This window comes from Winogradskyella alexanderae (genome assembly GCF_020166335.1).
Taxonomy (GTDB): Bacteria; Bacteroidota; Bacteroidia; order Flavobacteriales; family Flavobacteriaceae; genus Winogradskyella; species Winogradskyella alexanderae.
On record NZ_JAIUJR010000004.1, the window covers coordinates 57672 to 115342 of the forward strand.

The 57671-nt window shown below is 34.8% G+C and carries 49 protein-coding genes and 2 tRNA genes (2 of these 51 cut by a window edge); 16 read left to right on the plus strand and 35 right to left on the minus strand.

The window, feature by feature from the left end; all coding sequences use genetic code 11:
* The 6 genes from LBU54_RS07595 to gmd form a co-directional block, all read right to left on the minus strand.
* Positions 1-809 carry the 5' portion of a glycosyltransferase family 2 protein gene (locus LBU54_RS07595; protein ID WP_224527968.1) on the minus strand. 256 nt of this gene lie to the left of the window's left edge, so 809 of the gene's 1065 nt are visible here — the first part of the coding sequence; it begins with the start codon at positions 807-809; the stop codon falls past the left edge of the window.
* A complete protein-coding gene (locus LBU54_RS07600) occupies positions 791-1708 on the minus strand; it encodes a polysaccharide pyruvyl transferase family protein (protein WP_224527971.1) in 918 nt (305 codons plus the stop codon). The genes LBU54_RS07595 and LBU54_RS07600 overlap by 19 nt, the downstream gene beginning before the upstream one ends.
* A 34-nt stretch (positions 1709-1742) precedes the next feature.
* On the minus strand, positions 1743-3047 hold the full coding sequence (locus LBU54_RS07605) for an oligosaccharide flippase family protein (protein ID WP_224527974.1): 1305 nt from the start codon (positions 3045-3047) through the stop codon (positions 1743-1745).
* A gap of 77 nt (positions 3048-3124) precedes the next feature.
* Complete coding sequence (locus LBU54_RS07610) at positions 3125-4084, minus strand: GDP-L-fucose synthase family protein (RefSeq protein ID WP_224527977.1); 960 nt, start codon at positions 4082-4084, stop codon at positions 3125-3127.
* A gap of 9 nt (positions 4085-4093) precedes the next feature.
* Positions 4094-4330, minus strand: coding sequence for a four helix bundle protein (locus tag LBU54_RS07615; RefSeq protein WP_262899735.1), 237 nt, complete (start codon positions 4328-4330; stop codon positions 4094-4096).
* Positions 4331-4501: 171 nt separating this feature from the next.
* The gene (gmd, locus tag LBU54_RS07620; RefSeq protein ID WP_224527980.1) at positions 4502-5617 is read right to left on the minus strand and encodes a GDP-mannose 4,6-dehydratase; all 1116 of its coding nucleotides are present in this window, start codon (positions 5615-5617) and stop codon (positions 4502-4504) included.
* Positions 5618-5821: 204 nt separating this feature from the next.
* Between gmd and LBU54_RS07625 the strand changes: the two genes are divergently transcribed.
* The 5 genes from LBU54_RS07625 to LBU54_RS07645 all read left to right on the plus strand — a co-directional run bounded on the left by LBU54_RS07625 (position 5822) and on the right by LBU54_RS07645 (position 11317).
* A complete protein-coding gene (locus LBU54_RS07625) occupies positions 5822-8224 on the plus strand; it encodes a T9SS type A sorting domain-containing protein (RefSeq protein ID WP_224527983.1) in 2403 nt (800 codons plus the stop codon).
* Between the two features lie 98 nt (positions 8225-8322).
* Positions 8323-8478, plus strand: a complete 156-nt coding sequence (locus tag LBU54_RS07630) for a hypothetical protein (RefSeq protein ID WP_224527985.1) — start codon at positions 8323-8325, stop codon at positions 8476-8478.
* Positions 8479-8493: 15 nt separating this feature from the next.
* Complete coding sequence (locus LBU54_RS07635) at positions 8494-9621, plus strand: P-loop NTPase family protein (protein ID WP_224527987.1); 1128 nt, start codon at positions 8494-8496, stop codon at positions 9619-9621.
* 36 nt (positions 9622-9657) lie between these two features.
* A complete protein-coding gene (locus LBU54_RS07640; RefSeq protein WP_224527988.1) occupies positions 9658-10689 on the plus strand; it encodes a nucleotidyltransferase family protein in 1032 nt (343 codons plus the stop codon).
* A 55-nt stretch (positions 10690-10744) separates the two neighbouring features.
* Positions 10745-11317 carry a hypothetical protein gene (locus LBU54_RS07645; RefSeq protein ID WP_224527989.1) on the plus strand — a complete coding sequence of 191 codons (573 nt, stop codon included), beginning with the start codon at positions 10745-10747 and terminating at the stop codon, positions 11315-11317.
* 74 nt (positions 11318-11391) lie between these two features.
* On the opposite strand, the gene LBU54_RS07650 is transcribed toward LBU54_RS07645, so the two are convergent.
* From LBU54_RS07650 to mraZ, 16 genes are all read right to left on the minus strand, one after another.
* Complete coding sequence (locus tag LBU54_RS07650; RefSeq protein WP_224527990.1) at positions 11392-12339, minus strand: UDP-glucuronic acid decarboxylase family protein; 948 nt, start codon at positions 12337-12339, stop codon at positions 11392-11394.
* Positions 12340-12447: 108 nt separating this feature from the next.
* Positions 12448-12521: transfer RNA gene (locus LBU54_RS07655), tRNA-Arg, on the minus strand.
* 6 nt (positions 12522-12527) lie between these two features.
* On the minus strand, positions 12528-12980 hold the full coding sequence (locus LBU54_RS07660) for a GatB/YqeY domain-containing protein (protein WP_224527991.1): 453 nt from the start codon (positions 12978-12980) through the stop codon (positions 12528-12530).
* Positions 12981-13131: 151 nt separating this feature from the next.
* On the minus strand, positions 13132-15057 hold the full coding sequence (gene ftsZ, locus LBU54_RS07665) for a cell division protein FtsZ (RefSeq protein WP_224527992.1): 1926 nt from the start codon (positions 15055-15057) through the stop codon (positions 13132-13134).
* Positions 15058-15106: 49 nt separating this feature from the next.
* Entirely contained in the window at positions 15107-16438 is a 1332-nt protein-coding gene (ftsA, locus tag LBU54_RS07670) for a cell division protein FtsA (protein ID WP_224527993.1), read from the minus strand.
* A gap of 3 nt (positions 16439-16441) precedes the next feature.
* Complete coding sequence (locus LBU54_RS07675) at positions 16442-17161, minus strand: cell division protein FtsQ/DivIB (protein ID WP_224527996.1); 720 nt, start codon at positions 17159-17161, stop codon at positions 16442-16444.
* Positions 17151-18503: a UDP-N-acetylmuramate--L-alanine ligase gene (gene murC, locus LBU54_RS07680; RefSeq protein ID WP_224527999.1), complete on the minus strand. Its 1353-nt coding sequence runs from the start codon at positions 18501-18503 to the stop codon at positions 17151-17153. The genes LBU54_RS07675 and murC overlap by 11 nt, the downstream gene beginning before the upstream one ends.
* Complete coding sequence (gene murG, locus LBU54_RS07685) at positions 18500-19597, minus strand: undecaprenyldiphospho-muramoylpentapeptide beta-N-acetylglucosaminyltransferase (RefSeq protein ID WP_224528001.1); 1098 nt, start codon at positions 19595-19597, stop codon at positions 18500-18502. Before murG ends, murC begins: the two co-directional genes overlap by 4 nt.
* A complete protein-coding gene (locus LBU54_RS07690; RefSeq protein WP_224528003.1) occupies positions 19597-20793 on the minus strand; it encodes an FtsW/RodA/SpoVE family cell cycle protein in 1197 nt (398 codons plus the stop codon). Before LBU54_RS07690 ends, murG begins: the two co-directional genes overlap by 1 nt.
* Before the next feature lie 48 nt (positions 20794-20841).
* Positions 20842-22173 carry a UDP-N-acetylmuramoyl-L-alanine--D-glutamate ligase gene (gene murD, locus LBU54_RS07695; protein WP_224528008.1) on the minus strand — a complete coding sequence of 444 codons (1332 nt, stop codon included), beginning with the start codon at positions 22171-22173 and terminating at the stop codon, positions 20842-20844.
* Entirely contained in the window at positions 22173-23414 is a 1242-nt protein-coding gene (gene mraY / locus LBU54_RS07700; protein ID WP_224528010.1) for a phospho-N-acetylmuramoyl-pentapeptide-transferase, read from the minus strand. Before mraY ends, murD begins: the two co-directional genes overlap by 1 nt.
* Entirely contained in the window at positions 23415-24878 is a 1464-nt protein-coding gene (locus tag LBU54_RS07705) for a UDP-N-acetylmuramoyl-L-alanyl-D-glutamate--2,6-diaminopimelate ligase (protein ID WP_224528013.1), read from the minus strand.
* Positions 24875-26890: a penicillin-binding protein gene (locus tag LBU54_RS07710; RefSeq protein ID WP_224528016.1), complete on the minus strand. Its 2016-nt coding sequence runs from the start codon at positions 26888-26890 to the stop codon at positions 24875-24877. The genes LBU54_RS07705 and LBU54_RS07710 overlap by 4 nt, the downstream gene beginning before the upstream one ends.
* 7 nt (positions 26891-26897) lie before the next feature.
* Positions 26898-27218, minus strand: coding sequence for an FtsL-like putative cell division protein (locus LBU54_RS07715; RefSeq protein ID WP_224528018.1), 321 nt, complete (start codon positions 27216-27218; stop codon positions 26898-26900).
* Entirely contained in the window at positions 27215-28111 is an 897-nt protein-coding gene (rsmH, locus tag LBU54_RS07720; protein WP_224528021.1) for a 16S rRNA (cytosine(1402)-N(4))-methyltransferase RsmH, read from the minus strand. Before rsmH ends, LBU54_RS07715 begins: the two co-directional genes overlap by 4 nt.
* Positions 28098-28568 (minus strand): division/cell wall cluster transcriptional repressor MraZ, encoded by a 471-nt coding sequence (gene mraZ, locus LBU54_RS07725; RefSeq protein WP_224528024.1) that lies wholly within the window; start codon positions 28566-28568, stop codon positions 28098-28100. Before mraZ ends, rsmH begins: the two co-directional genes overlap by 14 nt.
* Before the next feature lie 285 nt (positions 28569-28853).
* Here mraZ and LBU54_RS07730 point away from each other — a divergent pair, with 285 nt between their 5' ends.
* Complete coding sequence (locus tag LBU54_RS07730) at positions 28854-29618, plus strand: alpha/beta fold hydrolase (RefSeq protein ID WP_224528027.1); 765 nt, start codon at positions 28854-28856, stop codon at positions 29616-29618.
* Between the two features lie 40 nt (positions 29619-29658).
* Positions 29659-30273, plus strand: coding sequence for a ribosome biogenesis GTP-binding protein YihA/YsxC (yihA, locus tag LBU54_RS07735; RefSeq protein WP_224528029.1), 615 nt, complete (start codon positions 29659-29661; stop codon positions 30271-30273).
* Positions 30274-30342: 69 nt separating this feature from the next.
* Here yihA and LBU54_RS07740 read toward each other — a convergent pair whose 3' ends face one another.
* Together LBU54_RS07740 and LBU54_RS07745 are read right to left on the minus strand one after the other, a co-directional pair.
* On the minus strand, positions 30343-31437 hold the full coding sequence (locus tag LBU54_RS07740) for an ABC transporter permease (RefSeq protein ID WP_224528032.1): 1095 nt from the start codon (positions 31435-31437) through the stop codon (positions 30343-30345).
* 8 nt (positions 31438-31445) lie between these two features.
* Entirely contained in the window at positions 31446-33623 is a 2178-nt protein-coding gene (locus tag LBU54_RS07745) for a carboxy terminal-processing peptidase (protein WP_224528034.1), read from the minus strand.
* 164 nt (positions 33624-33787) lie between these two features.
* Between LBU54_RS07745 and surE the strand changes: the two genes are divergently transcribed.
* From surE to LBU54_RS07765, 4 genes are read left to right on the plus strand one after another with little or no spacing between them, the layout of a single operon-like run.
* Positions 33788-34570, plus strand: coding sequence for a 5'/3'-nucleotidase SurE (surE, locus tag LBU54_RS07750; RefSeq protein WP_224528036.1), 783 nt, complete (start codon positions 33788-33790; stop codon positions 34568-34570).
* A 12-nt stretch (positions 34571-34582) separates the two neighbouring features.
* Positions 34583-35692, plus strand: a complete 1110-nt coding sequence (gene lpxB, locus LBU54_RS07755; protein ID WP_224528037.1) for a lipid-A-disaccharide synthase — start codon at positions 34583-34585, stop codon at positions 35690-35692.
* On the plus strand, positions 35676-36203 hold the full coding sequence (locus LBU54_RS07760) for a C40 family peptidase (RefSeq protein ID WP_224528038.1): 528 nt from the start codon (positions 35676-35678) through the stop codon (positions 36201-36203). Before lpxB ends, LBU54_RS07760 begins: the two co-directional genes overlap by 17 nt.
* 27 nt (positions 36204-36230) lie before the next feature.
* Positions 36231-38261 (plus strand): ComEC/Rec2 family competence protein, encoded by a 2031-nt coding sequence (locus LBU54_RS07765; protein ID WP_224528039.1) that lies wholly within the window; start codon positions 36231-36233, stop codon positions 38259-38261.
* A 7-nt stretch (positions 38262-38268) separates the two neighbouring features.
* Here the strand turns inward: LBU54_RS07765 and LBU54_RS07770 are convergent, their stop codons facing one another.
* From LBU54_RS07770 to LBU54_RS07780, 3 genes are all read right to left on the minus strand, one after another.
* Positions 38269-38841: a thioredoxin family protein gene (locus tag LBU54_RS07770; protein WP_224528041.1), complete on the minus strand. Its 573-nt coding sequence runs from the start codon at positions 38839-38841 to the stop codon at positions 38269-38271.
* Between the two features lie 118 nt (positions 38842-38959).
* Positions 38960-40450, minus strand: coding sequence for a peptide MFS transporter (locus LBU54_RS07775; RefSeq protein WP_224528042.1), 1491 nt, complete (start codon positions 40448-40450; stop codon positions 38960-38962).
* A gap of 35 nt (positions 40451-40485) precedes the next feature.
* On the minus strand, positions 40486-42717 hold the full coding sequence (locus LBU54_RS07780) for a S9 family peptidase (protein WP_224528043.1): 2232 nt from the start codon (positions 42715-42717) through the stop codon (positions 40486-40488).
* Between the two features lie 151 nt (positions 42718-42868).
* Here LBU54_RS07780 and LBU54_RS07785 point away from each other — a divergent pair, with 151 nt between their 5' ends.
* Both LBU54_RS07785 and LBU54_RS07790 read left to right on the plus strand, forming a co-directional pair.
* On the plus strand, positions 42869-44185 hold the full coding sequence (locus tag LBU54_RS07785) for a hydroxymethylglutaryl-CoA reductase, degradative (RefSeq protein WP_224528044.1): 1317 nt from the start codon (positions 42869-42871) through the stop codon (positions 44183-44185).
* A gap of 3 nt (positions 44186-44188) precedes the next feature.
* Positions 44189-45100: a GYDIA family GHMP kinase gene (locus LBU54_RS07790; protein WP_224528045.1), complete on the plus strand. Its 912-nt coding sequence runs from the start codon at positions 44189-44191 to the stop codon at positions 45098-45100.
* Positions 45101-45149: 49 nt separating this feature from the next.
* On the opposite strand, the gene LBU54_RS07795 is transcribed toward LBU54_RS07790, so the two are convergent.
* The 7 genes from LBU54_RS07795 to LBU54_RS07825 form a co-directional block, all read right to left on the minus strand.
* Positions 45150-47300 (minus strand): SurA N-terminal domain-containing protein, encoded by a 2151-nt coding sequence (locus tag LBU54_RS07795; protein ID WP_224528047.1) that lies wholly within the window; start codon positions 47298-47300, stop codon positions 45150-45152.
* A gap of 93 nt (positions 47301-47393) precedes the next feature.
* A complete protein-coding gene (locus tag LBU54_RS07800) occupies positions 47394-48683 on the minus strand; it encodes a hemolysin family protein (RefSeq protein ID WP_224528049.1) in 1290 nt (429 codons plus the stop codon).
* A 3-nt stretch (positions 48684-48686) separates the two neighbouring features.
* Positions 48687-48878: a hypothetical protein gene (locus LBU54_RS07805; protein ID WP_224528051.1), complete on the minus strand. Its 192-nt coding sequence runs from the start codon at positions 48876-48878 to the stop codon at positions 48687-48689.
* A 33-nt stretch (positions 48879-48911) separates the two neighbouring features.
* Positions 48912-49478 (minus strand): LPS export ABC transporter periplasmic protein LptC, encoded by a 567-nt coding sequence (gene lptC, locus LBU54_RS07810; protein ID WP_224528053.1) that lies wholly within the window; start codon positions 49476-49478, stop codon positions 48912-48914.
* A complete protein-coding gene (locus LBU54_RS07815) occupies positions 49478-50839 on the minus strand; it encodes a tetratricopeptide repeat protein (protein ID WP_224528055.1) in 1362 nt (453 codons plus the stop codon). The genes lptC and LBU54_RS07815 overlap by 1 nt, the downstream gene beginning before the upstream one ends.
* Before the next feature lie 14 nt (positions 50840-50853).
* On the minus strand, positions 50854-52173 hold the full coding sequence (locus LBU54_RS07820; RefSeq protein WP_224528057.1) for a hypothetical protein: 1320 nt from the start codon (positions 52171-52173) through the stop codon (positions 50854-50856).
* Positions 52173-52901 carry a type III pantothenate kinase gene (locus LBU54_RS07825; RefSeq protein ID WP_224528059.1) on the minus strand — a complete coding sequence of 243 codons (729 nt, stop codon included), beginning with the start codon at positions 52899-52901 and terminating at the stop codon, positions 52173-52175. Before LBU54_RS07825 ends, LBU54_RS07820 begins: the two co-directional genes overlap by 1 nt.
* 102 nt (positions 52902-53003) lie before the next feature.
* Here LBU54_RS07825 and LBU54_RS07830 point away from each other — a divergent pair.
* Positions 53004-53076, plus strand: a tRNA-Phe gene (locus LBU54_RS07830).
* Between the two features lie 39 nt (positions 53077-53115).
* Here the strand turns inward: LBU54_RS07830 and LBU54_RS07835 are convergent.
* Complete coding sequence (locus LBU54_RS07835) at positions 53116-54855, minus strand: alpha-amylase family glycosyl hydrolase (protein ID WP_224528060.1); 1740 nt, start codon at positions 54853-54855, stop codon at positions 53116-53118.
* Positions 54856-55052: 197 nt separating this feature from the next.
* Between LBU54_RS07835 and LBU54_RS07840 the strand changes: the two genes are divergently transcribed.
* Positions 55053-56702 carry a solute:sodium symporter family transporter gene (locus LBU54_RS07840; RefSeq protein WP_224528062.1) on the plus strand — a complete coding sequence of 550 codons (1650 nt, stop codon included), beginning with the start codon at positions 55053-55055 and terminating at the stop codon, positions 56700-56702.
* A gap of 18 nt (positions 56703-56720) precedes the next feature.
* Positions 56721-57671 carry the 5' portion of an alpha-glucosidase gene (locus LBU54_RS07845; protein WP_224528064.1) on the plus strand. Its footprint extends 711 nt past the window's final position, so the window shows 951 of its 1662 coding nt (coding positions 1-951); it begins with the start codon at positions 56721-56723; its stop codon lies beyond the right edge, outside the window.

Below are 57671 nucleotides of genomic sequence, written 5' to 3' on the forward strand. Positions count from 1 at the left end.
TTTAATATGAACCCTATATATGTACTGATATAAAAACAATCTAAAAAAAGTATATGCTCATCTCTATTCATTGAAAAATGATTAAAAAATTCATTGTATGCCTTCAATTGTACTTTTCTAGAATATAAATAATTAGAATTATAACATGAAGTTAAAGTGGAATTTTCTCTTTTCATATAATGGTATAAGGCAGAATTCGTAATTGCAACGAGTGAAGAGTGTTTAAACGCTTGTAAATTGAAAACTAAATCTTCTCCGACAGACAAATCATTGTTAAATTTAATTTTATTTTTTTTTATTAGTGCGTTTTTATAAAGCCGAGTAACCGGGTAATTAGAAAGTTTTCTTTTATGAAGTTCCCAAAAAAAATCACCTATTTGTTCTTTTTTTTCGCAATATTTATTTTCGGGGTATTTAAGTTTAACAAATTTTTTCTCTTTAACATAATCTACATTAATGCCTGAACTAACAATATCCGCATCATACCGTGTTGCAGCTAAATACATTTCTTTTAAGAAATCTGACTCAACCCAATCATCAGAATCAATAAAGGAAATATAATCACCTTGTGCATAATACAATCCTAGATTACGTGCTGAGCTGGGTCCTTCATTTAATTTATGAAATACCTTAATACGGTTATCCTTTTTGGCAAGCTCCTGCAATATATAGCCGCTATCATCAGTACTACCATCATTAACTAATAGTATTTCAATATTTGAGATACTCTGGTTAGTAATGCTATTAACGCATTGCTCAATATATTCTTCAGCATTATAAATTGGAATAATTACTGTAACTTCTGGCATTTATATTTTTCTAAAACCTTAAATGGAGCTACTAATAAAAGACTTTTTTGAAGAACTGCTATGTCACAATTAATTTTGGAAAGTGAGGTATGTTGTTCAAAAATTTCTTTAATATCCTTTACCGACAAATTCACAATATCATAATCAATTGCTTTATACTCAGGTATATTTACAGATGAAAAATAGTCAGCAAATTTAATATTATCACCAAATAAAGGCCTTTGCTTAAAGTCAAACCATAAGCTAGGTATTCCGTAAACGTGCGAAACAATCAAACCGTGTAGTGAAGTAGTAATGGTAATTTCACATGAATTGATTTGACAAATAACATCCTCAATATTCTCTGTTAAATTAATTATTTTAATTTTATCACTTTTAATTATTTCAAAAACTTCTTGAAAATGAATATGATGTGGGATAATCCCTAACTTATATTTTTTTTTTGATTCATGTAGATTGTAAACTAAAGGTAGAAGTATCGCTGGATCACCTATAACTTTTGGTGGTTTAAAACCAAGCTCTAATAATCTTTGTTGTGTATATTTTCCTCTTACCGCAATAAATTGAGCATTATGTATTTTTTCATCTTTTTTAATAATTCCACTACCCCAGATTTTTGCTTTTTTATTTTTTGGTACACCAATTACACTTCCAACAGCGACCACAATATTATTGATAAAAAATTGATGAATTAATTTTTTGTAATCCTTGAAATTAACAACACCATGATAAATATAACTTAATGATTTGTAGATGTAATGAATACCTCTTGATGGGATTATTATATGTCTAACTTTTGCGTCACTAAGCTTTTTAACTAAGTAATAGTTTAATTCATCACCGAAATTACCATTTCCTTCTTTTAACTTGTACCAATATAAGTTTACAACCTCTTTCATTTTAACATATCTTATAGCTGTTTTCGTTAATTTTTTAGTGAACTTTTAACTTATATATTAAGCTCAAAATGAAAAAAAAGAAAGCCGTTATGATTAAATTGCTTATGACCAAAATGTATGACCCAGTTTTTAAATCTTGAAATTCCAAAAATAAAAGATAAAATAATAAGATAATGGAAATATTTCTAAATAGAATTATTATAAACATTAACCAGTTTTTTCCTTTAGACATAAAAGCTTGCGCATATACATTACTCATACTTGAAAATATAGCAGTAAATACCGCAATAGAAATAATATCTGCCAATCCAACAAATGAATCCCCATAAAAATTAGCAATAAAATCTGATAAAAAATACACAATTAAAAAAGGGATAAATGTCATTAGAAAATTTATAATTAGTGTCAATTTAAGCACTCTATCATGGCGTTTGGGGATGTTTGTTACTTCTGACAGATGTGATAATATAACGTTCCTCAATATTCCGGGGACAAATAATATGATGGTGTTCCATTGCATTGCTGCAGCATATAAACCCAGTTCGCCAAAACTCGCAAGCTTTATTAAAATAAGACTTATTAGCCAAGACGTTAATGAATATAAGGCTTCCTGCAATGCTACAGGAAGTGAAAACTTAAGAATGTCCTTGAGTAAAGGTTTATCTATTTCAACAGAGTCGCTTCGTTGGGGTAAATTACTCTTAACCAACCTATAGTTTAACCAACAATTAACTATTTGCGATATCAGCAGTGCTACTAAAGCTCCATTTAATCCAAAATAATATGTTAAGCTTAAACTAAAAATAAAGGTAATTATACCAACTATAGTATTAATCCGTGACATACCTTTGAAATCACCAAAACCGGCTAAAACACCTATTTGAGTTGTAGTTACCGCATTAAACACAATCCAAAGTGCAACCAAACGCAAAGGATTGGCTAAGTGCGATGATTCTAAAACAATTTCCGAAAAATAATTCGCAGATATTAAAAGGGCAGCCGCCATGGTTCCACTTACGAACAGTGTAATATTCCGTGAGTACTTTAATATTACTCTTAAAAAAGCAGGATTACTATTTTTATATTCAGCAACATATTTTGTTGCGGTATAGCCTAGACCAAAAGTGGAAAAAACAGCTATTGACATTAACGTGTTACGTATTATTCCATACTCACCAAAAGTGTCCTTCCCTAAAAAGCGAGCAACAATGATTCCAGCGACAAGTGCCAATCCTTTGGCTATAATATTACCAAATAAGGCCCAAAAAGAATCGTTTATTAAACGGCTATTTAATGCACGTGATTTTAATTCTGAAATATTTATAATTGGAAAATTCAATACTTTTAATGTAATTGTTTTTTATTATTTAGGATTAAAGGCCAATACAATAAAGTATAGGTTCATTGCGTAAATAACTAATCTTTGTATTCCAAATACCACTTATAGGTCTGTCGGATACCCTCCTCCAAGGAATTAAGAGGTTCCCACCCCAACGCCTGCATCTTACTACTATCCATCAACTTCCGTGGTGTTCCGTCGGGCTTGGAACTGTCCCAGATAATTTCGCCCCTATGCCCTACAATGGCCTGTATGGTTTCTGCCAAGGCCTTTATAGTCACATCGCTCCCAGTGCCAACATTGTACAAATACTCCGGCAATACATGTTCTACGGCAAATACTACCGCTTGGGCCAGATCATCTACATGCAAAAACTCGCGCATCGGAGTCCCAGAGCCCCAGAGGGTTACTGGCGCATGGTTATTTTCTTTGGCTTCGTGAAACTTGCGAATCATGGCTGGCAGTACGTGGCTACTTTGTAAATCGAAATTATCGTTAGGGCCGTATAAATTGGTAGGCATCAAACTCACAAAATCCTTACCATATTGTTTCCGTATGGCCTCACAGGCTTTAACTCCCGCAATCTTCGCTATGGCATACCATTGATTCGTAGGCTCTAAACTGCCCGTTAAGAGGTATTCTTCTTTTAAAGGCTGCGACGCCAGTTTAGGGTAAATACAAGAGCTTCCTAAAAAAATGAACTTGGCTACATCATATTTGTGTGCCGCATCAATTAAGTTATTCTGTATTTGCAGGTTTTCCATTAAAAATGGATAGGGATTTTGATCATTAGCTAAGATTCCTCCTACTTTTGCGGCTGCATCAATGATAATATCTGGTCGATATGAACTGATAAAATCCATAACGAGTCTTTGATCTCTCAAATCGAGCTGCCGACTGGTTTTACCGATAAGATTTGTGTAGCCCTCTGCTTCTAGTGACCTCCAAACCGCAGAACCAACCATACCCATATGGCCAGCGATGTAAATTCGTGAATCGTAATTTGTTGTAAGTGATTCGATTTGTTCGTTATTCATTTATATTTCCTATTTGGACTTCACATATCTTATGAGTCCATATATAAGCTTAGTCAAACTTTCAACTTTAGCATTCATTTCATTTAAATTATCAATATATCCTAACCTTTCTGCCAAAATCAATTGTGTTTCAACTTCAGATAAAGATGCTAAAGCAATATATAAAAATTGAATAAACTCCTTATTTCCTTGTCTTCCTGCACCTTCGGCTATATTGCTTGGTATAGATATCGCAGCACGTCTCATTTGTGATATTAAACCATATAGTTCTTCTTTAGGAAAATTTGTGTAAGGTGGTAGATAACTTCAACCAAATCTATGGCTTTCTTCCAGGCATCTAAATCTTTATGTGTTTTCATGTGAAATAAAAAATTTGGAACAGGATCATCTAATTACCAATCACGAGTAACAAAATCCTTACTCAAAATAGTTCAAAGTTGAATAACCGCCATCTTCAAGATACTGTTGCTTGGTCATTAGCTTTAAATCACTTTCCATCATCTCGTGAATTAAATCCTTCAATGAATATTTGCATTCCCAACCTAATTTTTGCTTGGCTTTGGTGGCATCACCAACTAATTGATCTACTTCGGTTGGTCTAAAATATCTTGGGTCTACAGATAATACTTCCTTACCGATTTCTAACTGGTATTTTGGATTGTTACATTCTGTGACAAAGGCTTTTTCATCCGCACCTTTACCTTTAAATTCAAGCTCAATACCTACTTCTGCAAAACTCATTTTTACAAAATCCCTAACCCTAGTCGTTTTACCAGTAGCAATAACCCAATCCTCTGCCTTATCTGCTTGCAGTATCATCCACATCATCCGTACATAATCCTTCGCATGTCCCCAATCTCGCTGTGCTTCGAGATTACCTAAATAAAATTTATCCTGTAATCCCAATGCTATACGAGATACTGCTCGCGTAATCTTTCTTGTCACAAAGGTTTCCCCACGTATTGGTGATTCATGATTAAACAGTATTCCATTACAAGCAAACATATCATAGGCCTCACGATAGTTTACGGTGATCCAAAAGGCATACATCTTAGCCACGGCATAAGGTGATCTTGGATAAAACGGTGTAGTCTCCGATTGTGGCACTTCCTGTACCTTACCATAAAGCTCAGATGTTGAAGCTTGGTATATTTTAGTCTTTTTTTCTAAACCCAATAAACGTACGGCATCAAGAATACGAAGTGCACCCAAGGCATCGGTATTACCTGTATACTCTGGTATTTCAAAAGAAACTGCAACATGGCTCATGGCGGCCAGATTATAGATTTCATCAGGTTGAATTTCCTTAATTAATCTAATAAGGTTAGTGCTATCTGTCATATCACCATAATGCAGATAAAAATTTTGATGGTCTACATGCGGATCTTGGTACAAGTGATCAATTCTGTCAGTATTAAAAAGTGAAGAACGTCTTTTTAGGCCATGTACTATGTATCCGTTTTTAAGAAGAAACTCACTTAAATAGGCCCCATCTTGACCAGTTATACCTGTAATAAATGCGACTTTATTCATTCTATTTCATTGATTAAAACACCATAAATAGATGCTTTACAAATCTAAGCTATTTTGAAGGACTAACCTTCTAGTGATTTGTAAACTAATTAACAGTTCGATAAAATCTGAAAAAGATCAATTGAATTTTGTTTTGATTTTTGAAAGTAGCAAAACAATTCTATCTTTGAGTATATTGAATTACAATCTAATCCTTAATTCTGAATGAGACATATCTACATATTTTATTTTTTTCTGCTGAGTATCGTATTTGGAGTTAATGCTCAAAATACTCCTAATACCATTTCGATGAATTCAGCAGATAACAATGCTACTGCATTTGGAACAAATGGAACAATAGCAACTTCAGTTACAACATTTTATACACATTGGGATAACACCTATATTTATATAGGATGGTCTGAAGGGAATACTAATTATAGTTCCGACATGTATTATGTTGCATTTGATACAGATCCAAATACGGCGACAGGCAGCAGCAATTCTGTCGAAAATGTGAGTTTTGAAACAGGTGGTAATCTTCCAGATTATTATATCGTATATGAAAACAATGATGACTTCTACGGTGCTCCTGTGTCCAATGGCAATGCTATTGAATTATATAACGGTACGTCAGGGTCTTGGACTTTTGTTAGCAGAACAGCAGGTGATGATGGAACAAATTCGCAAATTGATTTTCAAAATGCGCCTAATGGTGAGGTTAGAATTCGAATTGCATGGGCATCATTGAACTTTACTAGAGGTAATGACAAACCTTTAGGAATAACTTATTGGACCAATAACGAAGAAGGAAACTTTATGTGGTCAAGATTCCCAAATTCTAATCCCGCCACTGGGTCAACTCCCATAACAATGACCCATCAAATAGTTTTTAATTCTACGGGTGATGGTATTAATCCATCTACATCGTTTTATGAAAATGCATTGTCTTCAAATACATCTTACACCTCAATAAGTGATTCTAATTGGAATTCTACTTCTACATGGCAATTTGGAGGGATACCACTTAATGGCGGTGACGTAAGTATAAATAATGACGTAACTTCAGATATTAATGCAACAGTTGATAATGTAACTGTCTTCAGTTCAAAAAGTATAATAATAAATAATGGTGTTACTCTCAACCTTAATAATGAGATGGTTTTGGAGTCTACATCTACTAACTATTCAAGTTTAATCCGAAACGGTAGTATAAATGGTACAGTTAATTATGAACGCTTTGTTAACCAAATAGGAACAACCGGCGGATCAGTAGGTAATGATTTAATAGCTTTGCCCTTATTGAGTTTTGCATTTAATTTTCAACAATTCTTAGATATAGGGAGTCCTACTAATAGAGATGTCCTAGCAACAAATCCTGGTAATACTTTACATGCCTTTGGTGAATACGACAATAGTAATCTTGTATTTAATAATTTACCTACATATTTACCGACAGCCCCACCAGATCCAGGAGCTAAATTATTGGAGCAAGGTATCGGTTATCGGGCAGCAACTACCTCTGGTGCGAACCTTACTTTTACAGGCGATGTCTTAAATACCAATCTTGATGTTACAATATCTACACCAACTGCTGACATAGATAGTCAATGGAATTTAATGGGTAATCCTTTCCCAAGTTATTTGGATGCTTCAATTTTTCTTTCCGTTAATTCAGGTCCAATGGAAGATTCTGCCGAAGCTATTTATGCTTACAACAGTGGTACGTATTCAGGAGGGGCAGCAACAACGGCAAATAACTACACCATCATTAACGCTGCTACGATCTCTATGTTCAGTGGTGAGAACTTTAATATTGCACCTGGACAAGGCTTTTTTGTACCTGCAGAACCTACACAAGGATTTAGTGGTACCATCACCTTTGATGCAACGACGAATGATATGAGAACCACCTCTGGCGTTGACGACTATATAGTAGGGCGAACCAGTATACCAGGTTATACCTATAAACTGGGTTTGACCAAATCCACTGAGACCATAACGACTTTCTTTTTTATGGATGGTGCCACAAGAGGATTAGATCAGGGTTATGATGCAGGAACCTTTGGTGAAAGCAATCTTTATTCTCACTTGGTTGAAGGTAATACAGGTCGTAATATGGCATTACAAGCGTTAGCCCTTTCTGATGTTTCTGATGTAATAATACCATTAGGTGTTGATTCCAATATTGGAGAGCAGGTTACCTTCAACACTGCATTTAGTTCTATACCAGAAACCATTAATGTTTTTCTTGATGACACTGTTGCGAATACGTCGACCCTACTGAATGCAAACGACTACGTCCTTACGCCGACAGTAAATCTTAATGGTACAGGTCGATTCTTTTTAAGATTTACAGATAGTGCTTTGTCAAGTATAGAGAATAGTATTACAGATTATAAGATTATTGCAGATTATTCTGGTGATTCGATCATTGTATCAGGATTATTCGACAATAGTGTGGAAGCTAATATTTATGACATACATGGCAGATTGATGAGTAAAAGTAAGCTGAATTCAAATACTCAAATTCAATCTATAAGCACAGCACAATTAACAACAGGAGTATATATTGTTGAAGTAAAAAATGATAGAGTTAATTTAACAAAAAAAGTGATTGTACACTAGTAATCAATGCAATAACAAAATGTAATTTTCCTTAGTATTCAATTAACTTCAATTAATCATTTTATTTATTATTTTTGAACCAAATTTTGGCCAGAACCATGAACAAAGAAAATAACCAAATAACTCGTAAAGAGGCCATAAAAAAAATGGGGAAATATGCGACTATCACTGCAGTAGGTACATTCATGATTTTGAATCCACAAAAAGCGCAGGCAGATTCACCACCAAATGTTGGTGGAAATCCTTTTGATTAATCCAAAGTTATTATTTTGAAAAATGAATTAGCACCTACATATAGCTTTTTATGTGGTGAATATTGGGTGCTATGGTACGCTGTTTCTAATTCCTATAGCATAGTGGATAGTAATTTTAAATCTGTACTTGACTTATACTTAGAAGCTAAAAATGAAGATGACTTTTTAATGTCCATTAAACCAGCTGTTTCAGACCAAGATAGCCAAACTATAACTAATCAGATAAGAACGTATTTGGAATCTTGTAATTCTATTATTGAGCCTGAAAATATAATTGATATAAAACTAAATAATGCACACAGATACATTAAAAAAAAGTATCTCATCAATGAAAAGTCCATTGTGGTTTATTGTGATTCGGAATTGGTACTCAGTACGATACATCCTCAATTGGCTCATTTAGAAACGGAATTAGAAATACAGCCTGATGTAATTTTTGATGTTTATCTTAAAAATGAACATCTATATATGTTTAAAAATGACATATGCATCCTAAGAACACCTAAGAAAGACTATCATTTCCTCAGAGGAAAATTTGTGATGCACGTCTTTTGTGAAATTTACAACAAGAAAGTAGCAGACTGGTTAGGAACCTTTCATGGCTCTACCGTAACGGACAATAAATCTGCAATTCTGTTTAGTGGCGCATCTGGTAGTGGTAAAAGCACCATAAGTACACTTTTAGCCTCAAATGGTTTTTATTTACTTGCTGATGATGTTTCGCCAATGCTTGCAGAAGACAGGTATATTTACCATAATCCTAATGGGGTTTCAATAAAAGAATCTGCTTCAAAGCTATTAAGACCACTTATTAAGGGTTTTGATAATTTACCAACTGCAAACCTGAATCCAACAAAGGGCTTAATATATTATCATACTACAACTAAACCATCAAAAATTAGCTACCCATGTAAAGCAATTGTTCTGGTTAATTACAAATCAAACGCACGAACTGACTTAGAGGAAGTTTCCATTAAATCTATCTTAGAAACACTAATACCCGAATCGTGGCTTTCACCAGATCCTGAACACGCTCAGAAATTTCTTGGTTGGATGACTAAAGTGAAACGCTATAAATTAACTTATAGTGATACTAATGAAATGATCGAAATGGTTTCTGATATCTTCCGAGAGGAAGAGTAGACCATGCGTTTTTTTTAGTACTATATTTACTATTCAATGGCCAACCTTTTCAAAACATATCAATTAATTGCGCTTATCTTGAGCTTTACAACGGACAACAAGAAACTTGAAGCGCATATTAAAAATAAAACTGTTGATTGGGACGCATTGGTGAAAATTGGCAGTAGTCACCTCGTTTTACCGACAATTTATTGCAGACTAAAAGAGCGCAAATTATTAGATCTATTACCCGATGAACTTACCGCATACTTGGAGCAACTAACAAGTATAAATCGAAATAGAAATTTAGGTTTAATCGAAGAGGCAACGTCAATTTCAAAATTGCTTATGAAGCACGAGATTAAGCATGTCTTTTTAAAAGGTATAGCATTATTGTGTTCAAATGTTTACAGAGATACAGGTGAACGTATGGTAGGCGATATTGATATATTAGTTGAAAAAGAACAGGAGAAACGAGCTTTCAAACTAATTCAATCCTCAGGTTACAACAGAACTATTGGTTTTGATTACGAGGTAAAAGGTCATAGGCATTTAGACCGATTGGTGAATACCAAAAAATTGGCAGCTATAGAGCTGCATAACGCCTTGTTTAATTTAAAACATCAAGATCAAATTGATATTTATGATTTTTTTAATTCTACACATGTAGAGGGCGGAATACCTATTCCTTCATTACAGTTTTTAGGGCTTCATAATGTTTTGAGTTGGCAAATTAATGATAAAGGTTATTATTATTGTTCAATTAGCCTTAAATCTATCTATGATAGTTTAGTATTAGATATTAACAAAAATAACGTACTTGAAGAGAGACTAACCAACAAGTACATTAAGTCATACTTAAGTCTTGCCTCGATTCATTTTAAGGATTTTGATTCTTTAGGATTTAAACAAAACGTTTTTAAGCGCTTTTTATACAATCTAAAATTTCATTTCCCTATACTCCATAAAACCTTAAAACAATTTCAATTCGTTGCAATATCATTTCTAGAGCGAATCCATTTACTAGTATTCAACCAATCTTACAGAAAACATTTATTAAGCAAAATTTTATCTAAGGTAAATTCATAACTTTAACCATATTATACTATTTTTGATTACATAGTATTAATGTCAGACTATTTTTATGAAACGAATTTACCTTGCCATTCTGATAATGGCCATTGCACAAAGTACTTTTGCTCAAGAATCACAAAATGATAAAGATTGGTTTGCTAGTGTAGGCATAAACGCTATAAATAGCCAGGGTACACAATCTCCTTTTGGTGATATAGGCGATTGGGCAACTGGTCTGCCTATTTCATTTGCAGTTGAATTGAAATGGGATACCGGTCTTGCAATTGAACAAGCATTAACACTAAATTCATTCTCAGAGGGCGGTGTTGTTGATGGCGTTACTTTAGAAGAAGATTTAACTTATTTTGCCCTTGATACACACGCAAAATATTATTTCGGGCAGAAAATATTTCCTGAAGTTAAATGGTTAGATTTATATGGTAACGCTGGTTTTGGTCTATTTTCCTTAGATACAACGAATGTTACTTTTAATCTTGGTGGAGGAATTCTTTTTTGGTTAAATACAAGACAGACCACTGGAATTAGACTCCAATCAATTGCAAAATTTGCCCTTGATTCTAAAGATAGTGGCATAGATAGTAACCATTTCCAAACGCATCTTCAGGTTTTCTTTTTACTATAAGATAAAATTAAAGATTAAAAAAGGCACTCTAATGTTGAGTGCCTTTTTTTATATAACCATAAGTAAGCTTAAAACTACCAACTCTCTTTCAATAATTTGTCAAAGTATTCAATCGTATGTGTTAAACCTTCTTTTAATTGAATTTTTGGTTCCCAACCTTTCAATTCTCTTTTGGCCAGACTTATATCTGGTTGGCGTTGCATTGGATCGTCTTGAGGTAATGGTTTAAAGGTTAGTTTAGATTTTGAACCTGTTAAATCTAATATTTGTTGTGCTAATTCCAACATAGTGAATTCATTAGGATTGCCAATATTTACTGGACCTAAAAATTCATCCCTGGTATTCATCATTCTCACTGTACCTTCAACTAGATCATCTACATATTGAAAGCTTCTGGTTTGCATCCCGTCGCCAAACACAGTAATATCTTCGCCTCTTAAAGCCTGTACAATAAAATTTGAAACTACCCTACCGTCATTAGGGTGCATTCTAGGTCCATAAGTATTGAAAATACGTATTATCTTAATTTTAACTCGATTCTGGATATGATAATCCATAAACAATGTTTCAGCACAACGTTTACCTTCATCGTAGCAAGATCTTAATCCAATTGTATTGACATTTCCCCAGTATGTTTCCTTTTGTGGGTGCTCTGTTGGGTCTCCATAAATTTCGCTTGTAGAAGCTTGTAATATCTTTGCCTTAACGCGCTTTGCCAAACCAAGCATATTAATGGCACCCATTACAGACGTTTTAGTTGTTTTAATAGGGTTGTATTGATAATGAATGGGTGAAGCTGGACAGGCAAAATTATAGATTTCGTCAACCTCTATCATGTATGGGTTAATGACATCGTGTCTCACCAATTCAAAAAAGTGATGGTCCATTAAATGTTCTATATTACGCTTAGAACCCGTAAAATAGTTGTCCAAACAGATCACCTCGTTTCCTTCATTAAGCAAGCGTTCACATAAATGGGAGCCAACAAATCCTGCGCCACCTGTAACTAGTATTCTTTTCATTATAGCGTTTTAATTGTCCTTTAAAAATAAGGTTTATTTGTTAATCACCTTTGAGAAGATAAAAAATAAAAAAGCAAGCAATGCTATTGCTTGCCATTCAATTATTCGTGACCACGGTAGGATTCAAACCTACGACCGCTGGAGCCGAAATCCAGTGCTCTATTCAGCTGAGCTACGTGGCCAATTTTCTACTCACTTAATTTTGCTTTTACTATGGTAGAAATGGTTTTACCATCAGCTCGTCCTGCTAATTCTTTATTTACAATTCCCATAACCTTTCCCATATCTTTCATACCCTGAGCTCCAATGTCATCGATGGTCATAACAACTACCTTTTCAATCTCTTCCTCACTTAGCGCTTCGGGTAAAAATTGACTTATCACCTCTGCTTGGTCTATTTCAGGCAAGGCTAAATCTTTCCTGTCTTGTTCTAAATAAATTGCTGCACTGTCTTTACGCTGTTTTACAAGCTTTTGCAACAACTTTAATTCTTTCTCCTCTGAAAGTTCTTCTCCTCCTCCTGTGGCAGTCTTCTCTAAAAGTATTGCAGATTTAATAGCTCTCAAAGCTTCCAGCGCTGTTTGATCTTTTTCCTTCATTGCCATTTTCATGGCTTTCATAACATCGTCTTGTAAACTCATCTCTATAAAAAATTTGTATCTGCGAAGATACTAAAGATTTGTAAGTTTTCATCCTATTGCCGTGTACAATTGGAAACAAAAAACCCAAAAAGCTGAGGGACTTTTTGGGCTAGACTCAGGTGTGTTTAAAACACTTTAATCTGATATGCTATTAATCGACATTATCGTGCAAGAATGAATTATTACTTCTTAATTGAATTTCATCATTATCGTCTGTCCCTATGGACATTCTTGAAGTATTATTTTCTGAAGAGTGTTGTACGTCTTCTAAATCCACACCTTGTCTTTTGTAAGCAGGTTCCTTTTCTATTTCATCTATTTTAGCATTGTTAAACTTGTAATTGAAATCTTTCATTTTGCGACGACGCTCGTCTGCTCTGGCCTTAATCAATTCTGATATAGGGCTATTCATTGGATCAATCTCCTCTTCTGCTGTTTCCACCTCTTCCTCAATGGGTAAGATTTTCTTTTCAAAAATAACTTCTTCCTTAACCTCAGGTGATTTTGTATTTGTATTCATGGAAGATTCATAGGTTTCAAAATCATCTAAGGCATAGCGTTTTTCTCCCTCTTCATTAACCTCTGTTACAGAGATAATCTCTACTGGCTCATTAACATCCATATCTTTAACCTCATCATCTAGACTGAAAAACATTGTCTCTTCGTGCGCATCAGGTTCTTCAACCTTTTCCGGTTGATTTGAAGATAGTGGTAAATCAAATGTGAGCGTTATCTGTTCTTCTTGCTCTAGAATTGGCTCTTCATTTACAGGTTTAACTGGAGTTATAATAAATTCCTCTGGTTCAGAAGCTATTGGCTTTCTATCCAATACCTCTTCATAAACAACATTAATGTTTTTTATTAAATCTGTTGTTGGAATAATATCCATTTTATCTGATGCCTTTGAAACAACATCCAATTCTTCATCCTCATCTACAAGGGTGTGTCTAACAATAGGCGATTCTTTTTCTAAAACAATATCTGGCGTTATAATTACTGGTTCTTTTTCTTTTGTGCTGATCTCTTCACTCGGGGTTTCTTCAAGCGCATGTATTACTTTTTTTGCTTCAGTATTAGAAATTTCATTTTGCTGGTCTATATTAAAACCTGTTGCAATTATGGTTACTGAAATCGACTCTTCTAAGGCTTCATCCTCACCTACACCCATAATGATATTAGCACCATGACCTGCTTCTGCTTGGATATGATCGTTAATTTCACCTATTTCATCAATAGTAATCTCTTGCGAACCAGAAACGATAAGCAACAATACGTTTTTAGCTCCTGTAATTTTGTTGTCATTCAATAATGGAGAATCCAAAGCTTTCATTATAGCTTCTTGTGCTCTAGTCTGTCCTGATGCTGTGGCTGAACCCATAATCGCGGTGCCACTATTACTTAGTACTGTTTTGGCATCTCGCAAATCTATATTTTGCGTGTAGTGGTGCGTAATTACCTCTGCAATTCCTCTTGATGCCGTTGACAACACCTCATCTGCCTTAGAAAAACCTGCTTTAAACCCTAAATTACCGTAAACTTCACGCAACTTATTATTATTAATTACAATTAATGAGTCTACGTGTTGTCTTAAATTCTCGATACCACGTTGCGCTTGCTCATTACGCATTTTACCTTCAAACTGAAACGGTATCGTAACTATACCCACAGTGAGTATATTAAGCTCCTTTGCCATTTTTGCAATTATCGGCGCTGCACCTGTTCCTGTACCTCCACCCATTCCAGCTGTAATAAATACCATTTTTGTATTGGTATCTAACATTCTACGGATATCTTCAAGGCTTTCTACAGCGGCTTGTTCTCCTACTTCAGGGTTTGCACCGGCTCCTAATCCTTCGGTTAAGTTTACTCCAAGTTGAATCTTATTTGGAACACCACTATTTTGAAGTGCTTGAGCATCTGTATTACAGATTACAAAATCAACTCCTTTGATGCCTTGCTGGAACATATGGTTAATGGCATTACTACCGCCACCACCAACACCAATGACTTTTATTACATTAGATTGATGTTTTGGCAAATCAAATGAGATGTTTCCAAATTCGTTGCTATTACTCATATTACTTGTGATTATGGGATTTTTTATATTATGGTTAATTAATTATTTTCTACTCTGCGTTGTCTAAAAATTCTTTAACTCTTTCTGTTAATTTATCTAAAAAAGAACGTCGCTCCTTTACTACTTCATCTTTAGAAATCGTAATATCTTCGATTGATTCTTCAGAATTCTCGTTGTTTTCCGAACTCATTTGCTCACTTCTCTCGGCAAACTTTCGCTCCTGACGTTTTAATCCATCCATCACTAAACCAACAGCAGTTGCAAATAGTGGGCTGGCAATATCGTCGTCACTGTCACCTGCCAAATGCTCATTTGGATATCCAATCCTCGTATCCATTCCTGTAATGTATTCAACCAATTGCTTCAAATGTTTTAATTGGCTACCACCACCTGTTAAAACAATTCCTGCAATTAGCTTTTTCTTTTGCTCTTCGTGACCGTAATTCTTAATTTCTACATAAACCTGTTCAACTATCTCAACCACTCGAGCATGAATTATTTTCGATAAATTCTTTAGTGTTATCTCCTTAGGTTCTCTACCACGTAATCCTGGAATGGAAACTATTTCATTATCCTTGTTCTCACCTGGCCATGCAGAGCCAAACTTTATTTTTAAGAGTTCTGCCTGCTTTTCAATTATTGAGCAACCTTCTTTAATATCCTCCGTGATTACATTACCTCCAAAGGGTATTACGGCTGTGTGCCTAATAATACCATCCTTAAATACAGCAAGATCTGTTGTTCCACCACCAATATCTATCAAGGCCACTCCAGCCTCTTTTTCTTCCTGGCTTAAAACAGCGTTTGCAGATGCAAGTGGCTCTAGAGTAATTCCTTCGAGTTGTAATCCGGAACTTTTAACACATCTCCCAATATTTCTTATAGAAGAAACCTGACCAACAACTACATGAAAGTTAGCCTCAAGTCGACCACCGTACATACCTATTGGTTCTTTTATCTCGGCTTGGCCGTCTACTTTGAATTCCTGTGGCAAGACATGGATAATTTCTTCACCAGGTAGCATTACTAATTTATGGACCTGGTTTATTAATCTATCAATATCTGCTTCTTCAATTACTAACTCCGAATTAGACCGTGTTATATAATCACTATGTTGCAAGCTGCGTATGTGTTGGCCCGCTATTCCAACGGTTACCTCAAAAATTTTCTCCCCTGCTGCAACTTCAGCCTCTTGAACTGCTTGCTGAATTGATTGTATGGTTTGGGTTATGTTATTTACCACACCTCTATGTACACCTAAACTCTTGGATTTACCGACACCAAGAATTTCGACCTTACCATATTCATTCTTGCGCCCAATCATGGCTACAATTTTCGTGGTTCCAATATCCAGTCCTACAGCTATGTTATTGTTTTCCATAGTTTATTTTTTGGTACAAATCACTTGTTTGTCAAATTTTAGATTAACCATTTCAAAGGAGTCCAAAGTTTTGTCCTTAAATGCTTTCTGATAAAAGGCTTTAAAATTGTTTATCTTTTTATTTAGTTTTTTTAAAGTTCCTAAATGAACCTTAAAATCACTTTTTCGAACTTTAAAATCTATTGTACCATCATTATTTTGATGAATTTCAATAACATGTTTTTTTAAAAATTCATCTTCATCTACTGCTTTTGCAAATGTGTAAATCGTATTTAAACTTTTCTTGTTTATAGTCCCAGTAACCAGAGGAACCCGTGCCGTATAATTATCTGACAAAGGCATAAAACCACCTTCATCATCTATGTAATACGAAGCATTTGAACTTACTCTTGCAATAGGCCTTTTTTGTTCAATTTCAGTGTAAAGCTCACCGTTTATTGACATAAACACCTCTGCTTTTTTGATCATTGAATTAGAATTTAGGGCGTCTTCTAGTTCGTTCAAATCTATGATATCTTTAGATTGTTGCGTAACCCGTGGTTGATTTTGTATTAACAATTTACTAACAGTGGCATCCGTTATAAATAATTTGTTTTCACCTACAAAATGTGGCGGTTGAATGTTCACTTTTCTTTCTTTGTTTCTTTGATTGGAAAAAGCAAATAAAAAGCAAACAAGCACTAATAAACCTACAACCTTTATATAGTTAAACTTAATTCGCATGCGCAAGTCCTTTTTTAATATGTTCTACTTCATCGCCAATATCACCCGCTCCAATTGTTAAAAGTACGTCTACATCATTGTTATTTATATGATCTATTATTTCAGATTTCTGAATTAGCCTTTTATTTGGATTGTTGATTTTTTTCAATAACCATTCTGAATTTACGCCTTCGATGGGTAACTCGCGAGCCGGGTAAATTTCAAGAAGAAATATTTGATCAAATTTTGAAAGGCTTTCTGCAAACTCATTCACAAAATCTTGGGTTCTACTATACAGGTGCGGTTGAAAAATTACCATTACCTTTTTACCAGGATACATTTCTCTCACTGCTTCATGAACAGCATTAATTTCTTCAGGATGATGGGCATAGTCATCTATAAAAACAAAACTGTTAGTTTTAATGTGATAGGTAAATCTTCGCTTTACACCTTTGTATAATGCTAAAGCCTTGGCGAGCTGCTTAAGCGGGCAACCATATTCTGCAGCCATCGCCAGGGCTATTATTGCATTTGACAAATTATGTCTACCAGGTAGGCCAAGCTTGAAGTCTTTATGCGTTTGAATGGGTGTTTTTAAATCGAAAACGTAACACCCATTTTTTATCTTAATATTTTTTGCTGTATAGTCTGAATCATCATCAACACCATAGGTTATACCCTTAATTGGCAAACCGTTCTTTACAAATAGTTTACCGTTAGGTTTTATACACTTTGAAAAACTCTCAAATGCGCGTTTTAATTCTGAGGCATCGCCGTAAATATCTAAATGATCTGCATCTATTGAGGTAATACATGCCATATTTGGAGATAAGGTTAAAAACGAACGATCAAACTCGTCTGCTTCAACAACTGTTACATCGGTACCATTAATAATTAAATTAGAATTGTAATTTTGACTTATACCGCCTAAAAATGCTGTAACTGGTATTTCACAGGAGTATAGTAGATGGCCCAAAATACTAGTAGTTGTAGTTTTGCCATGAGTACCAGCAACTGCCAAACAAAACGTCTCCTCAGTTATTATTCCTAATAGTTCAGAACGTTTGCATACATCATAGTTATTGGTTTTGAAAAATACCAATTCCGTATGTGTTTTGGGAATTGCAGGAGTGTAAACAACTAAGGTTTCCTTGGGATTATAATATGGAGAGTTAACTTTTCTTAAATCCTCATTATAACTAACGTCAATGCCCAATTCCTCAAGAGTTTGCGTAAGGGCTGTTTTAGTTTTATCGTATCCTGAAACCTCTTTTCCGTGTGCGAGCATATATCGCGCTAAAGCACTCATCCCAATGCCTCCAATGCCTATAAAATATATCTTATTTTTAGTTTTCAGGTTCATTTACTAATTAATAGTTTGCCAATTTCATCAACAATTTCATTGGTGGCATTTGTTAGTGCTAATTTTTTGATATTGTCGCTGAGTGTTTTTCTTTTATCATTATTGGCAATTAGTTCAGAGAATTCATCTTTAAAATCTTTTTCCAAATGTTTTTCTGTAATTAAAACGGCCGCATTTTTATCTGCTATTGCCTTAGCATTCTTTGCTTGATGGTCTTCTGCCACATTTGGAGACGGAATAAATATTACAGGCTTGCCAACCACGCACAACTCTGAAACAGAAATTGCTCCAGCACGCGAAATTATGATGTCTGCTGCACTATACGCAAGATTCATTTGATTTAGAAATGCATGAACTTGAACATATTCTAAACCGTTGTATTTCTTATAAGTGTCATAGTACAGTTTACCGCATTGCCAGATTACTTCTACCTTCAGATCTTCAAAAAGTTGTAGGTTACTTTCTACTAATTCATTTATTCTACGTGCACCTAAACTACCTCCAAGAACTAATAAAGTATGTTTATTATGTTTTAATTTAAATGAGTCTTTTGCTTGGATTTGGTTATCCATTACTCCGAGTAAATCCTTTCGAATTGGATTACCTGTAAGAACTATTTTATCCTTTGGAAAAAACCGTTCTAATCCCTCATAAGCAACACAAATTTTATCTACTTTATTTGCCAAAAGCCTGTTTGTTACTCCTGGAAATGAATTTTGCTCCTGTATTAAACTCGGTATTTTCCTAGCTGAAGCTACCTGTAAAAGCGGACCACTGGCAAAACCTCCCGTACCAATGACAACATGTGGCTTGAATAATTTTAATATTTTCCTTGAACGAAGCAGACTGGCTATAAGTTTCAAAGGAAAACTTAGATTTTTAAATGACAGTTTTCTTTGAAAACCAGATATCCACAAACCCTCAATTGAATATCCCTCTTGTGGTACTTTTTCCATTTCCATCCTGTCAGAAGCACCCACAAATAAAAATTCTGCTTTTGGATATCGCCTTTTCAATTCGTTTGCAATAGCAATTGCCGGATAAATATGGCCACCCGTTCCTCCGCCTGATAATATGAATCTATAATTTTCCACTAAATGGCTTCACTTAAAATATCCAATGGATTATCGTTTTCTAACTCTTCCTTATTTTTTATTTCTTGTCGTTTAGCACTAACGCTAAGAATTATACCTATTGCAAGGCATGTCATCCATATTGATGTACCACCACTACTTATTAATGGTAAGGTCTGACCTGTCACTGGAAACAATTCTACCGCAACTGCCATATTTATTAGAGCTTGAAAAACAATAGGTAGCCCAACACCTAGCACCAAAAGTTTTCCAAAAATGGTATCTGCTTTTTGGGACACGATCACGATTCTAAAAAGCAACCAACTGTAAAGAATAAGTAGGAACAACCCGCCTATCAAACCGTACTCTTCGATGATTATAGCAAATATGAAATCCGAAGAAGACTGTGGCAAAAAGTTCTTTTGAACACTTTTGCCAGGACCCACACCTTGTATACCACCTGATGCAATAGCAATTTTAGCTTTTTCGATTTGGTAATCTGCTTCAGTATCTTCATCATTAGTAAAACTTTCGATTCTACTTAACCAAGTATCTACACGATTTGGCATGGCATCAGGAAAGGCCTTTGCAACCAATACAAACATTGTTAAGGCAATCAGTCCTGTTCCAATTATTATTAGCAAATACTTAATTGGATAGCCACCTATAAATGCCAACATCATAACCATTGTAAAGATTATAGCTGTAGTGGAAAAGTTGGCTGGTAATATTAATATTAGAATAAAAAATACTGGTGCCCAAAGAGGTATTATGGTTTCTTTAAAACTTACGGCTTTGTCTTTAATTTTAGATAGGTAACGCGCCACATAGACCATGAGTACAACGGCTGCCAGTGTAGAGGTCTGAAACGACATATTAACAATCGGTATTTTAATCCATCTACTAGCATTGGCTCCTTCTATGGTGGTACCTTGAAGTAAGGTTACTAAAAGTAAAACTAAAACAATAGGCACCATGACTATTGATAATCCTCTGAAGTATTTATAGGGTATTTTATGCACACCATACATTAAAGAAAAACCCAATACCAGATGCATGAAGTGTTTTACAAAATATGAAAAAGTATTCCCTGTACCACCTGTATAGGCTAAATTGCTTGCTGCACTATAAACGGGAAGGAACGAAAATATAGCTAACAACGTTGCAATTGCCCAAATTGCCCTGTCCCCTTTTATTTGTGTAAATAGTTTTTGCATGCTTAACCAAATGTTTGAATATGAGTCCCTAATTCATATTACGCGTTTTTATAAGTTTCGTACAGCATTTTTAAATTGACGTCCTCTATCTTCATAATTTTCAAACAAGTCGAAACTTGCACATGCTGGCGATAATAGCACATTATCCCCAGCCTCTGAGACTTTATATGCAATCTTTACCGCCTCTGACATATATTGTGTTTCAACAATGACATCAACCATATTGCCAAAAGCTTCAAACAACTTTGTATTATCAACTCCCAAACAGATGATTGCTTTTACCTTTTCGTTTACAAATGGAAATAACTCTTTGTAGTCGTTACCCTTGTCCTCTCCACCAACAATCCAAACAGTAGGTGCATCCATACTCTCTAAAGCATAATATGTTGCATTTACATTCGTTGCTTTAGAATCGTTTATATACTGAACCTTGTTGATTCTTAAAACATGTTCAAGTCGATGTTCTACACCTTGAAAATTCTCAAGACTTTCCCTAATAGTCTGCTTTCTAATTTTTAATAAATGTGCAACAGTAGATGCTGCCATTGCATTTTTAATGTTGTGTTTTCCCTCCAATGTAATGTTTTGTGTAGGCATAATTATTTTGTTGTTATCTATGGTTATTGTTATTGCGTTATTACTATAGTATGCCCCCTCATCTAATTGCTTTACCAATGAAAAAGGCAATAATTTTGATTGTATTGAATGATTTTTTATGTGATTTGAAATGACCGGGTCATCTGCATCATAGATGAAATAGTCCTCAGAAGATTGGTTTTCTACAATTCTAAATTTTGATGCGATATAATTCTCAAACTTATAATCATAGCGGTCTAAGTGATCTGGTGTTATATTAGTTAGAATGGCCATATTTGGTTTGAAATACTTAATGTCATCTAACTGAAAACTACTAACCTCAAGAACATAATTTTGATAGTTTTTTTCTAGCAACTGCTTAGCAAAACTGTCGCCAATATTTCCTGCCAAACCAACTTCAATTTCCTGTTTCAAGATATGATGTGTTAGTGCTGCAGTTGTTGTCTTACCATTGCTCCCTGTAATTGCTACTAAATTGGCCTTTGTGTATCTAGAAGCAAACTCTATCTCAGAAATTACCTCGATATTTTGTGTTCTTATTTGCTTTATCAATGGCACTTTATCAGGTATGCCTGGGCTTTTCATTACCAAATCTGCATTAAGTATTTTAGACTCAGTATGCTTTTGGTCTTCAAAATCAATATCATTATTTAAAAGAACGTCCCTATATTTTTGTTTGATTGTTCCTTTATCCGAAACAAAAACCTCGTACCCCTTTTCTTTGCCAAGCAGTGCAGTACCAACACCACTTTCCCCACCACCAAGTATCACTAATCGTTTCATTATCTTATCTTAAGGGTAACAATAGATATTATGGCTAATAGAATTCCTATAATCCAAAATCGTGTTACTATTTTACTTTCGTGATATCCTGATTTCTGATAATGGTGATGTAATGGAGACATCTTAAAAATCCGTCTTCCTTCACCATATTTTTTTCGTGTGTATTTGAAGTAACTTACTTGCATAACCACAGATAGATTCTCAGCTAGGAAAATGCCACATAAAACAGGTATTAACCACTCCTTTCTAACGGCAATTGCTATCACAGCAATTATTCCTCCTATGGTCAAACTCCCTGTATCTCCCATAAAAACTTGTGCTGGATAAGCATTGTACCAAAGAAAACCCACCAAGGCACCAACAAAGGCGGCGATATAAATAGTAATCTCCTCTACCTTTGGGATATACATAATGTTCAGATATTCCGAAAAGATTATGTTACCGGAAACCCAGGCAAAAATGCCAAGGGTTAGCACAATGATTGCAGAAGAACCTGCTGCCAATCCGTCTATTCCGTCTGTTAAATTTGCTCCATTTGAGACTGCAGTAATTATGAAAATACTTACCAATATGAATATAATCCAGGCATATTTGTTTAACTCTGGGCTAATCCATGTAATGAGGCTAGCGTAATCGAATTCATTTCCCTTTACAAAAGGAATTGTAGTTTTGGTTGATTTTTCCTCGGCCTTAAATAATTTAGTTGCTGGTATATCCGGATTTTCCGCGAGTAAAACTTTTTGTTGTTCAATCGGAAGTTTCTCCTTTATCGTAACATCTTTGTGAAAGAAAAGGGTAACACCAACTATTATCCCAAGGCCTACTTGACCTAATACTTTGAATCTCCCTTTTAAACCCTCTTTGTTTTTTTTGAATTTTTTAATGTAATCATCTATGAAACCAATGGTTCCCATCCATACTGTTGTAACTATTAGTAAAATGATATAGATATTTTCAAGTCTTGCCAATAAAACAACTGGAATAAGTGTAGCGAGAATGATAATTATCCCTCCCATTGTAGGAGTTCCCGCTTTTTCAACCTGCCCTTCTAGTCCCAAATCCCTTATTGTTTCACCAACTTGTTGACGTTGCAGAAACCTTATTATACGTTTACCGTAAATAGTAGATATCAAAAGCGATAAGATAATCGCCATTGCAGCCCTGAATGTTAAGAACCCAAAAAGTGTGGCGCCTGGAAGTTGAAATTGTGCTTCGAGATATTCAAATAGATAATACAGCATTTACTTTTGTAATTGTTTTAAGAGTTCTTGTACTATTTTAAAATCGTCGAAATCAAATCGTTCGCCTTTAATCTCCTGATAAGTTTCATGCCCTTTCCCTGCAATAAGAATTATGTCTTTAGGATTTGCCATTTGACAAGCCGTTTTTATTGCTTGTTTTCTATCTGTAATGGACAATGTTTTCTTGAAGTTTTGTGGCTCTACGCCTTTCTCCATATCCACAATGATTGCTTCAGGCTCTTCACTTCTCGGGTTATCGCTAGTAAAAATTACTTTAGTACTTAAGGCAGAGGCTATATGCGCCATTTTTGGCCTTTTCGTCTTGTCTCTATCACCGCCACAACCTACAACCGTGATTAGCGCTTCGTTCTTTGTCCTTATGCTATTAATGGTTTCGAGAACATTTTTTAAAGCATCAGGTGTGTGTGCATAGTCCACTATGGCAGTAATTTTATCTTCTGAAATAAAATATTGAAAGCGTCCGCTAACGTTCTCCAGCTCACTTATGAGTCTTAATATCTCGTCTGAGTCTAAACCAAGAAGTTCTGCGGCACCAAAAATTGCCAGAATGTTGTACGCATTAAAATCACCTATGAGCTTTGTCCATAACTCGTTGTCATTCAATTTAAGTAACAAGCCTCCAAAATCATTTTCAAGAATTTGAGCTCTGTAATCAGCATAATTCTTCAGAGCATATGTATACTTTTTGGCTTGTGTATTCTGAAGCATTACCAAACCATTTTTATCGTCTGTATTGGAAAGTGCAAAGGCAGTTTTTGGAAGATTGTCAAAAAATGATTTTTTCACATCTCGATATTCCGCAAATGTTTTATGATAATCTAAATGATCATGTGACAGATTGGTGAAAATTCCTCCTGTAAAGACTAATCCTTCAGTTCTACTTTGATGAATTCCGTGAGAACTGGCCTCCATAAAGCAATACTCAACGCCTTCATTATTCATTAATTTTAAATATTTATTGATGCTAAGTGAATCTGGAGTTGTGTGCGTAGTTTTATAGGTTTTATCATCAACCATTATCTTAACAGTTGAAAGCAGGCCGACTTTAAAACCAGCTTTTTTAAATAATTGATAGAGAAGACTTGTAACCGTGGTTTTTCCATTAGTACCCGTTACACCAACAAGCTTCAGATTTTCTGAAGGATGGTCATAAAAATTTGACGCCATATAGGCCAAAGCCTGATTAGAATTCAAGACTTCTATGTAGGTGATGTTTTCAACAAGAGTTTCAGGCAAGCTTTCACAAACAATAGCTTTTGCACCTGACATAATTGCTGTTTCTATATACTCATGACCATCTGTTTGTAATCCTTTTATGGCCACAAAAACATCATCGTTTGTAATTTGACGAGAATCAAATTCAATTTTGTTGACGGTAATACTTGTGCTACCAACAACAGCATTAATAGTAACCTTGTACAATATATCCTTTAGTTGTTTCATGAGGCTTCTAGAACTATTGTTTGGTTAGGATTTAATTTTTGATGCTTGACTATTGACTGTTTTTTTATAACACCACTACCCTTTAATTTTACATTTACCTCAATCTGAAGATTTTCTAGTAAGGCTAAAGCATCCATGGCCGGCATGCCAATAACATCTGGCATTAACTGTTTGTATTTATTGGCCATGACATTATAATTATTGTAGTCCTGATCTACAGTAGAATTATTGAAGTTAAGAGTCTCAACTTCATCAATAATGGGTGTTTCCGTATAAATCTTCTGTGCAATTCTCTTAAACACGGGACCCGACACATCTGCACCATAATAGCCAACTTCTGTACTCGGTTTGTGTATTACAACAATACAGGAGTATTTAGGCTTGTCTGCTGGAAAATAACCTGCAAACGACGAAACATATTTTTTATCATTTTTCCACTCTTCAAAGTTGGCGTAATCCGTTCTGGCTGTGCCTGTTTTTCCCGCCATAGAAAATGTTTCTGAATACATTCTTTGACCCGTTCCTCGAACCACAATATTCCTGAGGATGTCTTGCATCTCTCGAAGTGTTTTTTCTGTACAAATTTTATCAACCAGCACCTCCTTATCAAAAACCTCAATATCCTTATCAAATGACTTCACCGCTTTTATAAATCTTGGTTTTATAAGTTCACCATTATTTGCAATGGCATTATAAAACGCTAAAGTCTGTAAAGGCGTAATGGTTAAGTTGTAACCATAGGCCATGGAAGGCAATGCGTTTTTACTCCAGTTAGATGCACCTGGTTTTGCAATATCTGGTTTTCCTTCTCCAATAATAGACACCCCTAAAGGCTTATCTAATTTCCAGCTATGCAGACGATCTAAAAATTTTTCCGGATTTTTTGAATAATGATCATCAATTATTGTTGCAAGACCAATGTTTGAAGATACTTCAAGTGCTTTTGCGGCCGATATCTTACCATAACCTCCTCTATGGGAGTCACTTATAGTTCTACCGTAAAAATATTTGATGCCATTTTTGGTATCTACTATCGTAGATGTATCAATGACCTTATCTTCGAGAGCAGCCATCATAGCCATAACCTTAAATGTAGAACCTGGCTCATGACTCTCACCCACAGCATAATTTAGACGTTCATAGTAGAGGCCATTTCTATTTCTGCCCAAATTGGATATAGCCTTGATTTCTCCAGTTTTAACGTCCATTACAACCACGCAACCATGATCGGCTTTATATTTTTCTAACTGCCCAAGTAGCGAATGATGGGCAATATCCTGTATGTTAACATCAATTGTTGTATATACGTCATAACCGTCTTTAGGTTCAACTTGATTAAAGTCTGCAATCGGCTTCCATTGGCCATTGCCAATTTTTTGCTTTAACCGCTTGCCGTTTTCACCTCTTAAATATTTTATCCCAAAAGCACCATCTATACCAACACGAGTTGCATAACCGTTCTCATCAATCTTTTCATAGCCAATAGAACGCTCTGCAATACGACCCATCGGATGTTCGCGTTTGGTTTTTTGACTGAATACGAAACCCCCTCTTATTGCACCGAGTTCTAATAGTGGGAATTGCCTGAATCTTGTAAAGTCCGTATAGGAAAGATCTCTTGCCAACAAGACATACTGATTGTTGGTTTTTCTTGCTTTTCTCAGTTTATTTTGAAAGCTTAATGCCGATTTCCCTGTAAATGCCTCAAGCGAATCGCAAAGTGGTCTTATGTAAGTTTCGAAATTAGAATTTGACGATGTGACAGGGTCTATACCAACGTCGTATTTAGGTATTGATGTAGCCAACAAACTACCATCAGCAGAATACACATTTCCTCTATTTGCTGGTATTTCAAAATCTTTTACCGTCCTTTTCTCTGCAAGCTGCCTATAAGTTTCGCCTTGCACAAACTGTATACTACAAAGCTTAAAAACCACGGCAAGAGCAAAAACAAATAAACTTCCTGAAACGAAGTATAGTCTATTTAATATGTTAGTTTCTGTTGTTGCCAATGTCTTACTATTCGCTTTGTGATTTTACTTTAATCTTTTTGGGTGGTATTGCTGAAATCCCAATACCTTTGTCTGCTACTTTCTCAATTATTGTAGACTCCATTTTAAGACGCATTAGCTTTGAGCGTCCATCCACGAATGCAGACCTCAATTCCTTAACTTCATTTGTTAGCCTTGCTATCTCATGTACTTTTTTATCCGCGCTATGTGAGCTGGCAATCATGATAATGGCTAAGGCAGAAACAAAAATGATAATGCGCCAATTTTTGAACGAATCATCACTTATCAGAAATTTTCCTCGTAAAATGCTATAAATACTTTGCTTCATATTTTTTCTGCAATTCTTAGTTTAGCACTCCTAGCTCTGTTGTTTTCTCTTATTTCAGCTTCAGAAGGAGTAATTAATCCCCCTACTTTCTTTAATGGTACTTCAAAATTTCCAAACATATCGCGCTCAGGTTCACCTTCAAACATCCCATTTCTTATAAAGCGCTTTACCAATCTGTCTTCTAACGAATGATAGGAAATGCAACTTAGCCTTCCTCCTTTTCTCAATACCTCTGGCACCTGTAACAAAAACTCCTTTAAAGCTTCCATCTCTTGGTTCACCTCTATTCTTATTGCCTGATAGATTTGTGCTAACACCTTGTTTTCCCTCTTATGGTTTAAAAACCTTTTTAATACGCTCTTTAATTGCTTACTTGTTTTTATATCCTCATTTTGCCGCGCTTCAACAATTGCCCTTGCCATTGCTGGTGATTGACGTAATTCGCCATATTGGTAAAACATTTGTCTTAGTTCCTCTTCGCCATAGTTGTTAATAACATTATAAGCAGATAAATCGCTGTTCTGATTCATGCGCATATCCAAGTTAGCCTCAAAACGTGTTGAAAAACCGCGATCTGCCACATCAAATTGATGTGACGATACACCAAAATCTGCCAAAATCCCATCGACCTCCCTTACTCCATGAAATCTTAAGAACCGTTTTAGATATCTGAAATTCTCATTAATGAGAATAAACCTTTCATCTGCCAGAGCATTTACTAAAGCATCCTTATCTTGATCAAATGCAATTAGCCTACCTTGCTCACCTAATCTGGAAAGAATCTCCCTACTATGACCACCACCGCCGAAGGTTACATCTACATAAATTCCATCTGGTTTAATATTTAAACCATCAACTGTTTCTTTAAGTAGTACTGCATTATGATAAGCCATCGTCATTATCATCTTGACCCATTACTTCTTCAGCCAAATCTGCAAAGTCAGATGTTGCATCATCAATAGCTGCTTCGTATTTATCCTTATCCCAGATTTCTATAATATTAACCGCCGAAGCTAAAACAACCTGTTTTGTAATGCCTGAAAAGTTAATCAGGTCCCTTGGTATTAAAAGTCTTCCTGCGTTATCAACCTCGACCATTTTTACACCAGCCGTAAACCGTCTTATGAAGTCATTATTCTTTTTCTTAAAACGATTAAGCTTATTCACTTTGGCCATAAGCACATTCCATTCTTGCATTGGATACAGTTCCAAACATGGCTGAAAAACTGCACGCTTTAAGACAAACCCATCTTGCAACGTTGATGATAGTTGCTTTTTTAAAACCGCAGGAATCATTAATCTCCCCTTGGCATCTGCCTTGCACTCGTATGTACCTATGAATGAATTCAACTGCTGATAATCGGTTTAGATTGATTGAGTTCCAAATATATTGAAAAAATAACCACTTTTTACCACAAAATCCCACATTTGTTGATAAGTTTTGTTACTCTCGTAAACTTGACAAAGTTTTTCTAAGTAAATACAGTACTTTGCAAGTGATATTAAAAGTGGTAATTATCAACAGAAAACTTTAAAAAACTTATAGTTCTAATAGTTGATATATTTTGGCTCAAACTCTAATTTCAAAAGGATTTAGTTATATTTGTTTTGAACACGTAAGCACTAACATTTTCAATGGCACACCTTTTAAAAAAAGAAAAGGATTTTAGTTATATAGAGGTAGGAGAAGGCACACCAATTATAGTGCTACATGGTTTAATGGGAGGTTTAAGTAATTTTGACTCAGTCACTACATACTTCAGCGCAAATGGGTATAAAGTTCTTATTCCAGAATTACCGATTTACACCATGTCTCTTGTTAAAACTAATGTAAAAAGTTTCGCAGTTTATCTTAAAGATTTTATAGAGTTCAAAGGATTTAAGGAAGTCATTTTATTAGGAAATTCTCTTGGAGGACATATAGGTTTGTACCACACAAAAATGTTCCCTGATAAAGTGAAAGGCCTCGTTATAACTGGAAGTTCTGGATTGTATGAGAGTGCTATGGGAAGTGGTTATACCAAGCGCAGTGATTACGATGTTATAAAGAAAAAAGCACAAGATGTTTTTTACGATCCTGCTATCGCTACAAAAGAAATAGTTGATGAAGTTTATGAGACCGTAAACGACAGGAATAAACTCGTTAAGACTTTGGCTATTGCCAAAAGTGCCATACGCCACAATATGGCGAAGGACTTACCTAATATGAAAACACCAACCTGTATCATCTGGGGTAAGAATGATACGGTAACACCTCCAGAAGTTGCTGAAGAATTTCACTCTCTATTGCCAGATTCTGATTTGTTTTGGATTGACAAATGTGGTCACGCTGCCATGATGGAGCATCCAGATGAATTCAATAAGATTCTCAACGGATGGCTGGAAAGTCGCGAGTATTAAACATTAAAACTAAAATATTCCTGTTTCCGCAGGACGTGCAATGAAAATAAAATCTGCCGATTTTGTAATGAGTAATTCGGACGTAGCCAAGTGTCCAAAGCGACCATTGCCAGAATATGCCTTTATTGGAAGAAGTAACGTCGGCAAGTCTTCATTGATTAATATGCTTACCAACCGTAAAAGTCTTGCCAAGACTTCTGGGAGACCAGGTAAAACGCAACTTATTAATCATTTTATAATAAATGATAGCTGGTATCTTGTTGATCTGCCCGGCTATGGTTATGCAAGAGTATCAAAATCCTCTAAGAAGAAATTTCAGAAGTTTATCACCAACTATTTTGAACAACGGAAGCAATTGGTCCTCGCCTTTGTCTTAGTTGATATTCGCCATGAACCTCAGTCTATTGACTTAGAATTTATGGAATACCTTGGTATTAATGAAATACCTTTTGGAATTATTTTTACTAAAGCTGATAAATTAAAACCTAAAGCTATAGAAAGGCAAATTGAAGATTACTGCCAAGAGCTCTTGAAAACCTGGGAAGCTTTACCACCATATTTTATTACCTCATCAAGTAAAAAAATTGGTCAAGATGAAGTACTTGATTTTATTGAAGCCACCAACGAGGAAATAGAAAAACTCAGAAAGCAATAAAATTATCTTTTATATTATTTTCAATAAAAAGGAAGGAGTTAAGCCTCTTTTCAAATAGATCATTCGTCATTAAGATTTTACATCTAAGGCATCTCTTAGGGCATTACCCATTAACATAAATGCCATAACCAAAAGCATGATACAAATACCAGGTATGAGCGCCAAATAAGGCTGGCCAAGGATAATGTAGTTATAATGGTCCTTGATCATAGCTCCCCAACTTGCCATAGGTGGTTGCGCTCCTATTCCTAAAAAACTCAATCCACTTTCTATTAAAATTGCGGCTGCAAAATTAGCAGCAGAAATTACGATTAGTGGCCCAAAAATGTTTGGTAATATATGTTTTGTTATGATTCTAAAATCAGTATAACCTAGGGCTCGTGCCGCGGTTATGTATTGTAACTCCTTTGTACTAATTATTTGACCACGCACAACACGCGCAACTTCAACCCACATTGTAAGACCCACAGCAATAAACACCTGCCAAAATCCTTTTCCAAGAGCCAAAGTAATGGCTATTACCAATAGTAATGTCGGTATTGACCATGTTACATTGATAATCCACATAATAATTGCATCTACTTTTCCACCATAATAACCTGCTGAGCTACCCATTAATAGTCCAACCACTAGTGATATTAAAACGGCAACGAATCCTATAAAAAATGATATTCTAGAACCAACTAAAATGCGACTCAAATAATCTCTTCCATACTTATCTGTACCAAAAAGGAAGTTTCTTTCTTCAATGAAATCTTGGTAATTGTTTTTTGGGAAATTGCTTATTGCGACTTGTTTTTGCAACCCTGTTGCACTATCAGATGCATACTCTGTGTAATGAAGAAAATTATCTTTTACGTGATATGATGTAATTGGTATCTCCGCATCTAAGTTTTCATTACCAAATAAGAGTTTTTCAAAAAAGTTTCCATCCGATTTGATATTAGACGGTATGGTTAATATTTTTACTTTGAACCCTGGAGACTTGGAATGAATTGATAAATGCATCTGATTTGCATTCTTAGAGCTGTCTGGAGCGATTAGGTATGCACAAATAGAGATTACTCCAATAAGCACAATTGTCCAAAAACTAAAAACGCCCCAAAAGTTCTTTTTAAACTTTTGAAGCGCTATGCTTGTAAGTGAATTGTGCTTTATTTCCATTTAACAAACTAGTTCTTCACAGAAGTAGCCACATTATTCTTAATGGTGTATGTCATCTTTAAATCATTTAATACATTTAAAGCCTCTTCGATATAAACATCTCTTGATAAACTTTCATGCCATCGTCTGCGCTTCTCCTTCAAGACTGTATCCTGGTTCATTAATTGCACCTCATAGGGTAAAGAATTAAATGTTAAATCTGTCTGGTAATCAGAGAGCTTCTCAAATCGTTTTGCTTCCTGTTCATTTAATTCCATCTCTGCTTTATACTTCTCGTAATTCAGTGAATACACGTCCCTATCTCTAATCTTTTTCACCCATTGTGCGTTAGCATCGATAAGCTTTAACTGTTCATTGGCAGCCATTCTTGCCTTACTTCTACTGATAGTTGTTTCATAATCAAAATAATTGCCCCAAACTGTATAATCTACAGCATCTATTTTGTCCCATGGTAAAGGATTTTCCTGATCTTTTTCACCAATATTAATATAACTGTATCTATCGGGTACTACCACATCGCTTTTTACACCTTCTAACTGCGTTGAACCTCCGTTTATTCTATAAAACTTTTGAGTTGTAAATTTAAGTGCACCCATATCACCATTAGAATTATTGCGCACCATCCTGTTCAGGTCGAGTACATTTTGTACAGTTCCTTTCCCGTAGGTTTGCTTGCTGCCTATTACAATACCACGCTTGTAATCTTGCATGGCCGCGGCTAATATCTCTGATGCTGAGGCCGAAAGTTCATTAACTAAAACAACTAATGGTCCATCCCAAACAATGGATTTATCCCTATCTCTTAAAACCTCTTTAGGTTCGCCTGTGGTTTTCACTTGCACCACTGGTCCATCTTCGATAAATAAACCAACTATATCTACTACCGTTTGCAGAGAACCACCACCATTATTTCTAAGGTCCAAAACCAAACCTTCCATACCCGCTTCTTTTAGCCGTTCTATCTCTTGCTTTATATCTGATGCCGCATTTCTGTTGTTATAGCTTTCAAAATCTACATAAAACTTTGGAAGATTAATTACTCCAAACGTTTTGCCCTCTTTTTCAACGGTAGAAGACTTTGCATAAGTCTCTTCTAACTCAACAATATCTCTAGTAATCGAGATATCTTCAATTGTACCATCTACCTTTTTAAGTGTAAGCGTCACAACAGTTCCTTTTGGTCCTTTAATAAATTTGATTGCATCGTCTAAACGCATACCAACTACATTAACTGCTTCTTCTTCATCTTCTTGCTTCACTTTCAGAATATGGTCACCTACCTCAAGTTCGTTTGCTCGCCAAGCGGGACCACCGCTAATGATTTCATTTACGACAATAGCATCCATTTTCTTTTGGAGTCTTGCTCCTATACCCTCAAAATTTCCTGACATTGCAACATCAAAACGGTCTTTATCTTCTGGCGCAAAATAAAACGTGTGAGGATCAAATTCTTCTACTATTGCATTAATGTAAACCGCAAACCAATCCTTACGCTGTCTATCGTCAATAAAATCATATAATTCATCTAAAGAGCGTTTAGTAGCATCCCTTGCTTCTTTTTCTAATTCCGACATAGATTTGTTGCCCATATTCTTTGACTTCTCATTGGCTGCCGAGAAAACACTTTCAGGAAGGTCATTTGATGCAATGTCAGAGTCGCGTTGAGATACAGCTTCGTCATAATTTGCAATGGTAGAGAATTTTAATTGTTGTCTCCAACGCTCTTTCATCTCTTTCTTATTCTTTACGTAAGATAAACTCTCATATTCTGAGGTGTATGTTTCGTCCTTTTTAAAATCAAAGGGCTTCTTCAAGATTTCGGCATAAAGTTCTTTTGACTCTTCAATGCGTTGTAGCAATCTTTCGTGTGTAAGATTGAAAAATGTAACATCGTACGCTTTTAACTGGTCATCTATCTGATCCTTATATACCTCAAATTCTGCTATATCTGATTCGTAGAAATAACGTTTAAATGGGTCTAACTGGGTTAAATAATCGTCAAAAACGTTATTTGAAAAATCGTCATTTAGATCTTGAGGATCAAAATGTCCTTGATCTAAAACGTAGGTTATCAACTGTATTAAAAGTTTGTCTTTATCTGGATTATCAAACGTTTTGCTTGTAAAGCTACATGATGCAAAGGCTATTAGTAATGCAAGTAGAAAAAACTTATACTTCCCTCTCATATTTCATTTTTTTTGCTATTAAGTTAAATCTCAATATTTCACTAAAATAGTGAGAAAAAATCGTGCCATAAAAAAAGAGGACACTAATTTTTTGTTAAACCTAGTAATATGTATCATTGTCAAGGTTTTTAGTATTTTTACCATAATCAAAAACACGGCACAAAATGGCTCAACGACCCTTGATATTAGTTACAAATGATGATGGTATAACAGCGCCTGGACTGCGCACTTTAATTAAAGTAATGCATAGCTTAGGAGATGTTGTAGTTGTCGCGCCAGACAGTCCTCAAAGTGCCATGGGGCATGCGATTACAATCAATTCTACATTACATCTCGAAAAAGTTACGATAGATGGCAAACAACCTGAATATAGTTGCTCTGGGACTCCAGCAGATTGTGTAAAACTGGCAGTAAATGAAATTTTAGACCGCCGACCAGACATTTGTGTGTCAGGTATAAATCATGGATCAAATTCCTCAATAAACGTTATTTATTCGGGTACAATGAGTGCCGCTCTCGAAGCAGGGATTGAGGGCATACCTGCAATAGGTTTTTCTTTATTAGATTACAATTGGAGTGCAAATTTTGAACATTGCGAAAGCTTTGTTAAAACGATAACTAACGAGGTTCTAAAACATGGACTTCCCGATGGCGTAGTATTAAATGTTAATATTCCTAAACTTCAAAAAAGAGACATAAAAGGTATAAAGGTTTGCAGACAAGCACGAGCCAATTGGAAGGAAGAGTTTGACAAACGGACAAATCCAATGGGTCGAGAATACTATTGGTTGACTGGCAAATTTATAAATATGGACCATGGCGAAGATACTGATGAGTGGGCTCTAGCAAACGGATATATTTCGGTTGTTCCTGTACAATTTGATTTAACTGCACACCATACCATTCAAAATCTAAATACCTGGCACTTAAATAAGGATGACCATTAAACCTATTTCAGAATGAAATATTATATCGTTGCAGGTGAGGCCTCTGGAGACTTACATGGTTCAAACCTAATGAAAGCTCTTTTTAAGATAGATGGTAATGCGACCATTCGTTTTTGGGGAGGCGATTTGATGCAAGAAGCAGGTGGTACTTTAGTTAAACATTACAAGGAACGTCAATTTATGGGGTTTGCTGAAGTTATTTTAAACTTGCGTAAAATTCTTGGTTTAATAAAATTCTGTAAATCAGATATTAAAACCTACAATCCTGATGTTATTATATTTATTGATAATTCTGGTTTTAATCTTAGGATTGCAAAATGGGCAAGATTACAGGGGTTTAAAACACATTATTACATATCACCTCAGGTATGGGCATCTAGAGCAAGTCGTGTTGAAAAAATAAAGCGTGATATAGATGCGATGTATTGCATACTTCCTTTTGAAAAAGAATTTTATAAAAAACATAATTATGATGTCTATTTTGTTGGCCATCCATTAATTGATGCTATTTCAGACCGGCCTCAAGTTGATGAAGTTGAATTCCGAAAAACATATCAATTAAGTAATAAACCAATAATTGCATTATTGCCTGGAAGTAGAAAGCAAGAAATAACCAAAATGCTCGGAATAATGCTTGGCATGATAAATGATTTTGAGGATTATCAATTTGTAATTGCAGGTGCACCAAGCCAAGATTATGAATTTTACAAGCAATTTATAAATCAAGAAAATGTTAGTTTTATTCCCAACAAAACCTATGACTTGCTCAGTATTTCTTACGCGGCACTGGTAACTTCGGGCACGGCTACTCTAGAAACTGCACTTTATAAGGTCCCTCAAGTGGTATGCTACAAAGCCAATCCGATTTCTTATCACATTGCAAAACGTATAATAACCCTGAAATATATTTCGTTAGTAAATTTAATTATGGACAAACCCGTAGTAACTGAACTAATACAGGGCGATTTGAATAAAATACGGCTGAAAAGGGAATTAGAATTGATTTTAAATCCAGATAAACGCGGACAACTTTACTTAGATTATTACGATTTAGAACAAAAACTTGGTGGCAAGGGCGCCAGTGAAAAAACGGCAAAATTAATCTATGAAGCAATTACATAAGTTGAAACATATTTTTGTTTTAGGTTTTACGCTTATCTGCCTTAGTAGTTGTAAATCTAAAAAGCAATATGCCTCTAAAAATACTCCTGGAAGAACCATTAAGGTTAATACAAATTTAGAAGTATCAAAAGAAGCCAGCGATATTGTTAAGTATGCCAAATCCTTTAATGGTACACGCTATAAATACGGGGGCACTACCAAACGAGGTATGGACTGTTCTGGCTTGATTTATACAAGCTTTAAAAAACATGATATTAACTTACCAAGAACTACCTCTGCACTAAAATCTCATGGCAATTGGATTGATATAAAAGACGTAAATGTTGGCGACCTTGTGTTTTTTGCAACCAAGAAAAATAGCAGAAAGGTAAACCACGTTGGCATTGTAACTAGAGTTGGTTCTGGCGACATTAAATTTATACATGCCTCAACCAGTAAGGGTGTAATTATATCTTCACTTACAGAACGGTATTGGTACTATGCCTACGTACAAGCAAGGCGCGTATTGTAAATCTTTTTTATTTTAGAGTTTCCTTATATGAAACTCCTCAATTTTAATATTATAAAAATCACCTTGTCCTTAATACTAGGGATTTTTATTGCTAATAAATTTTCAATTGATTTTTACGCAACTTTTTTCGCGACACTAATTCTTTTTGTAGCTGTAGGTATTTATTGGTTAAGCATTAAAAATAAAATACATAAGCAACCTTATTTTGGAATTTTAATTTATCTATGCTTTGTAGGTGTTGGAATAAACGTATACAATATTAAGACTGAAAAACTTCATAAGAATCACTACACTAACTTTAATCTTGATAGACAGCAACATCAATTTGAATTAAAAATAATTGAGCGTCTAAAACCTGATATTTATAATGATAAGTACGTTGCTGAACTAAGCAAAATTGACAATAATATAGTAAAGGGAAAATTACTCATTAATATAAGTAAAGACTCAACTTTAAAACCCCTTTCCATAGACGACAAACTAGTTGTTATTTCCCATTTCAATACCATTCAGAAACCATTAAACCCGCACCAGTTTGACTACAGGAAATATTTAGAGTTGAAGCAGGTTTACCATCAACTATATCTAAAAACTGAAGAAATCACGATTATTAATACGTCTAAAAAATCCATTTATGGTCTTGCTGATAGGTTTCGGTCAATAATTAATAATAATCTTAAAAAGGCTGGGTTTAATGATGAGGTATTGAGTATTATAAATGCCTTATTGTTAGGCCAAAGACAAAGTATTGACAAAAGCATTTATAATAACTATGTCAATTCTGGTACTATACACATTCTTGCTGTTTCGGGTTTACATGTTGGTATCTTGTTGTGGCTTCTAAATTTCTTTTTTAAACCTTTACTATTCTTAAAAAATGGCAGAATTCTAAGACCTTTTGTAATTGTTTTACTGCTTTGGAGTTTTGCCATAGTAGCAGGACTTTCACCTTCTGTAACAAGAGCTGTTACTATGTTTAGCATTATCAGTATCGCAATGCACTTAAAACGGCCAACTAATATATATAACACATTATTTATATCGGCCTTTGTTATCTTACTTGTAAAACCAAGATTTTTATTCGAAGTGGGGTTTCAGCTTAGCTATTTAGCCGTTTTTGGTATTGTAAGCATCCAACCCTTAGTTTACAAATCATGGAAACCAAAACTATTTCTTATCGATAAGCTATGGCAAATTTTCACTGTTACATTAGCCGCACAAATTGGTGTTGTTCCAATTAGCCTATACTATTTTCACCAGTTTCCAGGTCTTTTTTTTATTTCAAATCTGGTTGTCATTCCCTTTTTAAGCATCATTCTTGGCTTGGGATTGCTAGTAATCATATTGGCCTTCTTAAACTGGCTAACACCATTTGTGGTAACTGCTTATAGTTTTATCATTGAGAGCCTGAACGATTTCATCGCATGGATTGCTCAATTCGAGGCATTTCTTTTGAGAGATATTCCGTTTACACTTGCCCAGGCAATAGTGACATACTTAATTATATTCGGGCTCCTAAATGTCTTTAAAAAGCGGAAAACCAACTGGCTAGTGTTTTCCTTTATAAGTATTATTGCATTTCAATTTGTACTAGTTTTAAATAAATATAAGTCACAGAACAGTGAATTTGTAGTTTTTAACAAAAGCAGGTATTCTTTAATTGGACAAAAGAGAAACAACCAATTGCTTCTCCATCATAATTTAAGTCCAACAAAACGGGCATCAGATAATACTATTTCAAATTATAAAGTTGGTGAAAAATTAACTCTAATTGCTGAAGACAGTATTCAGTCTCTCTATAATTTTAACAATACTAAAATACTGGTGATTGATAGTATTGGAATCTATAAAAACTTAAGTTTTAAACCAGAACTTGTCTTGTTAAGAGACTCACCAAAAATTAATCTATCAAGGTTAATCGATAGTTTGCAACCAGAGATGATTATCGCAGATGCTAGTAATTATAAATCATATGCCATTCGTTGGAAGGAAACATGTCAATACAAAAAAATCCCTTTCCATTATACAAATGAAAAGGGAGCATTTATTCTAAAATAAAAACAGGTTATTGTACCTTAAAAGTAGGTTTAAAGGACTTATAATACTCATTAAACTTTTCTTGAGTGGTCATTTCCTTATGCTTGTTCTCTTTAAACAACTTCAGATATAGTTCCAGTTGCTGTGGCTTGAGATATCCCGATATTGGTGCTAATAAATTGGCATCTTCATCTAAAAACACCATTGTTGGATAAGCATTAACATTTAGAAATCTTGTAAACTCGTGTACGCTATTTCTCCTTTTGACCTTTGCTGGATCAAAATTTGGATTTCCAAAGGTATATTCCTTAAAGTTTACTGTTGTATTTCCCTCGGCATCAAACTTTACAGCATAATAGTTCTCGTTAACATAATTAACCACATCAGGATTGTGAAAGGTGTATTTATCGAGCATTTTACAGGGCCCACACCAATTAGTGTAAACATCCATAAATATTTTTTTTGGCTCTTTTTTCTGTAGTTCTAGAGCCTCCTCTATGGTAATCCAATTAATTGTAGTTTCGCTTTCTTCAGTAGGATTTTGAATTGACAAAAAGGTGCCAAATACTAAGAAAGCAATAATGTATTGTAACTTTTTCATACTTCGATTTGTTGCAAATAATATATCGAACTTACAAAAAATGCGCCAAAATAGGCGCATTTTACAGATTTTTATCGACTAAGAGACTCTTCTCTTAGTAGTAAAATTTCAATTTTTTTTATTCTACACCATGCATCAACTTCTTGAGTGGTTTGTTAAATAGTGCGATTAATATTGCTATTCCTATTAGAACATATCCTATTGTTGAAAAAACCGTAGTATACTTATCTAATCCTTCGGCAAGAGTTAATGCCTCACCTGAGTCACCATGACCACCTGTTAACGACGCTATTTTACCTCCCACATAATTGGCAATGGCAAAACTTAAAAACCATGCTCCCATTGCAGTACCAGCAATATTCTTTGGAGATAGCTTCGTTACCATTGATAATCCAATAGGTGATAAAAATAGTTCTCCTGTTGTGTGTAATAGGTACAAGAAAAATAAAGTTAATAGTGGTACTTGATATGAATCATTTACAAATTGTAAACCAACCATAGTAACCAAGAATCCTAGTGCCAATTGTAATATACCAAGAGCAAATTTCATTGGAATACTTGGGTTTTTGCCAATGGCAGATAATTTAACCCACATTACAGAAAAAATTGAACCAAACACGATTATAAAAAATGGGTTAAAAAACTGTGTCATAGAAGCTGGCATAGTCCAACCTAGTATTTCTCTGTCCACATTCCTGTCGGCAAAAAGGGTAAGCGATGTACCAGCCTGCTCAAAACATGCCCAAAATGATATATTAATTACCATAAAAATTAGTAAAGCAATCATTCTATCCCTCCAAACTTTCACATTATCAGCTTTATCTGCATCAACACCCGCTTTAATAAGCACAAAGGAAATAAACACGAACAAACCAAGAAGAATATAATCCATCCATGTATTCTGCATAATCAGAAAGTATGCTACTGGTATTAGCACTAAAGACAAAATTACCACCAAAGTAGCTTTGTTCATGCCACCAAAAACTCTCTGCTGACCCTCCTCAGTGATTCCTAAACCTGGTGCGGCCTCATAGTTATGTCGTCCAAACCAAAAAATCAATAATCCAAGGATCATACCTATCCCTGCTAGACCAAAACCGTACTTAAAGCCATAGGTTTCGCCGACATATGCTACAACCGTTGTTGCCAAGAGCGCTCCAATATTAATTCCAATATAGAATATAGTAAATCCTGAATCCCGTCTTGGATCACCATCTTCATATAATTTCCCAACAATTGTAGAGATATTAGCCTTAAAGTAACCATTACCAATTATCAGTGTTCCCATACCGATTAATAGGAATTGCTCTGTACCTCCCAGAATCAAGAATTCACCTAAAGCCATTAAAACGGCACCAAGAAGAACAGCATTACGGTACCCCAAGTACTTATCAGCCAATTTACCTCCTAAAATTGGAGCTGCATAAACAAGACCTGTATATGCACCATATATAAGGGCTGCATCAGCGTCACCTTTCATAAGTGACTTTACTAAATATAAAGTCAATAACACACGCATACCATAATAACAGAAACGTTCCCACATTTCTGAGAAGAATAGCGTCATGAGCCCTTTAGGGTGTCCTTTTAGTGATTTCTTTTCAGTCATAATAGATTATTTATTTAGTTAGTTTTAATTAGGTTTTATCCTTTAATCTTAGAAGTTTCCTCCATTTCTTCCTGATTCTTCTCACGCCTATCGCCAAGTGTTTTGTGAATAAAGTTGGTCATTTTCTTATATAAATGAAGTCTTGTGTTACCACCATAAATACCGTGGTTTTTGTCTGGATAAATCATCCATTCAAATTGTTTATCGGCCTGCACGAGCGCCTCAACCATGCGCATCGTATTTTGTAAGTGCACATTATCGTCGCCAGAACCATGAATTAAAAGGAAATCTCCTTTAAGTTTGTCAACATGATTTATGGGCGAATTATCATCATAGCCACTAGGATTCTCTTGTGGTGTTGTCATGTAACGCTCTGTATAAATCGTATCATAAAATCTCCAACTTGAAACTGGAGCAACAGCGATTGCCATCTTAAATACATCATTACCTTTAAAGAGTGCATTACTACTCATAAAGCCACCGTAACTCCAACCCCAAATACCAATTCGTTCATCATCAATATAGGGTAACTTCCCTAGCTTCTCAGCAACGGCAATTTGATCTTCAACTTCATATTTTCCTAATTCGTTTTGAGTAACTTTCTTAAATTCTGCACCTTTAAATCCAGTACCTCTACCATCTACACAAACTACTATGTAGCCCTCTTGTGCTAACATTTGGTGCCAGTAATCATTTGCCCCATTCCAACGATTTGCAACTGATTGTGAACCTGGACCTGAATACTGATACATAAATAGTGGATATTCTTTATTTTGATCAAAATTAGATGGTTTTATCATCCACATATTAAGATCATTACCATTGACGTTAATGGTGCTAAACTCTTTTTTTGAGGTTTTGTAGTCACCTAATTTTTGGGCCAACCTATCATTATCTTTTATACTCTTAACCACTTCTCCAGATTTTGCACTATTCAAGGTATACTCAGGTGGTGCAGTGGCACTGGAATGTGTATTGATAAAATACGTGAAGTCTGCACTAAAAGAAGCACTGTTTGAACCTGTTGTCTTGGTTAGTCTTTTTTTGTTTTTACCGTTCAGCTTTATTGAAAATACATCTCTATTTATTGAACCGTTTTCGGTTGATTGATAGTAAATGGTATTTGCTTTTTCATTAAAACCGTAATAATCGGTTACTTCCCAATTGCCTTGCGTAACTTGATTGATTAAATCACCATCCTTTGAATAATGATAAATATGATTAAATCCATCCTTCTCACTGGTCCAAATAAAACTATTATCCTTTAGAAATGTAAGGTTAAAAGTTACATCAATATAAGCTTTGTCCTTTTCGGCCAAAGCTATTTTTGAGGTATTGGTTTTTGTATTAATCATCCATAAATCCAATTCGTTTTGATGTCTGTTCATAAATTGAACACTTAGAACGTTTGGATCTTTTGTCCACTTTAACCTAGGTATATAAAAATCTGAATAGTCTTTATCTACTTTTATTTCATCTAATGATTTTGAATTTAGGTTATATAGATGAAGTGATACAATTGAATTAGCCTCACCTGCTTTGGGATACTTAAACACCTGTTGTGTTTGGTACAAACCAGATCCATAAACATCCATTGAAAATTCAGGTACATTAGTTTCATCAAATCGGATAAAAGCGATTTGGTTGCTATCCGCGTTCCAATCAAAAGCTCTTACAAAACTGAATTCCTCTTCGTAAACCCAATCTGTAATACCGTTTATGATTTTGTTCTTTTCACCATCAAAAGTAATTTGTTCAACATTTCCCGAAGACAAATCTTTAACATAAAGGTTATTCTCAAATCCATAAGCTATTTTAGTTCCATCTGGCGATAATGTTGGTTCTTGGACAAGGTTTTCGGACACTTTGGTCAATGATTTTGTATTTATATTATATACATAATATTCTCCCAAAGTAGAGCGTCTAAAAACCGGTACAGAATTAGTAGTTAATATTATCTGAGATTCGTCATTGCTAAAGCTATAGTCAAAAAAACCTTCGATTTCATCAATATCTTCAGAGGAGACCAAGGTTTTTACTTTTTCAAGGGTTTTATAATCATAAATATCAATACTAGCGTTTCTAGTTTGCCTATCGAAATTTAATATTGAATACTGTTTCCCGTTATTCATTGAATGAAGGGCTTGCATGCCTTCAGTTCTAAAAGCACCACTCCATATTTCCTCAAGTGTAATTTGTTTATTCTGACAGTAGATTAAAGATGTGGTAAGAAAGCCTATTATGGCCAAAGCTTGTTTCAATTTCATAAATGCATTTATTCAAAATAACGATGTCAAGTTTACTAAAAATTATGCAAAAAACCTTCATTATTAACAGTAAATGCGCAATATTAAATCTAATAGCACAGGTTTTATACCAATCCTCAGTATCTTTGTTTTTTTATAAAATTGAAGGATTATGTCCAATATGATTGCAGGCTTTTCAAAACTGTCTAAACCCGAGAAAATAGAATGGCTTTTAAACACCTATTTTTTAGATATTGAAGCCTCGAGAGCATTAGTTAAACAATACTGGAATACTGACGAAAAGTTACAAAAACTGCATGATGAGTTTATTGAAAATACAATAACCAACTATTACCTTCCATTAGGAGTGGCGCCTAATTTTTTGATTAACAATAGTTTATATGCAGTGCCTATGGCTATTGAAGAAAGCTCTGTAGTTGCAGCGGCAAGTAAAGCAGCAAAATTTTGGTTAGAGCGCGGTGGCTTTAAAACAGAAGTTATCTCAACCGAAAAAATAGGGCAGGTCCATTTTACATTTAATGGCAGTTACAACAAACTTCAGGCTTTTTTTGACATAGTAAAACCAATACTTATTGAAGACACTTCAGACATAACCAAAAACATGGAACGTCGAGGTGGTGGCATACTTGATATTGAACTCCGAGATAAAACAGAACAATTAAAGAATTATTTCCAACTGCACGCAACGTTTGAAACGCTTGACGCTATGGGTGCCAATTTTATTAATTCGTGTTTGGAACAATTCGCAAGTACATTAAAACGGGAAGCTTCAAATTATCCTGTTTTCAATGAAGAAGAAAAGAATATTGATATCATAATGAGTATTCTGTCTAATTATGTCCCCAACTGTTTAGTAAAAGCTGAAGTGTCGTGCAAAGTAGAGGATTTAAAAAGTAAAGATATTAGTGACCCACTGCTTTTTGCCACTAAATTTAAACAAGCTGTTAATATTGCTGAAATAGAGCCTTACAGAGCAGTTACCCATAACAAAGGTATAATGAACGGAATTGATGCGGTAGTTCTCGCCACAGGCAATGATTTTAGAGCTGTTGAAGCTGGTGTGCACGCTTATGCCTCCAGAAATGGAACCTATTCTAGTCTCACTCATTGCACTATTGACGACGGTATATTTAAATTTTGGATTGAGATACCTCTTGCATTGGGTACGGTTGGTGGCTTAACAAGTCTTCATCCACTTGTTAAGTTTTCTTTGGAAATGCTTCAAAATCCAACGGCAAAAAAATTAATGCAGATTGTAGCTGTTGCAGGATTGGCACAGAATTTTGCAGCAGTTAAATCCTTAACTACAACAGGTATCCAACAAGGACATATGAAGATGCATTTGATGAATATTTTGAATCAATTTGAGGCAACGGACTACGAGAAATCCAAATTGATTGAGTATTTTAAATCTAATGTAGTGACTCATAGTGCCGTAGTTGAAGCAATAAAAAATCTGAGAAATTAAATTTTGAAAACATTTAAAAGTAACGGTAAACTTCTGTTAACTGCTGAATACGTAGTTTTGGATGGAGCAAAAGCTCTGGCCCTACCTTCGCGCTATGGCCAGTCGTTATCCGTTTCAAAAAATGACAAAACCAAAATCCATTGGCAAAGCTATAATGAAAAAAATGAAATCTGGTTTGAGGACGAAATTGAAACCATGAATGGTGAACTGAAGTCAAAGCAGTTAAACCATCCGGTTTCTGAGAGACTCATCCAAATCCTAAATGCCGCTAAAGAACTTAATTCGGATTTTTTAAACAACTCCTTTAATTACAAAATAGTTACCCGTCAGGATTTTAATAGACTATGGGGTCTAGGAACCTCTTCTACATTAATAAACAATATCGCACAATGGGCTAAAGTTGATGCTTACGAATTGCTGGCTCTCACTTTTGGTGGTAGTGGCTATGACATTGCTTGTGCCCAACATAATTGTCCGATTACCTATAAGCTAGATATAAACAGACAACCTGTGGTACATTCTGTGCCTTTTGAACCTAGTTTTATGTCACATTTATATTTTGTGTATTTAGAGCAAAAACAGAATAGCAGAGATGGTATAAAAGCCTATCGAAGTAGAAATAAAGTTGATGTCTCAACAATTGAAAAGATTAACAATATAACAGAAAGTATTTTAGGTTCAGCTACATTGGAAGAATTTAATGAATTAATCGAATACCACGAATACATCATCGCAAATCTTTTAGCCAAGAAGCCAATTAAACAGGAACTATTTAATGATTTTGAAGGTACAATAAAAAGTCTTGGTGCATGGGGCGGCGACTTTGTTTTAGTTGCGTCAAAAACCAACCCAACGACCTATTTTAAATCAAAAGGATTTCCGACCGTAATACCATATAAAGAAATGGTTCTATAAAAAAAGCTCCACAGTTCTGTGGAGCTTTTTGTTATAAATTAGTTTTAGACTAGTACACTGTTTTAGCTCTATTGTCTTCGATATCTGCAGATTTTTCTAGTGCCTGATACACTTTTGTTTGGACTGTATTTCGTTTTTCAGAGTTTAATCTATTCATTATAGCACTATAATTATCTAATTTAGTGGCTTCATTGATTTTAGTCACCTCAACTATATAAACTCCTTTTTCTCCATCAATTGGCTTAGATGTTTCCCCTTCTGCCAAACCGAAAGCTGCACCAACAACTTTTGGCTCAACACCAGCACCAGAAAGTGTTGTACTTTTAATAGTTAGGGCTGCTGCCGTTCTTGGGCTTTGTCCTTGGTTTGATGCAATTTCATTCACAGTTGATGCACTGATCTTTTCACGAATCATTTGTGCTTTCTTTTGTTTTCTTATCTCCGGTAATGCTGTAATTGAAGCATCTTCAACATTCATGAGACCTTTTTCATTACGCTCTACCAATTTTGCGACGATAAAGCCAAATCCTGATATTGGGAAATTCTTGAATTCTCCTAAATCAGTATCCTCATTAAATGCCCATCTTACTATTTCCCTTTGACTGCCGAGTCCTGGTATATTTTCATCTAATTCTTTAAAGGTAATCGGCTTAACAGTCAGCTCACGCTCTTTGGCTAATTCATTAAAATCTGCATCTCTTGCCGCGATTTCAAACTTTGACATTTTGTTAAAAACATCCTGTAGTGTTTGCTCCGAAGGTTCAATTTTATCAGCTAGAGTTGCTATTTTGAAGGTTTTGTTAAAACTCTTTTGTTCCAAGACTTCAATAACATGATACCCAAAAGACGTTCCTACCACATCAATATCGCCCACTTTGTTATCAAAAGCATAAGCTTTAAATTCTGGAGCCATTCCGGCATTATAAGCAAATTCTATTTCACCATCTTGTTCATTACTTACTTTATCCGAAGATAATTCTAATAAGTCCATAAACTTTTTTCTTCCGCTTGTAATTTCTGCTAAGATGCTATCTGCTGTTTTTTTGGCTTCTTGTGGTGTTTTAGTGACAGAGGCATCTGCTCTTTGCCCGCCTATGTAAGGCACTAAAATATGACGGACTTTCACAGAGTCTGGTAATTGTTTAACCTCTATAAGCTTAGAGAGTTTAAAATACTCACCATCTTCGTATGGCCCATAGTATTCGCCCACTTCTAACTGCATAAGGCTATCCTTTGCAATACCTGGCAACTGAGCTTCTCTCAAAAATGAGTCACTAAATTTTATGTCAGAATATAAGTTTACAAATTCTTCTACGTCTTCTGTATTGTCAAAACCAGGTATAGTGTCTGTGTTTTTACTACTGTCGTTATATTCTAATCGATCTGATTTTAAAGCAACTAAATCTGACTTGATTTGGTCCTTATCTGCTTGAGATGCTTCTTCCTTGAATTCAACATAAACTAATTCTCTAGATGCGTCTACTTTAAATTGCTCTTCATTTTTGTTAATATAGTCTTTAACTTCTGACTTCGTTACTTTTACTAAACTATCTGCTATTGTAGTATATGGGATTTGAACATAACGTACATCGACTGTCTTTGCATCTCCAAAATAATCATCTTCTGCCTCAACAATAGTTGTATTTAGACCTGCTTTAATCATATTATAATATGATTGTTGAATTGCATTGGAAGCAATTGTCTGTTCGTTATTTGCCCAACTTTCATAATTAACCAAAAAGTTACCCAATGGGGCCGTATCTCCACCAAGATCCTTAAGGTTGGCAATAAATGCATTTAGACGATTTACATCAAATTCTCCATTGTCATCCTGAAATTCTGGATAAGAAGAGAAACTTGTTTTCAAAAGGTCTCTCATTTCATCCTTTTCCACGCCAAGTCCAAGTTCGTCGAATTCAGTTTCCAATAAAATTTTTCGCAGTTCTTGGTTGTATATAACATTCATTGCTTGGGTAGAAGTTTGTCTTCCACCCATTCTGTCTTGATAATTCTTAACTTTTTGCTGAAATTCTGTTCTATTAATATCCTTACCATTAATGGTCGCAATAACATCTAGGCTACCACCTGTTAATGCATCAGTATTTCTGAACAAGTCTCCAATAACAAAGGCAAATAAGGCCATTGCGATTACGAGTATCAAAACGAGGGAACGTTGTCTAATTTTATTTAAAACTGCCATAGTTTCTTAATTTGCTATAAATAAGTCTGCGAAAATAGTATTTTCTAATAAATAATGAAAGGAGAAAACCACTTTTAAAGTCCTGATTTTATTTTAATCCTCCTCTAAAATTTTGACAAGAACCACATTAATTTTTGTACTTGAAACTTCTTCTATGGTAAACCTAAAGTTACCAATGGTAATATCTTCGTTTTCTCCCGGAATTTCCTGCGCATAATTTACTATAAGACCACCCAAAGTCTCATAATTCTCACTTTCAGGAAGATTGATTTTATAGGTTTCATTTAGGTAATCAACTTCCAAACGTGCAGAAAATCTGTATTGGTCTTCGGCTATTTGCTCTTCAATCATTTCAATGGTGTCGTGCTCATCTTCAATTTCACCAAACAACTCCTCAATAATATCTTCAACCGTCATAATACCGCTTGTGCCACCATACTCATCAATTACAACAGTCATACTTCTCCGTTTCTTTATTAAAATGTTCAGTACGTCTTTGATTAAAATAGTTTCGGGCACAAAACTTACAGGAATAATAATAGAACTTATGTCCTTTGGACGCTTAAACATTTCAAATGCATGTACATAACCTAATATATCATCAATATTGTCTTTATAGATAATAATCTTGGTATGTCCGGTATCTATAAATAGCTGAGTGAGATTTTCGATTGATTCCTTTAGGTCTACAGCCGTTATTTCTGTTCTAGGCACCATAACTTCTCGTGCCTTAACATCAGAAAACTCTAATGCATTTTGAAATATTTGTATCTCGCTATCAACATCATCACCATCATCAACTGATTCCATCTGTTCACTAATATAATTGCCTAACTCCACTTTGGTCATAGCAAGCGTAGCATCTTCGCTCTTGGTTTTAAATACCTTTTTTAAAATAGTATCCGAGACCCAAAGCACAAATTCGGAAATCAACGAAAATAAAAGATAAAAAATATAGGTTGGTAAGGCTAAAACCTTAAGCAAGGTGTTAGCATAAATCTGAAAAAATACCTTTGGCAAAAATTCTGCAGTTATTAATATAATGAGGGTAGAAATAACTGTTTGGCTCAAGAGTTGTAAATCTACCAAGAGATATTGTAACATAACACTATCACTTGGCAACATGGATTGAAACCACCTTACCAATACATCACCCATTTTTAGACCGTAAATAACCAGCGCTATATTGTTTCCAATCAGCATTGTAGCAATATATTTTGATGGCTTAGCCGTAAGCCTCTCTAATATTTTTCCTAAAAAATCACCTTGTTTCTTCTCTAACTCTATGTGAATTTTATTGGAGGATACATAGGCAATCTCCATGCCTGAGAAGAATGCAGACAGTAATAAAGAAGCTACGATTATGACTACTTCTACAGTCATAACTTATTGGTTGTTGCGATCCTCGAATTTTTTTCTGAAACGCTGTCTAAAGAAAAACATAAACACAGCTAAAGCTGCAAAGAAAAAACTTATATAAGCACTATTCCTATCCGTGGTCCATTCCGATATGCCCTTGTATAAAAACAATACGGCAATTACCAAATATGCATATTGAAAGAATTTTAATAATTTCATTTAAAAATATATTGAAAAGTAGAACAAAGATAGTTAATTATCTATCTCAAATACAGCGTCTATTTCTAACATCTGAAAGTTTTTAAATTCCTTATCAGAATCAAATCCGCTTCCGTTGGTTGGACCTTCAAGCCGTTTAAGCGTAAAACGTTCATTAGTAAAAACCCATTCTAATTTTTCATTGTAATAAAGTTGGTCGGTGAAGAGGGTATCCTTTTCGTGCGTGGCAACAATTACGTTACCTCTTAAATCAATAATATCTGTCTTATTGTAGACGATTGCATAATCAGCAAAAATTCGAGTGATCTTATTGCCTTCACCGTATACAATTAATTCTATGCCTTCTGGAAATTCTGAAAAGGAAAAGTCTCTATTTGAATAATCTAGCATTGAAGGGCTAAGCAAATTTGCAAGTAGTTTTACCGAGTCTTCCTCGAATTCGGTGTACTTTAAATTAATGTTTGTTGCTTCGCCAACCGGTTGATTTTGTAACACACCTATTTTTTGAACCTCTTCAAAATTATTCTTACATGCAAAAAACAAAGTCACAGCAATTGCTGTGACCAAGTTTCTTGATATATTTTTTTTCTTGAGATTCATTAAATGTTTGGCACTGTTACCGAGCGACCAATCCAACATCCAATCTGTATAGTTTGACCTGCGTTACCTTTTGTAAAGATATCTGCTTTCGATGGTGCACTAGCCCTGTAACTTGCGGCAGATTGTGCTGCTGCCTTTCTTAAACGACCATCTACTCGTCCTGCTTGTTCTGCTGTGCTTGCCGCTAACCAGAAAACTGCTCTTTTACTAAAGTTATCATCGCCACAACTATTTGCACTCTTTGCATACATATTTGCAATTCTGAGATACGGTGAGCCGTCAGATGGATTTAATTTCATGGCCTCCATAAAGTACTGTCTCGCTCTACTGTAACTTCCTTTCTTTCTAAAATCATCTGCCAACTTCTTATATAGCTTGGACTTTCTTAAAGGATCTGTCTCTAACTCAATCGTCTGATCAAAATACTTTTGTTCTCCTGTTAAGATGTATAGATAATATGCCGTATCTGCATTAGGTTCTAAGCTATTTTTTTGCTCAACTAACTTTAGGAATAAAGGGTCGTCCTTACAACCTTTTGCATACATTCTGTTCATAGCACGTTGTAACCAGATTTTATTTTCTTTATTCTGGTCAAAATCTTTTTGATAAAGTGGAATCAATACTTCACAACTTGCTCTTTGGCCAAGCTTAGAATCCATACTAGACGTTACTTTTTCAAAAGCCTCCAAGTTAGCACCATAATTTCTCTTATAGCTATTCTCTTTCTTTGTTAAGGTTTCTCCTGACTCCTCTTTTTGTACAAGCTTATTAAGCTTTTCTGTGTAGCTTTTCTCTAAGTTTTCGATTATTTCGATAACATCATCATACTTGTCAAACATCTGCTGCGCTGTCTTTTTATTAGCGTCATACAAGTCTACCACCAATGAGAAGTATGTATACAATCCTTGAGCACTTTTAAAATTACCAGCATCTTGTTTAAATGCACTGTCAAACATTTCGTAAATACTTTCGCCAGTAGCACCAAGTTCTTTTCTATACTTATAAGTTAATTGTGCTTTGTCTGATAGTATTTCACCTACAGGATATTTATTTGAGAAATTTGCTCTAGCTTGATCCCAAAGCAATAATAAATCCTTTATATGCGCTACTTGGTCAGCACCAGAAGAATTATCTATTTTATGTTTGAGGATTTTTTCACCATGAACATAGATTGCTCTATTGAATTTTGGACATTTGTTACGTACAATGTTCCAAGGCCCATAGGCATCATCATACTTCTTGCTTTTAACATAACTATCAAATATTGATAGATTGTTCATACACTCTTCGTCTTGTTGAGCAACACTGAAATTGAAGCCCATAAAAAGTGCAATCATCAATAATGTAATTCTCGTCTTCATCTTAATTATTTATGTTAGTTATACTTTCTTTGTTGAAACCATCTAGCATTCAAAGATAAACTTACATTTAAGTTTATAAAATTCTCTTGGATTAAATTTGCGTTAGTTGTACCACGCTGTCCGAATTCTACACCTATATTAGCGTTTGAAAACAAACCGCGATCGCCAACTGGTAATCCTAGACCAAAAGATATGCCAAACTCATTTATTGACTCATCTTTTACTACTAAGCCAGTATTAGCAAAGTTAATTCCAGCCCGATATACTATGCGTTTAAAATATCCTGAAAACGCATCATAATTGGGAATAAAGAATCCTCCAAGTGCAAATTTTGATGCATTTTCATAGCTATTTATTTCATTATTTAGTATCGGGTTAGAAAATACGCTCGTATTTCTAAACGTATATTCTGCTCCTACAAACCATTTTCTTGGTTTACCTATTCCCGCTCCAAAAGACAATCTGGATGGAATTCTTACTTCTGTCTTTTCTAATCCTTGCGATTCCAAATCTTCCTCAAGCGTATTTCTAATTACCTCGCTTCCTGTTATAGGATCAAACAATAACGTTGAATAACTCCTTTCATTTATTGAAATCAACTCACTTTCTGGCGCGTATGTTGCAGTTGCAGAAAGCTCCAAGTTCTCAGTTATCATTGATTTATATGCTAAACCAAAATTTAAATCTAACCCGCTTAGGTCAGAACGTGTATTTTCTTTGGTTTGGTATTGTACCAGCTCACCTTCAGGTGTATATTCTAAAGCAATGGCTGTATTTTCAATTCTTCCGAAGTTATAATTAATATCTACTCCGAGACTAAGTGTTTTTGACAGCTGATAGCCAAAGCCGGCAAATACTCTATTGGTACCTCCTTCTCCGTTATACCTGTAAGTTAAATCGCCCTCGTCGTTAATATCTTCTAACTTATAACCTACAGCACTGTAAGGCAATAAACCAAAACCAAATCCAAATTTTCCTAAAGGTACAGAAAGTGCAAGATAATCAAAAGTAGAAGAGTTGGTATTTAGCTCTGTATTATCACTTTTTAGATTAACTTCAGACATTGTCCCAGCAACGGTAAATTTTACTGGCCTACTTTCGCCATCAAAAGGGTAAGCTTCTACATTTTTAGCAACATACGAGGCAGGATTTCTAAGATTAACGTGTATACTGTCTAAATAAACACTTATACCACCCATACTTCTATTCTCTACGGTGCCTTTAAATTTTAAACTTCCTATACCATAAAAAGAATAAGGTGAAGCAGTACCTTGTTGCGCAAAAGAACAAGAGCTAAATATTGTAATACATATTACAATGAGACGTTTAATCATTATTTCGAGTTATAATCAAGGATGAAATTCAAGCCCTCCAATAGATAATTTGAATTCGCAAATATGCTATTTTTTAATTGGTTTGACAAAAAATTGGCATCGCCTCCTGTTAAAATAACTGTTAAATCTGGGTGCTCGGATTTATAATAGTCAATTAACCCATCTATTTCTTTAATTGCTCCATAAACCACACCTGAATGAATTGATTCTTCTGTAGAATTGCCAATGATGTTTTTTGGTTGACTAACTTCTAATAACGGAAGATTTGCAGTTAAATTATTTAATGATGTATACCTTAGACGTAGACCCGGTGATATTGCACCTCCTATATACTCATTATTAGCCGAAACAAAATCATACGTTATGCAAGTACCAGCATCTATAATAAGTACATTGTTGTTTGAGTATTGATCTACCGAAGCAGAAACTAGTGCTATTCTATCAACACCTAAGGTTTCAGGGGTTTTATATAAGTTTTTAAATGGTATTTTAATTTTATGATCAAGTACAATTAGTGTTAAATCGTTTTCAACAACTGCTAGTGTTTTCTTAGAAATTCTTCCAACAGAGGAAACAATCGCTTTTGTGAGTTTTGGAAATCTATTCTTAAGTTTTTTGTACTCCGATTCGAACGCTTTGTGCTCAAAACTTGTCCTGTATTCTAAGGTTTTAGACTTAAATACAGCAAATTTCACATAGGTGTTTCCGACATCAATTATTAGATTCATAAAAACGCGGTATCGGGCAAATTTATAAAATCAATTTTTACCTTTTTCTTTTTGTGGATAATAAAATTGAATATATATTTGCATCCTCTTGTTTAAGCAATTGGTGCCTTAGCTCAGTTGGTAGAGCAAAGGACTGAAAATCCTTGTGTCCCTGGTTCGATTCCTGGAGGCACCACCTTCAAAAACCCGATTCAACTGAATCGGGTTTTTTGGTTTAAGAGTCAATTTGCTTTGTACCTTTTGGATGCGAATATCTCACACTGAAGTTTCGTGAATTTAAATCTAATTCCAATTTTGCAAATTCCTTTTGATTTTTCCACTTAAAGGATAAATTAGCCTCATCTTTGATATAGACACTAAGCTTTCCATGAAATGCAGTATGTGTATTTCTAAGCCTAATTAACTCAAGTTGTTTTAGAACAGATGTCTTTTTTAGTCCTTTATGTATTTCATCTAAAGAAAGGGTTGTTCGGTTTATCTCTTTATGACCACCTTTTCCTGCTCTCTCGACGGCTTCGTAATCATTCTTACCTTCAAAAATATCCAAGTACCAAATCTGCGGAATACCTGGCATAAATAACTGTATGGCTCTAGCAAGTAACATTTTCTTAGTATCTTCCCCCAAGGCACTAAAAAATGTTGCATTTACCTGATAGTATGAAATTTTCTTACCGTCCGCACCGTATAAGTTCTTTACTTTTCCTCCTCTCTCAATAATCAAATTCATTAAAGATTCTATTGCTTTATCTTCTAAAAGACCTTCTGAATAGATACCATTAACTTGTTTTCCCTTTAAATCCAGTACAGGGATTCCATCATGGCAACCAAGCATATTAACAACCTTATAATCGTTTTCAAGGATTTCAGTTACCCAATTAATCAATGCTGTATTAGACTTGGTTTCAATAGTATGGATCAGAAGTCCTGGTAAGAAAAAATCATAAATCTGATAGCCTCTACGTGCAACGTCCTTATGCAAATTCGATCCATACTCAGCATGAATTTCCGGTAACAAGGCCAACTGATTCTTATCTGCAATTTCCTTTATGCGGCTTAAATAGTCCCAAGTACCCGGTTCATTAAAAAAATTAGACTCACCTACCGCTTTATGTAAATAGGCAAACGCATCTAACCTAAGAATACTGCAACCATAAGCTTTAAGTTGTGCTAATGTTTTCTCGTAAAAATCCCATACCAAAGGCGATTTAGCATTAATATCCATTTGTCCGAGATAACTTCTGTTCTTTTTAAGTATTTTAGAAATTTCGACGTTGTAAGGCACCAATTCACCAAAATCTAAAGCTTGAATGTCCTCAATGGAATCTAATTGATTATTAATGCGTTTACACAAGTCCTCTGCTGTAGATGCTGTTATACCCTCAATGGTTAAAAGGTCTTGAATAGTAATTGGATTATATGTAACTTTCTGGTAAAAAGTATTCCAGTAAGGTTGTTCTGAACCATCCGGAAAAACAACATTTAAAATTGGTAGACCAGACTTACGCATAAACAGCTTATCCAAATAGGCTTTTTTAGGTAGGACAATTCCATTCTTGTCAAGTTCACCATGGTCTTGCCAAAAAGTATTCCAATTAATAAAAAAGTCCTTGTATTTTGAATTTTCGCCATATTTAAGCAAATCTTTAAACTGTGGAGAAGCTACAGAGAGATGATTCAACACAATATCAAACTTCAGTTTAATACCTAACTTATCTAGTGCATCCAAATCCTCATCATCAACCAACTCTTTATTAGTATTATAGTCAATTATTGAAAAACCGCGGTCTAAATCGCTATTAAAGAAGGTTGGAAGTACATAAAATAAAGAAAATGCTTCTTTGAATTCTGGCAATTTCAACATAACGATAATGTCTTTCAATTTACCTCCAATACTATCAGGATAGGCATTTATCATAACGCCGTTTAACTGATCACTATTAGAATTGTTTTCCATGCTTATTCATTTTCTTATGTTATTGAACTCTAAATTTACAATTACCGTTGTTCACTTCTCATAAAAGCAACATAAAACACAACTATTTTTAACGAAAAGCATTTCGTCAGCAAATTCAGCAATGCAAATTAAAAAGCCCTATCCTTTAATTCGATTTTTCATATATTGTTAATCAATACTAACTAACTAATATATACATGCTATCCATTATCTCCTTTATAGGTTTCACAGCCCTTGTAGCCGTTATTTCATGGTATTCAACACGCAAAACTGACGAGTCTTCCGCAGATGGCTTTTATCTTGCAGGTAGAAGTTTGGGTGCCTTGACCATTGCAGGTTCCTTATTACTTACCAACCTGTCGGCAGAACAAATTGTTGGACTAAATGGCTCTGCCTTCAAAGAAGGTTTAATGGTGATGGCTTGGGAAACTTTGGCAGCAATTGCCATAATTTGCGGTGCTATTTTTCTACTTCCTAAGTACTTAGGTTCCGGCATTACAACCATACCTGAATTTATTGAAACAAGATTTGATAAACAGACAAAGGCCTTATTGTCTTTACTATTTCTCATAGCCTATGCTATAGTTCTTTTGCCAACCATACTATATTCAGGATCACTTGCCTTTAGTACTATGTTTGACTTACCTGAAATGTTAGGCATCTCTCAAAACGGTGTTATTTGGATTTGTGTTTGGAGCATTGGTATTATAGGCGTCATCTATGCTATTTTTGGAGGTCTTAAGGCAGTTGCTGTTTCAGATTTAATTAATGCAATAGGTCTTTTAATTGGTGGACTTTTAATTCCTGTTTTTGGATTATTATTGATTGGTGATGGAAGTATTGGTGAGGGTTTAAGCACATTATTTAAGACAAATCCAGACAAATTCAATATGCGTGGTGCCGTAGATTCATCTATTCCATTTGGTACGTTGTTTACAGGTATGATGTTAGCGCAGATTTATTATTGGGGAACCAATCAGTCCATATTGCAGCGCGTGTTTGCAGCCAAGAGCTTGAAAGAAGGTCAAAAGGGAATGCTACTTGCGGCTTTTGTGAAATTCATAATTCCTGTTGTTGTAGTATTACCAGGAATCATCGCTTGGCATGTATTTGAAGGGAATTTAGATAATGCGGATCAAGCCTATCCTGCCCTGGTTAAAAAAGTATTACCTACAGCATTTATAGGATTTTTTGCTGCTGTGCTATTTGGTGCCGTTTTAAGTTCATTCAATAGCCTATTGAACAGTAGTGCCACATTGTTTGGATTTGATCTGTACAAACAGTATTTCAAAAAAGATGCTACTGAAAAAGAAACCGTAAAAGCAGGAAAGAAATTTGGACTTATTGTAGCTACTATTTCTATGTTAATTGCACCATTTATTGCAAATGCTCCAGATGGCTTATTTAGTTACATTCAGCAATCATTAGGAAGTTTAAGTGTACCTATTCTTGCGGTGGTTTTAGTGGGTGTTTATACTAAAAAGGTGCCAGCCATTGGTGCCAAACTAGTACTCTCGGTTGGTGTAGTGCTCTACCTAATAAGCTTAATTTTCTTGGAACCTCAATTTAGAGGTGCGGCAGAAGCACAAGCCATGGCGAGTGGAATTACAGATTTGAGTGAATTGAGCATTATTAAAGCAGAAGCCTATCCGCATTACCTGCATGTAATGGGTATATTATTTGTAGTCAATATATTATTTATGCTTCTACTTGGTAAAATCAAACCTATGAAGGCTGAATACACTCCAAAGCAGACTGAAATTATTGATACAACACCTTGGAAACATGCCATTACAGTGAGTATAATAATCGCAATTCTTGTTATAACAACGTACTTTATATTCTAATCAAACAGCCAACGATTTATGAAAAAGACATGGTGGAAGGAAGGTATTGTATACCAAATTTATCCAAGATCTTTTAATGATACATCAGGTAATGGTATAGGTGATATACCAGGAATTATTGAAAAACTAGATTATATCAAATCACTAGGTGTAGATATTATTTGGCTTTGCCCTGTCTATGAATCTCCTAATGATGATAATGGTTATGACATTTCTGATTATCGTTCGATTTCAAAGGAATTTGGTGGTTCTGAAGCGTTCGATGAGCTATTAGAACAAATGCATTTTAGAGGACTCAAGTTGGTTATGGATCTAGTGTTGAATCATAGTTCTGATGAGCATTATTGGTTTCAGGAATCACTAAAATCAAAAGACAACCCTTACAGAGATTATTATTTCTGGAGACCAGCCAAAAATGGTAATGTACCTAACAATTGGGTTTCTTTCTTTAGTGGTTCCGCCTGGTTGAAAGATGATATTACTGATGAATATTTTCTCCATCTTTTCACAAAAAAACAACCTGATCTTAATTGGGAAAACCCAAAGGTCAGAGAAGAAATACATGATATTGTAGACTTTTGGTGCAAGAAAGGTGTCGATGGATTCAGAATGGATGTGATATCTCTTATTTCCAAAAAACTCGATTTTCCCGATACAGCATATCCAGAAGATTACGGTAAGACCATAAAGAATTACTATGCAAACGGTCCAAGAATACATGAGTATTTGCAAGAACTCAACAGAAAAGTTTTATCAAAATATGATATCATGACTGTTGGTGAAGGTCCAGGCATTGACCTGAGCAATGGTTTAGATTATGTGGACGAAGACAGGGAAGAGCTTAATATGATATTCCATTTTGATCATATGTTTATTGATAATGGTGTAGGTGGCAAATATGATCCTATAGATGTACCGCTTTCAAAATTCAAAAAGGTTTTTAGTGATTGGGATGAAAAATTGAAAAAT

Coding starts and splice junctions, on each gene's coding strand:
- LBU54_RS07600 (WP_224527971.1), bottom strand. CDS start 1,708: ATGAAAGAGGTTGTAAACTTATATTGGTACAAGTTAAAAGAAGGAAAT.
- LBU54_RS07610 (WP_224527977.1), bottom strand. CDS start 4,084: ATGAATAACGAACAAATCGAATCACTTACAACAAATTACGATTCACGA.
- LBU54_RS07615 (WP_262899735.1), bottom strand. CDS start 4,330: ATGAGACGTGCTGCGATATCTATACCAAGCAATATAGCCGAAGGTGCA.
- gmd (WP_224527980.1), bottom strand. CDS start 5,617: ATGAATAAAGTCGCATTTATTACAGGTATAACTGGTCAAGATGGGGCC.
- LBU54_RS07625 (WP_224527983.1), top strand. CDS start 5,822: ATGAGACATATCTACATATTTTATTTTTTTCTGCTGAGTATCGTATTT.
- LBU54_RS07630 (WP_224527985.1), top strand. CDS start 8,323: ATGAACAAAGAAAATAACCAAATAACTCGTAAAGAGGCCATAAAAAAA.
- LBU54_RS07640 (WP_224527988.1), top strand. CDS start 9,658: ATGGCCAACCTTTTCAAAACATATCAATTAATTGCGCTTATCTTGAGC.
- LBU54_RS07645 (WP_224527989.1), top strand. CDS start 10,745: ATGAAACGAATTTACCTTGCCATTCTGATAATGGCCATTGCACAAAGT.
- LBU54_RS07650 (WP_224527990.1), bottom strand. CDS start 12,339: ATGAAAAGAATACTAGTTACAGGTGGCGCAGGATTTGTTGGCTCCCAT.
- LBU54_RS07660 (WP_224527991.1), bottom strand. CDS start 12,980: ATGAGTTTACAAGACGATGTTATGAAAGCCATGAAAATGGCAATGAAG.
- ftsZ (WP_224527992.1), bottom strand. CDS start 15,057: ATGAGTAATAGCAACGAATTTGGAAACATCTCATTTGATTTGCCAAAA.
- ftsA (WP_224527993.1), bottom strand. CDS start 16,438: ATGGAAAACAATAACATAGCTGTAGGACTGGATATTGGAACCACGAAA.
- LBU54_RS07675 (WP_224527996.1), bottom strand. CDS start 17,161: ATGCGAATTAAGTTTAACTATATAAAGGTTGTAGGTTTATTAGTGCTT.
- murC (WP_224527999.1), bottom strand. CDS start 18,503: ATGAACCTGAAAACTAAAAATAAGATATATTTTATAGGCATTGGAGGC.
- LBU54_RS07690 (WP_224528003.1), bottom strand. CDS start 20,793: ATGCAAAAACTATTTACACAAATAAAAGGGGACAGGGCAATTTGGGCA.
- murD (WP_224528008.1), bottom strand. CDS start 22,173: ATGAAACGATTAGTGATACTTGGTGGTGGGGAAAGTGGTGTTGGTACT.
- mraY (WP_224528010.1), bottom strand. CDS start 23,414: ATGCTGTATTATCTATTTGAATATCTCGAAGCACAATTTCAACTTCCA.
- LBU54_RS07705 (WP_224528013.1), bottom strand. CDS start 24,878: ATGAAACAACTAAAGGATATATTGTACAAGGTTACTATTAATGCTGTT.
- LBU54_RS07715 (WP_224528018.1), bottom strand. CDS start 27,218: ATGAAGCAAAGTATTTATAGCATTTTACGAGGAAAATTTCTGATAAGT.
- rsmH (WP_224528021.1), bottom strand. CDS start 28,111: ATGGCTTATCATAATGCAGTACTACTTAAAGAAACAGTTGATGGTTTA.
- LBU54_RS07730 (WP_224528027.1), top strand. CDS start 28,854: ATGGCACACCTTTTAAAAAAAGAAAAGGATTTTAGTTATATAGAGGTA.
- yihA (WP_224528029.1), top strand. CDS start 29,659: ATGAAAATAAAATCTGCCGATTTTGTAATGAGTAATTCGGACGTAGCC.
- LBU54_RS07740 (WP_224528032.1), bottom strand. CDS start 31,437: ATGGAAATAAAGCACAATTCACTTACAAGCATAGCGCTTCAAAAGTTT.
- LBU54_RS07745 (WP_224528034.1), bottom strand. CDS start 33,623: ATGAGAGGGAAGTATAAGTTTTTTCTACTTGCATTACTAATAGCCTTT.
- surE (WP_224528036.1), top strand. CDS start 33,788: ATGGCTCAACGACCCTTGATATTAGTTACAAATGATGATGGTATAACA.
- lpxB (WP_224528037.1), top strand. CDS start 34,583: ATGAAATATTATATCGTTGCAGGTGAGGCCTCTGGAGACTTACATGGT.
- LBU54_RS07760 (WP_224528038.1), top strand. CDS start 35,676: ATGAAGCAATTACATAAGTTGAAACATATTTTTGTTTTAGGTTTTACG.
- LBU54_RS07765 (WP_224528039.1), top strand. CDS start 36,231: ATGAAACTCCTCAATTTTAATATTATAAAAATCACCTTGTCCTTAATA.
- LBU54_RS07770 (WP_224528041.1), bottom strand. CDS start 38,841: ATGAAAAAGTTACAATACATTATTGCTTTCTTAGTATTTGGCACCTTT.
- LBU54_RS07775 (WP_224528042.1), bottom strand. CDS start 40,450: ATGACTGAAAAGAAATCACTAAAAGGACACCCTAAAGGGCTCATGACG.
- LBU54_RS07780 (WP_224528043.1), bottom strand. CDS start 42,717: ATGAAATTGAAACAAGCTTTGGCCATAATAGGCTTTCTTACCACATCT.
- LBU54_RS07785 (WP_224528044.1), top strand. CDS start 42,869: ATGTCCAATATGATTGCAGGCTTTTCAAAACTGTCTAAACCCGAGAAA.
- LBU54_RS07795 (WP_224528047.1), bottom strand. CDS start 47,300: ATGGCAGTTTTAAATAAAATTAGACAACGTTCCCTCGTTTTGATACTC.
- LBU54_RS07800 (WP_224528049.1), bottom strand. CDS start 48,683: ATGACTGTAGAAGTAGTCATAATCGTAGCTTCTTTATTACTGTCTGCA.
- LBU54_RS07805 (WP_224528051.1), bottom strand. CDS start 48,878: ATGAAATTATTAAAATTCTTTCAATATGCATATTTGGTAATTGCCGTA.
- lptC (WP_224528053.1), bottom strand. CDS start 49,478: ATGAATCTCAAGAAAAAAAATATATCAAGAAACTTGGTCACAGCAATT.
- LBU54_RS07815 (WP_224528055.1), bottom strand. CDS start 50,839: ATGAAGACGAGAATTACATTATTGATGATTGCACTTTTTATGGGCTTC.
- LBU54_RS07820 (WP_224528057.1), bottom strand. CDS start 52,173: ATGATTAAACGTCTCATTGTAATATGTATTACAATATTTAGCTCTTGT.
- LBU54_RS07825 (WP_224528059.1), bottom strand. CDS start 52,901: ATGAATCTAATAATTGATGTCGGAAACACCTATGTGAAATTTGCTGTA.
- LBU54_RS07835 (WP_224528060.1), bottom strand. CDS start 54,855: ATGGAAAACAATTCTAATAGTGATCAGTTAAACGGCGTTATGATAAAT.
- LBU54_RS07840 (WP_224528062.1), top strand. CDS start 55,053: ATGCTATCCATTATCTCCTTTATAGGTTTCACAGCCCTTGTAGCCGTT.